The organism is Rossellomorea orangium, from assembly GCF_019334305.1.
Taxonomy (GTDB): Bacteria; Bacillota; Bacilli; order Bacillales; family Bacillaceae_B; genus Rossellomorea.
In genome coordinates this window covers 112,466-169,866 of the sequence record NZ_JAHWGH010000017.1, presented here as the reverse complement: position 1 = coordinate 169,866, position 57,401 = coordinate 112,466, and the positions used below count along the sequence as shown (strand labels likewise).

Below are 57,401 nucleotides of genomic sequence, written 5' to 3'. Positions count from 1 at the left end.
CACCGCTGTGGTCTAACCCTTCATCGTGAACATTATCGGAACGCGGCTGACTTGATAATTTGCTCCCATGATTTTTACATGGAGCATATCTGGACAAAGGAGAGCAGAAAGCGGGAAGGACAGCTTCCACTCCTACCGGAAGCGAGCTCCGTCGTATTTGATGAGGGTCATCTGCTGGAATTCGCTTCTCAAAAAGCGATGACGTACCGAATGAGAATGGAGACACTTGAAAGCCTTCTTGAAAAGCTATCATCATCGGATATGAGGGAAGAGACACTGTATATCATTGAAGACATCATGTTGGAAAATGAAAAGTGGTTCGATTTATTGGAAAAGGAATCCAAAGCAGAGATTGGTTCCGAAAGGCAGTATATTACCCGGTCTGAATCAATATTACAGCAGGGCAGATCACTTACTGAGAAAATCGAAAGTCTATTGAATGAGCTCGTATTTGAATCAGAAATGTATGTCATGGATGATTATTTACTAAAGGTTGTGGAAGAATATCTGGAGCAAATTCAATATTCCTTGAAACTATTTTTAGATGACGAGAAAGGAATCTATTGGTTGGAAACATCAAAAGAAGAGCATACCTTTGTCGTGATGCCTAGATTAGTAGAGGAAATTCTGAAAGAACAAGTATTTTCTCAAAGTATTCCATTCATTTTCTCTTCTGCCACTCTGTCTTATAATAAAGATTTCTCATATGTTTCCCAGTCGCTGGGGATCGAACAATATGAAAAATTCTCAGTGGAATCACCTTATGAGTACGAAGAGATGATGAAAGCCTATCTTCCATCACTGGATGCCGAGGCAAACGCAAAGAGTCAGTATGCATTTGATCAACTTAAGAGTAACCAAGGGAAAACGTTGATTCTCTTCTCATCCAAGAATGAAATGAATGCTTTCAGGTCTTATCAACTTCAACAGGGGGATCAAGCCTGGGATGTGATTTATGAAGGTGACAGAGAAATCAGTGATACGGTAGAACAGTTCCAGCAGGAAACATCTACGGTTCTTTGTTCCTATCACTTATGGGAAGGTCTGGACGTGCCTGGTGAGTCTCTTTCGCAGGTGATTATCTACTCGCTTCCATTCCCGCCAAAGGACCCGGTATTTGATGCGAAACGGAATCATGCCTCAGATGCAATGCAAGAAGTAGACATTCCTTATATGATCCTTCGCTTGAGACAAGGGATCGGCCGCTTGATTCGTACGAGTGAAGACAAGGGAAGCATCCATGTTCTAATGAATGACACTGAAACATCCTTCAAAGGACTGGTAGAATCGGTTTTACCAGTCGGAATTGAAGTACTGAATGCATAGAGATTGAAATGATGCCGCCTGGATGGGCGGCTTTTTTAATGGATCCAGGTTCTTTTAGCATGGATGATAATAGCTAAAACGATGATTCATTCATCCCCAAACGTTTCTGAAGCCAAGTTTCCAGAAAAATATGATAAAATAGATTGTATGTAAAAAAAGGGGGCTTTATAAAATGAAAGAATCAGTAACAGAGACAATAAATCAATTTAATGATTATGTGAAAAAAATGTCTGCATATAATGAAGCACTGGGATTGATGTTCTGGGACTTAAGGACGGGTGCTCCAAAAAATGGAGTTGAGCAGCGATCAGAAGTCATCGGGATGCTATCATCAGAACTATTTGAAATGTCCACTTCGAGTGAAATGGCCGCTTACCTGGCGAAACTCTCTCCAGAGATGGATCAATTGGATGAAATGACACAGAAATTATTGGAAGAATGTCAAAAAGAATATGATCGAAATAAAAAAATCCCTGCTTCTGAGTATAGGGAATACGTAGTATTACAATCAAAAGCGGAAGGTGTCTGGGAAGAGGCAAAAGAAAAAGCGGATTTCGATATGTTCAAGCCTTACTTAGAGAAGCTTGTGGCATTCACAAAACGCTTCATTGATTATTGGGGTTATGAAGAAAATAAATATGATACATTACTGGATATGTATGAGCCGGGTGTAACAGTAAACGTGTTGGACAGGGTTTTTGGCGATCTTAGAGATCAAATCGTTCCACTTGTACATAAGATTTCTCAATTGGAAAATAAACCACAAACCGATTTCCTTTATAAAAACTTTCCTAAAGATAAACAAAAACAGTTCAGTTTAAAAATCCTTGAACAAATGGGATACGATTTTAACTCCGGCAGATTGGACGAAACAGTACATCCATTTGCGATTGGTTTAAACCCTGGTGATGTGAGGGTAACTACTAAATATGACGAAAGTGATTGGAGAACAGCAGTCTTTGGTACAATTCATGAGGGTGGTCATGCACTATATGAACAAAACATTTCAAAAGACTTGATGGGTACCCCTCTTTGTACGGGAACGTCAATGGGGATTCATGAATCCCAATCGCTGTTTTATGAAAACTTTGTAGGAAGGGAGCACGCTTTCTGGAAACAGAATTATTCGTTGCTGAAGGAATACTCGACAGGACAATTTGATTCCGTTGAATTAAGTGATTTCTACAGAGCGATCAATGAGTCGAAGCCCTCTTTAATCCGGATCGAGGCAGATGAGTTAACATATGCTTTACATATCATTATTCGCTATGAAATTGAAAAAGGATTATTTAACGATGAGATCGAAGTGGAAAATCTCCCTGAAATCTGGAATCAAAAATATGAAGAATACTTAGGTATACGTCCTTCACATAACGGTGAAGGAGTGCTGCAGGATGTTCATTGGGCAGGGGGGAGCTTTGGTTACTTTCCGTCATACGCATTAGGATATATGTATGCGGCACAGTTAAAGCGTGCCATGTTAAAGGATATTCCTCATTATGAAGAACTGTTGGAACGAGGAAACCTTACACCAGTAAGAGAATGGTTGACGACGAATGTGCACCAGTGGGGCAAGATGAAAAAACCGCTTGAAATTATCAGGGAAGTGACTGGGGAAGGGCTCAATGCCCAATACTTGGCCGATTATCTGACGGAGAAGTATTCAAAGGTTTATTCCTTGAATTAACAAATACATTGGAGGCAAAATCATGGAAATTAATGTAGCATCACTGGAGGATAAATTACTTGTTGGAATAGGTTGGACCGGTCCATATGGAAGAGGTTCCGAGATTCCAAGACTATTCACTAAATTTCAACAGATGATCCCATCCATTCATCATATCAATGGAGATGAATGCATATATGCACCTTTCCATGACAGAGCGACTGATTTTACGTACTATTGTACCGTGGAGGTTGATCGTGTGGAGAAGCTTCCACCGGGGCTGGTTGAACTGTCACTCCCTGCCGGAGAGTATGCCCACGCCCTTTATAGAGGTCTTTCGACGGAAGTGGAGCAAGCCTACTTTGCTATCTTTAACTGGATTAAAGAAAACGGGTTTGAGAAGGACTACTCCAGACTGAGTGTCGAGAAGTATCTATCCCAGGATAGAGAAATCAACGAAACGGAAGATGAACGGAAATTAGAGCTCTTTGTCCCTATTAAACAGAAATAGTAAAGAGGCTGCTTCATTTGAAGCAGCCTCTTATAATGCTTGTCGCTCCAGCGCAAGCCCCTGGAGCTTTTCTTGTTACCACATACGGTACCCTTTAGATGCGGGCGGTGCATTTTGGATCATGTCGATGAATGGGGCAGAGTAGGCAACAAGAATGAGAGCCGCTAAGATGGTTAACCAAATTTTCCAGTTTTCAAGGACCATTGGGGTTCTATCGGCTGCTTCTGCTTGTTCGCCTACAGGAAATTCTTCCTCTCCTCTCGGTGCAAAGAATGCCAGGTTGATGAAGATGTATAGAACGAGAATGATTCCCATGAAAAGGATGGTCCCGCCAACACCCTGGGCGATTTGATAGGGGATCCAATCCATTGCCTGTGATGCATCACCATAGGTGGAATAAGAAGACCTTCTTGGGGCACCCAGTAAACCAGCTGCATGCATGGCACCAGACATGATGCTCATCCCTACCGCCCAGACGATGGCTTGGACGATGGCCAGTTTGTTCATCGCTTTCGTCAAGACACGTCCAGTTAAATGAGGTACTAACCAGTAAGAGATACCAAAGAACGTTAAAACGACAGACGTGGCAAGTGTTAAATGGAAATGACCGGTCACCCATATTGTATTATGAACAACCTGATTCATTTGGTTAGATGCATTGATCAAGCCGCCAGCTCCTGCAGGGATGAAAGCGACCATCCCGATAAATGGTACAGTAAACCGTGCATCAGACCATGGAAGCTTCTTGAACCACCCGAATAATCCCTTAGCCCCTTTGGAACGTCCGTACATTTCAAAGGTTGCAAACAGCGAGAATGCCGTCATCAGGGAAGGAATCACAACCATGAACGTCAGGACTACCTGCAGGAACTTCCAATACGCATCTATTCCAGGTTCTACCAATTGGTGATGGAAACCGACGGGAATAGAGAACAGAAGGAACAGGATAAAAGATAGGCGTGCCAATGAATCGGAAAAGATTTTCCCCCCTATGATTTTTGGGATGATCACGTACCAGGCCATATAAGCAGGCAACAACCAAAAATACACGAGTGGATGACCGAAGTACCAGAATAACGTGCGACTGACAAGAACGTCGACCCTGTCCACCAAACCAAGGGACCAGGGGAGAAGCTGGAATAAAACAGTTCCTGCTACACCAATGGTGGCAACGATCCATAAGACGGTGTTGATAACAGCCATGAAGGTTAATAATGGGCTCGGCTGTCCGGGATGTTCCTTCCTCCAGCTCATGTATTTCATGATCATCCCTGCACCGCCAAACCAACTTCCAACAACCACGAATGTCAATCCTAAGTAGAAAATCCAATGTGCCTGCAGAGGAGCATAAAATGTATAGAGTACCGTGGCTTCATTTAATAGAATCATAACGGCAGCCATGATCGTGCCAAGGAGCATGATCCAGAATCCTGCCCACCCCATCATAAGGGATTTCTTGGAATAGGTACCTGACGTTCGGGAAATGGCCGCATGCTGGAATCCCAGGATAAAGAATGTCGTAAGTACTAATCCGAGTAATACCCCGTGAACCGTCAATACTTGATAATATCCGATTCCAGCGGGTAAAGTGAAACGGCCTGAACGTACTAAAACCTGCAATAACCCTGCCAATCCCCCTAGTGCCAGGGCGAAGAATCCAACATAGATATGGGCCATGGCGAGTGTTGCATCTTTTTTATCGATTCTCATCAAAGGATTCATTTAGTCCACCACCTTTATCATAGATTTCATCGTGTGATGCCCAACTCCGCAATATTCATTACATACAATGAGGTATTCTCCGGCCTTATCAAGGGTTGTCGTGTATTCACTGACAAATCCCGGCTCAAGCATCATATTGATATTCGTTCCTGCCACTTCAAACCCATGAATAACGTCTTTGGTTGTGGCAGTAATCTTCAGTGTTGACCCCTTTGGGATATCAATCTCCCCTGGAGTATAGTTAAAAGCCGATGCAACAAACACCAACTCATAATCCCAAGACTTTCCTTCCACCTTTTTTAATCCAGGCTTATTAAATGGTGCGATTTTGTCCACTTGCTCCGGGTTGACGTATGCCTTCGCACTTGGAGGCTGATGACCTTGATGAAAAGCACTGATTCCCAATATGATTAAAAATAATATAAGAGACCCTGTTCCTAACGTTAACCACCATTTCTCATACCGATGCATATGCATGTAGACCACTCCTTCAAATTAAAAACGATTCAGAAATAATATGAATACCCCAATCCATGTAAGGACTAAAAAACCGCCTAAAAATAATACGGAGGTAAAGGTACCTTTTAATGTATCGGATTCCTTCACTTTCATCACTGATTTTTGACGTAATTCCGGTTTTCCCATTCCCCTCATTCCTTCCCGTCAATGGACGATTGCTTTGATACTTTTATCATAAGTGGGGACATGGACTAAAATCTGTGATAAAAGTCACACATGGTGAGTAAGTTTGTGAAGAAATTGTGAAGCGATTCAAATTTGGGCTTTTTATAGCGTTCATTTACCAATCTTTCTTGCATAGAGTGTAGGAATGGAAAGGGAAGGAGAAGATCAGGTGCAAAAATTTTATTGTAAACAGTGCTGCCAAATTTTTTCTGATAAAACGATTTGTCCTCAATGCAGACTGCCTGTCGAAGCAGAGATTTATATCCAGGTTCATTATCACCAAGGCAAGAAAGGTCATCAATGAGAGGTTTACCTTTGGGAGAGACCGTATCTGTGTTAATATTAAGAAGATTTAATTTATAGATACGGTGGTGGGGAGAAATGTATTTACCTTCATTTTCTTTAAAAAACAAATTGGCTGTTGTCACAGGGGCAGGCCGCGGAATCGGACGAGCCCTCAGTATTGGGTTGGCAGAAGCTGGTTGTGATGTTGTCCTCTTATCAAGAACCAGGCGCGATTTAGAAGAGACGGCAGGAGTCATCGAGGAACTGGGGAGAAAGGCTTATATCCTCCCGACAGATGTAACATCCCGTGAAGACATTCAAAATGTTATATCCTACATAGAAGAAAACGGCATGTGCATTGATATTTTAATCAATAATGCCGGGATGAATATCCGGTCGACTGCCTTGGAGGTTACCGATGAAGAATGGCAGAAGATCATGGATACGAATCTTAAATCCGCTTTTATGATGAGCCAGGATGTGGGGAAACACATGAAAGAAAGGAACCGTGGGAAAATCATTAATATTGCTTCTGTTGCTGGTCATGTTGCCCTCAGGACCGGGGTCGTTTATGCTTCCACGAAAGCTGCCATGATTCAAATGACTAAGGTATTGGCAATGGAATGGGGAAAATACAATATTCATGTGAATAGCATCGGTCCATGGTATTTCAAAACGCCGTTAACCGAGGAATTGCTTCAAAATGAAGAGTATGTCAGCGATATATTGAGCGTTACTCCATTAAAAAGGATAGGTGAACTGGAAGAATTGGTCGGTCCTGCGGTGTTCCTCTCTAGTGACGCATCTAACTATGTTACAGGACAAACCCTTTTTGTAGACGGCGGCATGACGATTCATGGATTTTAACTGTCTCGAGACAAAAGGCTGACCTCTATTTAAGGTCAGCCTTTTCTCGAATGCTTCTATTCAATCATTAAAACCACCAGGAAATCCCCTACATTTTCAATCTTAATCGGTAGTTTTAAAGCTTTATCAAATCCATACATCCTTGATTGACCGACAATGACGGTTGGGGGGGTAATATCCAAAGAGTGGCCGGCTTGTGCAAGGAGTGTTGCCAGGTTTCCCGCGATCATGTTTCCAAGTTCCCCTGCGAAAGATTCAAGCATTTCACCCTCCAAAGGCATTCCAAACATGGATGCACCCAAACCTTGAAAGCTCTCCTCTTCACCATCAATGATCATTCTGCCTCTAACATCCCCCGTAAACCCGATGAGTACACCGATTTTATGCTGGCTGAACGGCTCTGTCAGCAATGAGGGTTTAAGAACGTCAATGTGCAAGGGAATGACCCCTTTAATCGATTCTACTGAACTATTGAGTATATCTGTGACACTTTTCGTTAAAATCATGTCGTTTCCTCCAGTATTTTGTCACTATAATCATATCATATAGACTAGGCTGAAAGGATGGTATTTTAGTATTTATTTCATACTAAAGAACTATTTTACAAATTGTTTTTGAAGTATTACTCTGCATACATGTTTTTGATATGTTTGGAAAGGCTATCCTTACATGGAAGTGTAAGGAGTGGACATACATGCCGAAGATACTCTCAGTAGAAACTGAAATCCCGCCTGTTAAAATCACGCAAAACGAAGCGGCAGAATTTGCGAAACAATTATTTTCTTCAAGTTATAGGGATATTGGCCGCTTAATCAATGTGTTTCAAAACGGTGAAATAGAAAGTCGCTATTTCGTGAAGGATCTCGAATGGTTTTCCAAGGAACATTCCCTACAAGAAAAAAACGATGAATTTATCCACCATAGCGTTGAATTGGGTACGAAAGCAGTCAAGAAGGTGTTATCAAGCCAAAATCTCACCTTGAAAGACATAGATGCTATCCTAACCATATCTACTTCGGGTCTTTCAACCCCGAGTCTTGAAGCAAGAATAATGAACCAGCTCCCTTTTTCTCCTCATGTAAAACGAATACCGATTTGGGGGTTAGGGTGTGCAGGTGGAGCAAGCGGATTATCACGGGCGTACGAATACTGCCTGGCGTTTCCTGAGTCAAATGTTCTTGTTCTATCAATTGAATTATGCTCACTGACCTTTCAACACGGTGATCGTTCAAAGAGTAATTTGATTGGGACGTCGCTTTTTGCAGACGGAGTGGCATGCGCCCTTGTGTGTGGGGACAAGAGCCTGGCCTTAAAAGGATTGTCACAGCCATTGCCAACAATCCTTGCCACCCAGTCGACGCTACTTGAGGATTCATTGGATGTCATGGGGTGGGAGGTCAAGGAAAATGGACTGCATGTTGTTTTCTCCAAAGATATTCCAACACTGGTAAAAAATTGGCTGCGACCGAATGTTGAGGGATTCATCGGGGCAAATGGGGTTGAGCTCGGAAATATAAAACACTTTGTCGCCCATCCAGGTGGGAAGAAAGTGATTGAAGCATACAGAGAAGCATTGGGAATGGATGAAAGTATGACCAATGAATCCATGAAAGTCCTTAAGGAGTATGGGAATATGTCCTCAGTGACGATTCTATATGTCCTGAAAGAATTTATGGATAAAGGCTGCGAACGCGGGGACATTGGCTTAGGCACCGCTCTCGGGCCGGGATTCAGTTCTGAGCTGCTATTGATGAGGTGGGAATAATGCTGTATTTTATGCTTTTTTTCTCCGTGTTGATGATCCAAAGAATTGTAGAATTATTCATTGCCAAATCGAATGAAAAGTGGATGAAGTCTCAGGGGGCCAAGGAATACGGACAGACCCATTATCGTATGATGGTCGCTATCCACATCGCTTTTTTCATTTCCCTGCTCATTGAAGGAGGACTCCTTCATTCGGGAGTCAACCACTACTGGCCGTTTTTACTTGGTGGTTTCATCCTGACTCAGCTGGGGAGAGTATGGGCGATCGCTTCACTCGGGAAGTATTGGAATACGAAGATCATTGTACTCCCTCAAGCTGAAGTTGTGGCAAAAGGTCCTTATAAGCATTTGAAGCACCCTAACTACCTTATCGTTACATTGGAATTTCTGATTGTTCCTCTCCTATTCAACGCTTATTGGACATTGTTTATCTTTGCACTATTAAATCAATTCATCCTTTCTATCCGCATCCCCCTTGAGGAACGCGCATTGAAGGAAGAAACGGATTATGAAATGGTCCACGTCAGAACAAGACGCTGGATACCGCTGTTTAAAAAAGAAAAATGAATTTCTTATTGAAAATGATTATCAATTTTGATAATATTCTAATTGAAGATGAAAATTATTCTCAAAAGGGCGGGATTCAAATGGTATGGTTTTTGATATTATTTACTGTAGTAGCGTATGGCTTCATGATGAAATATGTATTATCCAATGTTATGAAGAATCCGGTACAAGGGAAGAAAATATCTTCATACCAGAGAGACACTAAATCTTTTGCTCACTCAAATCTGATTGCAACAGAAACGACACGATAAATAATCCTGGCCTTCTTCTACACGGAAGAGGGCTTTTTATTTTGTCTTTTTCCACTTTTATCACTTCCGCATATACTGTCATTAATCTCCGCTCTCCCTTGCCGACATGAATTCATAGAGAATTTAATCAAAATACGATAGAATAAAAACGTTATCATTCTTTTTAAAGCAGAAAGGAATTAGACTATGAGTCAAATTGAACATAAGAGCATCCATTTACATAATGCGTTACAAGAACTGGCAGCCTATTACGATCTCTTCCTTCAAAGTGGGGATGAAGAGCGGGCTTCCAAGGTGGAACGATTGGCTGAAAAGTTGAACAAACATGAATTGATCCTGGCATTCTGCGGCCATTTTTCCGCTGGTAAATCCACCATGATCAACCGTTTGATGGGGGAAGATATCCTTCCTTCCAGTCCGATCCCAACCAGTGCGAATTTAGTGAAAGTTCATCATGCAGAAACTGATTTCGCGAAAATTCACTATCATCAATCACGTCCTTTGTACTTTAAGGCACCATATGATTTTGAGGCCATAAAGGAATTTTGCAAAAACGGTGAAGATGTGTACTCTGTGGAAATCGGACGAAAGAGAAGTGATGTGCCTGAGGGTGTGTCTGTTTTGGATACACCCGGTGTCGATAGCACGGATGATGCACACAGGTTGTCAACGGAGTCTGCCATCCACCTTGCTGATGCCGTCTTCTATGTGATGGATTATAATCATGTCCAATCACAGGTGAATTTCGAGTTCACCAAAGAGATGGTTCGTCATGGTGTCAAATTGTATTTGATCGTCAATCAAATCGATAAGCATCAGGATGAAGAATTAGCATTTACCGATTTCCAGGAAAGTGTGAGGAACTCATTCGCCACGTGGGGAGTCGTACCCGATGGAATCTTTTTTACAACCTTGAAAAATCCTGGTCATCCACACAATGATCTTAAAAAACTAGAGACCTTGATTGAAGACCAAGTGAAAAGGAAAAGTGAACTGATTGGAGACTCGGCAGTGTCGGCCATTTCACAATTGAAATCTGAACATGAGAAATGGTATGAAGAAGAGCTAGGGAAAATCGAGGATAAAGCCCGGGATATTCTTACAGATATAGAATGGGAGAAAAAAGATGACCTCCTTCAACAGGAAAAAAAGCTGATTGAAACCCTAGCCAAAAATGATGTCAAAGCCATTAAAGATCAATTCGAGGAAGAGAGAAGGGAAATCCTCAAAAATGCGTACTTAATGCCTTTTGAAACAAGGGAATTAGCGAAAGGTTATCTTGAAAGCAGACAACCGGACTTTAAAGTCGGTTTCCTATTCTCAAGGCAGAAGACAGAAGAAGAAAAGGCCAAAAGGCTCCAAAAATTTAAAGAAGACATCAACACCCGGATAGAATCCCAATTGGAATGGCATTTAAAGACACTTGGTAAAAACATGTTGAAAGAATATCTACCTTCATCAAATCTTCGCGGGGAATGGGATCGATTGAGTCTTGAAGTAGATGACCGTTTTCTGGAGGATTTAGTTAAACAGGGGGCAGGTGTCACGAGTGACTATGTTCTGCAATACTGTGAGGATCTTTCTGAAGCTTTAAAGAAAAAGGCAAGAAATGAAACCAATGGGCTGATTGAAACACTGATTGCTGAAATGGAGACCTCAACAACAGATGAACAATCAGTCATGGAAGCAGAATTGAAGGAGCTTCAGAATAAGACAGGTATCGTTTATCAATGGAATTTACTTCAGGATGAGAAAATCGCACAACTTCGAAAGTTAATGAATGTGGAGATTGAACAAAAGCGGGCTGATTCGGTCATTTCACAATGGACCGGTAAATGGAAAGAACGGGAGGAAGATTATATTCTTGCCTCAGATGAAGTACTGGAACAGAAACAGGAAGTGAAACGTGAACCGGAAATGAATATAAGAGCCTCTATGGATGAGCTGGAAACGTCTACCTCAATGGAAGAGGTCATTGATCGATTAGACATGATGTCGGGTGTGTTCAGAAAGTACAAAGGCTTTACGAAAATGGCTGATCTGTTGGAAGGCAAGAGTGACCGGCTTTCCAATCAATCCTTTACGATTGCTTTGTTCGGTGCATTTAGTGCCGGGAAATCATCGTTTGCAAATGCCCTGTTAGGACGTAAAGTACTTCCGGTGAGCCCTAATCCGACAACGGCTTCCATCAACCGTATCAACCCCGTATCAGCGGATAATGAGCACGAAACGGCCAATGTACAGATTAAAACCTATGAACAACTATTTTCTGACATCAATCATTCCCTTTCGTTTTTTAATAAGAATGTTTCATCCCTGGATGAAGCAGCAGAATTGATTCCTCCGCTAACCAGTGAAGGGAGCGGGAAAGAAAATGTTCACCTATCATTCCTGCAAGCCTTTCTCAAGGGGTATCCTACCTTTAAGGAAAATCTCGGCAAGACACGAAAGGTAGACCTTGAAGAATATAGGGGATATGTAGCAGATGAGGAGAAGGCTTGCTTTGTAGAGTCTATTGATCTTTATTATGATTGCTCTATTACAAGACAGGGAATCACCCTCGTCGATACGCCGGGGGCGGATTCTATCAATGCGCGACATACGGGTGTTGCCTTCGAATATATCAAGAATGCGGATGCGATCCTGTTTGTGACGTATTATAATCATGCATTTGCCAAAGCAGACAGGGAGTTCCTAATCCAATTGGGCCGTGTGAAGGACACCTTTGAATTGGATAAGATGTTCTTTGTCGTCAACGCCATCGATCTTGCCAGTGACGAGGAAGAAAAGAATGAAGTCATTGACTATGTAGAAGGTCAACTGATGCAATATGGGATCCGTTTTCCAAGGATTTTCGGAGTATCGTCCCTTCAGGCGCTTAAAGAAACAGATTCTCATAAGTCAGGTATTGCTGAATTCAAGGAGGAATTTCATACCTTTATACAGAATGATTTAGTGAGTATGAGCATAGATTCAGCTCTCGGTGAATGGGATAGAGGGCTGCAGCGTTTTAGCCACTATCTTCATTCAGCTTCTAGTGACAAGACCTATAAACAAGCAAGGAAAAAAGAACTGGTGGAAAGAAAGGCAGAGGTTCTCTCCCTTATCGATTCACAACCTGTAGAGCCGCTTACGGTAGAAATGCAGCAGGAATCGAAAGAGCTCGTCTACTATGTAAAACAAAGAGTATTTTTCAGGTTGTCGGACTTTTATAAAGAAGCATTCCATTCAGGGTTATTTTTACAATTCCCTACACAGTCACAGGCGATCCAAGAAGGGTTGAAGGAACTTCTATCGAGTATCGGCTTTGATCTGGCTCAGGAAATGCGGGCTACATCCCTGCGGATCCAGCAGTTCATTCAAAAGCAGCTCCGGGATCAATGGATGGCTATGGAAGAGAAAATTCAGCGGATTGAAGGGGATCTGGTCATTTCTCCGATGGAATATAAAAATGACAGTACCATTGAATTTGAGAACGCCTTTAGTCAATTGGAGCTGCGTCCGTTGGAAGACGCCTTTTCAACCTTTAAAAATCCGAAGCATTTCTTTGAAAAAGGCGGTAAAAAGCTGATTCAGGAAAAACTGGAATCGATACTTCAGGAACCTGCCGACCATTATCTGGCACAGGAACATTCACGCATGGATACATGGGGGAAAACGTATCTCGAAGGAGAGTTCCAAGCACTTAAAGAAGAAATGAGTAGTCAAGTGATGGATCAGATCACGTCCAATCTTGAGGCCCTCGAGAACGTTCAGGACCTGAATCAACTGAAACGGGATTTAGAACAGCTCGAACAAGCATAAAGAAGCGAAGGGGGACAATCTCTGTGAATCCTTATCACTGCTGTGCCACATGCATTCACATTGAAGGAATGAAGTCGAATGGGAGGACCACCTATCATTGCTCAAGACTTGGCTATGAAACGAAAACCACTTATCAATTTTCCTGTTGGGAACCGAAGGAGGAAGTGGTGAAATTGATGAAGAAGAGGGGGATGAAATCATGAGTGTGCTCGTAGAGGTGGATTGGCTTATGGACCATATTCATGACGGGGATATACGAGTCATCGATTGTCGTTTTACTTTGGGGAATCCCGGAGAAGGGCGGGAACGTTACAATCATAGCCATATACCGGGTGCCGTCTTTTTTGACCTTGAAAAGGATTTATCCGGATTTGCGAAAAAGCACGGGGGACGCCATCCTCTCCCGAATATGAAAAATTTCCTTCGTAAAGTCGAGGACGCAGGGATCGACAATCAATCAACCATTGTGATCTATGATGAAAAGGAAGGGGCATTCGCGGGCCGATGCTGGTGGTTATTCCATTATATCGGTCACGAGAACGTCTATGTTCTGAATGGGGGATTTGCCGCTTGGAAAGAGGCTTCAGGGGAAAGGGAATCAACTGTGCCCATGTATCCCCCAAGAAGCTATCGTCCCAACTTCAAAGAAGACATTATTGGCACTTTGCAAGAAGTAAAGGAGATTGCAAATGGGGAAAGAAATACGCCTTTGATCGACTCACGGAGCACGGAACGTTTCAAGGGTCTTGAAGAGCCGATTGATCGTATACCTGGCCATATACCTGGTGCCATCAATCACCCATGGACAGATGGGGTCAAGGAAGGGTATTTCCTTGGCCAAAACGAGCAGAATAAGCGTTTCAAAGAGCTGAAGAAGGAAGACCCCATCATCGTTTATTGTGGATCTGGTGTGACAGCCACACCAAATTTCATTGCTCTTAAGGAAGCTGGATTTACTAATGTGAAGCTTTATGTGGGAAGCTACAGTGATTGGGTTTCTTATGAAGACCACAAGGTGGAGAAAGAATAATCTAAAGATAGCTAATTGGAAAAGGTTCATCACTTTTCCAATTAGCTATTTATTCGTATATGTTATACTTTAAAAGGTGAACGGAACGAAGTATTGAGGAGTGGTTGATTTGGAAAAGAAAAACGAGCATTTATTATTGATAGATGGCATGGCATTATTATTTCGATCTTTTTTTGCTACAGCCGTAACCGGCCAATTCATGATGAACTCAAAAGGACTTCCAACAAATGGTGTTCAGGGATTCATGAAGCATTTACTGATGGCCGCTGACCATGTAAAACCTACCCATATCATTGTGTGTTGGGATATGGGAAGTCAGACTTTCCGCAATGAAGTATTCAATGATTACAAATCGAATCGAAATGCACCTCCGGTTGAATTGATTCCTCAATTTGATCTTGCAAAAGAGGTGGCTGAAGGGTTCAATCTTTCCAACGTTGGAGTGGTCGGATATGAAGCAGACGATTGTATTGGGACGCTGGCAAAGCTTCATCAACCCGAGAGAAAAGTTTCTGTATTAAGCGGCGACCAGGATCTTCTTCAGCTTCTTGATGATAACATTGAAATCATGCTTCTGAAGAAAGGTTTTGGAAACTATCAAACGTATACGAAAGACATTTTCGAAGAAGAAAGAGGAATTACCCCGCAACAATTCATCGATGTGAAAGCATTGATGGGAGATACGAGTGACGGGTATCCAGGGGTTAAAGGAATCGGGGAGAAAACGGCACTGAAGCTGATACAACAGTATAATGATATATCCGGGATCCTTGCCAATCTGCACGAGTTGACCCCTGCTCAACGAAAGAAAATTGAAGTAGACCTGGACATGCTGCATGTTTCAAGGAAATTGGCCGAAATTCACTGTGAAGTACCATTATCTGTTTCCGTTGAGGAAGCAAGATGGAATAACGTTTCACATGATACGCTCTCACTGGTGGACGACCTGGAATTGAAAGTTCTTAGAAGGTTTTTAGTAGGTTCAAATGTAATGATGGCTTCCAGCTAACCCTTCATTAGAGTGTCAGGGACCTTGAATAGTCCCTGACACTTTTTGTGTAATAAATTATTTTGTGTTCTTCTTTTTAGCTGCATTTTCTAATGTGCTCTTCGGCTCCATGGCGAATTCAGCATCCTGGGAAATTCCTTGCGGGTTAACGCTTTTTGCGTTCTTCCCTTTGTTTTTATTGTTTCCTTTAGTCATTCTACAAACCCTCCTTTATAGATCTTTATTATTTTGTCATTGTTACATACAAATATCCCATGTACAGAAAGATATTTGGGACAAACTATGGTTAAGGGAGGTGTGAGGGTGAATAAAGGAATTGTAACCGCATTGATCAGTATAGCCATTGCCCAGGGATTAAAAATCCCACTACACTTTTGGAAAAAGAAGGAATGGAAGCCTGAGCTGTTTTTTCAGACCGGAGGAATGCCGAGTTCCCATAGTGCCGGAGTGTCATCTTTGACGACATTCATTGCGTTGAAGAGAGGAGTTAGAACGGTCGACTTCGCTCTTTCTTTCATATTCGGTCTGATAGTCATGTACGATGCCCAGGGGATCCGCCGGCAAACCGGTGAATTGACCCTTAAAGTAAATAGCCTGGATGAGCTCGTCCGGAAAGCGCATGAAAAGGAAACCGTGGAATTCAAAGAGAAAAAACCGAAGAGACTGAAGGAAATGCTCGGACATCAGCCCCAGGAAGTGGTGGGAGGAGCAATACTCGGGTCCCTACTTGGCTTCATTGCCTTCTTGTTTTCCAAAAAGGATAGGCAAAAGAAAAAATTTTCTGTAAGATAAGAGAAGACAAAGTGGTGATAAGGTGAGGAGAAACGTGAAAAAGACAACAGAAGATTTTCTCATAGATTTGGAAAACAAAGGATTCAAATTTCAAGAAGACGCGATCGGCTTCATCTATTTTGGCAAAAAGTACACTGACGCCCCGGATGAACTGGTCAATAGCGCAATTGAAATCACATTGAAAGCCCAGAAACAATTTGACAGCAGCTTCTACATGTCCATATTGGAAAGACTTCACTCCCAACAGATCTCTTCCAGAAAGGAAGCATTAAGATGGATGGAGCTGCAGGGGTTGGCATAGGGAGTAATTTGATGAACGTAAAAAAAGACCACCGAAAAGGAGCTCCTTTTCGGTGGTTTTCGTGATAGCTTAAAGGAATTAAGGGACAATCATTGTATTTCCTATTTTACTTCAAAAGAATCCCTTTAATTCAGATGGATGGCTTTTCGGGCAAGTTCATCCGCTGCTTTATTTTCTTTACTTGGTACCCATTTGACAAAGAAAAGGTTCATTTGCTTCGTGAGTCCCAAAATTTCTTCAAGTAATGGTTTATATTGACTGTTGCGGACAAATTCCTTCTCAATCGCCTGAACCACAGCTTGTGAATCGCTGCGCAGCCACACGATATCCGCCTGCTTCTCTAAACAGAATTCAAGTGCCATCCTGCATGCAGTGAATTCAGCTTCGTGATTATCCATCATTCCTAAAGGGATCGAATGTTTTTCGACTAATCCGTTGTTCTTGATCATGATTCCTGCGCCACTTGGACCGGGGTTCCCGGCACTTGCCCCATCAACATTCACTTCAATCACCATTATTCACCTCATCAAACAATATATTTATAATATATAGTAGCATATTCCCTTCTAGTTCGTATTCTTGGGAAATCGTTTAGCGATGTAGCCAAAAGGGGTATCCATGAGGGAAATGACCCATTTGAGGAGATAGGTTGTAATAAATATTTCAAACCAAATATCCATTGGATATTCTCCGAGGAAAGCAATGCTTGTAAAGACAAGTGTATCCAATAGTTGACTCACCATCGTACTCCCATTGTTACGAATCCAAAACTGTGCGTCTGTAGGGAATTTCTCCTTTAAATATGAGAAAATGTATACATCTGTTAACTGACTGACCAGGTAAGCAGCCAGGCTTCCAATGGCGATTCGTGGGATAATGCCAAAAATCGTCGCCAGGGATTCCTGTGCGAAGTCCTCAGGGTGTGGTTGAAATTGCAGCACCAGTTGCATAATAATAGTCATAACGATCAGAGTGAAGAATCCGAGCCATACTGCTTTTTGGGCATCTTTCTTCCCGTACTTTTCATTCAGGATATCCGTCACTAAAAATGCGGTACCATACATGGCATTTCCTAATGTCGCTGTCATTCCGAAGATTTCGATTGTCTTAACGACCTGCAGGTTTGCAAGAATGGTGGAAATCCCGATCCAAACAAAGAGTCCGGTCCGTCCAAACATTCTATACATGAGCAGTAAACATGAGAACGTAACTAGTACGAAAATAAATCCAAACCATATATTAAACATAAAATATCCTCCTAACCATAAATGAAACAATAGTCCTCATTATACAAAGAAAAATGATTTTGAACAATAAAATGGAGAAAACGGAGTGAATGACAATGGATATGAAGATCAAATATAAATACAAAAGTAAAACGGTTTCTGATATATGGTTTGAATCCGATTATTTTCCACGAAAAGAAACGTTGATTCATATTGATGACCTTATGAAAACAGGAAGAGTACTTGATCTTGAAATCATTGATGAAATGGGGAATTCATGGAGTAGGAAGGAATTCATGAAATTGAATCAGGAGTTGGAGAAAGAACCTGAAAATATTGTTCTGTTCTTTGACGGCGGATATGACAAGGAAACGTCGAATGCTGGTGCCGGAATTGTCATCTATTATGATAAGGGCGGGGAATCCTTTAGAATCAGGAAAAATGAACTTCTCGAAGGAATTGAAAATAATAATGAAGCAGAATACGCAGCATTACATATTGCCCTTGGCCTCCTTGAAGAAATCGGTGTAAAAAATGTTCCTTGTACAATCAAGGGTGATTCCCAGGTGGTGATGAAACAGGTGGAGGGAGAATGGCCATGCTACGAAGAAGGCTTAAATAGGTGGCTCGATCGAATCGAAGCACGTATCCATAAGCTAAGACTGAAGCCAGAGCTCGTCATCCTGGGCAGGAAAGACAATAAAGAAGCCGACAAGCTCGCCAACCAGGCATTACAGGGAACAAACGTACACAGTAACAAACGGTTAGAATAATTTCACCGGGTATTATATACTCTATTAATAAAACGAACATTGTTATAAATCTAGGAGTGATTTCATGAATCGAAAAGAAGTGGTGGATAGAGTGGATGAGCTCGTTGACACCTACTGTAACGATTGCTTACTTAAAGCGCATTTTCGCAAGGAGTACGGTAAAACTTATGCTCATCGCTTTTGTATAGAACAATGCACCATTGGCGAACAAATCCGACAGTACGGAGCACGATTGAAGAGGAACGATTCGCATCAAACATAAAAGGCAGCCAGGAATGGCTGCCTTTTATGTTTGATCTATTGTTTTGTACAATTATGATTTAACTACGTTTGCTGCCTGTGGTCCGCGGTTTCCTTCAACAACTTCAAAAGAAACTTCTTGACCTTCTTCTAATGATTTGAACCCTTCACCTTGAATCGCTGAGAAGTGAACGAATACATCATCTCCACCTTCAACTTCGATGAATCCAAAACCTTTTTCATTATTGAACCATTTTACTTTACCATTTTGCATGTTAGAATCCTCCTAAATCGTTCAAGCACAGTTGTGCCTATGGAAAATAGTTTTCACGAAATGAATGATCCCAATGCTTAAAAATAAGCATGAAAACCGTCCATTTCAATGATGTCTTTACTATACAATATGACGATTTTCGAGTCAACATTTCCTCTTTTTTCACGGAAACGTTTAACCAATTTGGTTAATATGTGTTGACAATTTTTGAGTGAGGAAATAAAATTTGCATTAAGGAAACTTTTATAGTCATACATAAAATAAATTCCTTATTCAAAAAAAAGTGAACATATACAAGTTTCAAGAATAAGGTAGATGTATTAGAAAACAAAAAACTTATGGGTTAGAGAGGAGATTAAACATGAAAATAAGATTAATGGCTCTTACCGGGATGATCATTATTTTAGCGACAGGCCTCATCCTATCAGGCTGTGGAGCAACCACCTCGGGTACTAAAAACGATAAAATAGTCGTTACGACAACAATTGGGCAAATAGGGGATGCGGTTAAAAATATTGGAGGAGAACATGTAAAGGTTCAAAGTTTAATGGGACCCGGGGTGGATCCTCACCTATACAAAGCTAAACAGTCGGATATTGGTAAGCTTCAGGAAGCAGATATTATTTTCTACAGCGGTCTCCATTTAGAAGGGAAAATGCTTGAGATATTTGAAAAAATGAATAAAGAAAAACCAACTTATGCCATCGCTGATAGCATACCTAAAGATAAACTGCGTAAAGATCAGGCAGATAATACGGCAACTGACCCACATGTGTGGTTCGATATTGATTTATGGAAAATTGCATTAGAGCAAGTGCGGGACGGATTGATCGAGAAAGATCCTGAAAACAAAGAAGACTACATTCGAAATACTGAAACGTACTTTGCGGAATTAGATGAACTGAAAGCATATGCTACGGAAGAAATGTCAAAGATTCCAGAAGAACAAAGAGTTCTTGTAACAGCTCACGATGCATTTAATTACTTCGGAGCAAAATACGATCTTCAAGTTATGGGATTACAAGGTCTGAGTACAGATGCTGAATATGGTTTAGCAGACGTGCAGTCTCTTGTAAATACATTGGTAGACAGAAACATTAAAGCTGTGTTTGTAGAATCAAGTATCTCTGAAAAATCGATCAAAGCCGTTATAGCAGGGGCAGAGGATAAAGGTCATGAAGTTGAAAAAGGCGGGGAATTATTCTCAGATGCTATGGGGAAAGAAGGAACAGAAGAAGGAACGTACATTGGTATGTATAAGCATAACGTTGATACGATTGTAAAGGGACTAAAGTAAGTCTTAGGAGGCGATACCATGAATTCAGTTGATATTAAGGGGCTAACCGTTGCGTATCATAGAAAACCGGTTTTGATGGACGTAGAGTTTTCTGTTCCAAAGGGTAAGTTAATCGGAATTGTCGGTCCTAATGGTGCAGGGAAATCGACATTAATTAAAGCCATTCTGGGGTTGATTCCCCGCTCGTCCGGTGATATCAAGATCTTTGAAAAAGCCTATTCTCCTAAAAGCAAAGTAGTTGGGTACGTTCCCCAGCGTGGATCTGTAGATTGGGATTTCCCTACAAATGCATTGGATGTCGTATTAATGGGAAGATATGGTCATTTAGGATGGTTCAAGAGACCATCAAAAAAAGATGTTCAATTTGCAATGGAGTGTCTCGATAAGGTAGGAATGACACAATTTGCATCAAGACAAATCAGTCAGCTATCAGGAGGGCAGCAGCAAAGGGTTTTTCTTGCGAGGGCACTGGCTCAGGAAGCGGAAGTGTATTTCATGGATGAACCATTTGTAGGAGTGGACGCTGCAACGGAAAAAGCAATCATTTCGTTATTGAATGAATTAAAGGAACAAGGAAAGACTGTACTGGTTGTTCATCATGATTTACAAACTGTTACAGAGTATTTCGATTGGACGCTGTTACTGAATAGAAAAACGATAGCCTATGGTCCAACAAAAGATAAGTTTAGTGTAGAGAATTTACAACTAACCTATGGAGGGAAACTATCTTTCCTGGAAAAGGATAAAATGCTGATTCATCCATAGAAAGAGGTGAAAATGATGAATCATTTATGGCAATCGATTTTAACGGACGGAAATACACAATGGGTATTATTGAGTACATTGTTACTGGGAATTGCGAGCGGAGTTTTAGGTAGTTTTGCTTTACTAAGGAAACAAAGCTTAATAGGGGATGCGGTCGCCCATGCAGCATTGCCGGGAATCTGTTTTGCATTTATGTTCATGGGGGAGAAAAATTTCTTTGTACTATTGATTGGTGCTGCCGCCACGGGTCTTCTTGCAGCTTACACGATACAACTCATTACAAACACAACGAGAATCAAGGAAGACACGGCTATTTGCTTAGTATTATCTGTATTCTTTGGATTAGGGATCGTCCTTTTAACAAAAGTTGCTCAAATGCCTACTGGTAACCAAAGCGGTTTGGATGATTTCATCTTTGGGCAGGCAGCTTCCCTTGTGGGGAGAGATGTTCAGCTTATGGGGTTAACGGCAACGGCTTTAATCATTATTACGTCCCTTTTATTCAAAGAATTTAAGGTAAGTACCTTTGATCCTCAATTCGCGAGGGGAATCGGGCTTCCTGTAGGTTTCTTGAATTTTCTTTTTGTTTCCTTATTAGTTATTACGGTTGTCATCGGAATTCAGGCAGTGGGTGTCATCCTGATGGCGGCTATGCTGATCACTCCTGCCATATCAGCAAGATACTGGACGAATTCATTGTCGACAATGGTCTTTATTTCCGGAATTGTCGGAGGCTTATCTGGGGCAGTCGGAACGCTGATCAGTACTCTTGGTAAAGGTTTATCTACCGGCCCATTCATTGTCTTGACGGCTACAGTTATTTTCATCACATCCATACTGTTCTCTCCGAAGCGCGGATTAATATCGATTATATTGAAAAGAGTGAAGAATGATGATCGATTGGCTATGCGTTTTCTACTGAAAAAGATGTATGAATACGGTAAGCAAACGATAGATGTAGATCATTTATTTCAACAAAGCAATATTTCTAACTTAAGATTTAATCGGGTATTGAAGCATTTAATGAAACAAGGTTACCTGAATGAAAAGGATGGAATAGTGACGATTACAAAATCAGGGCAAATGAAAGCAGAGCAATTCAGCTTTTTTGATGAAATCATGGAACTGAAAGAAATGTACCCGAGTGAGTTGGGATCACTTGATATCCAGTGGATTGAAAAGGAAGAAAAAGAGGCATTATCAAGAGAACAACTCACAAAGCTGCAAATGAAAATGTCCGATATTTATAGGCAATATCCTTTCTTAAACGTAAAGATGTCAAGGAGAAGAGGAGGGGCAAGAATATGAGTTATGAATTATGGATTCTTCTGACTGGTAGTTTAGTAGGTTTATCCTGTGGAATCGTAGGATGCTTCTTAATCCTGAGAAAGATGTCTATGTTAGCAGATGCAATCAGCCATACCGTGCTCCTAGGATTGGTTATGGCCTTCATTGTCAGCCAAAGTATGAATGGATTTTATATGTTGATCGGTGCAGCAGTGGCTGGATTGTTGACTACCTTTATGGTTCAGTTATTGAATTCCAGCGGTATCCAGGAGGATGCTGCAATAGGTGTAGTGTTTACTTCCCTGTTCGCTGTAGGGGTCATCCTCATTTCATTGTTTGCTAAGAATGTTCATTTGGATGTGGAGCATGCCTTAATGGGTGAAATTGCATTCGTCCCTTGGAATACCTTGTCATTGCCAATACTTGGGGACATTCCTAAATCAGTTGTAATGCTGGGATCTGTGTTGCTATTGGATATTCTCATCATTTTCCTTCTGTTTAAAGAGTTTAAATTAACTTCTTTTGATCCAAGTATGGCAGCGGCTATCGGTATCCCGGTACTTGCGGTTCATTATATATTAATGGGTCTGGTATCCGTTACGACCGTATCGGCATTTGATAGTGTAGGTGCGATTCTCGTGGTAGCGATGCTCATTGCCCCTGGAGCTACTGCATATTTACTTACTGACCGTTATAAAGTAATGCTTCTTTTAAGCGGGGGCATTGGAGTCTTTGATAGCATCATCGGATATTACGGGGCAAAGATGTTCGATGTGTCCATTTCAGGTGCAATGGCAGTGGCCGCCGGACTTGTTTTTTTCATCGTATGGATGTTATCGCCAAAATACGGGTTGATTTCCAGGTTCCTGAATACACGATTGATGGAGGAGTAATTTAAAGTGCTTGGGTTGTATTCATTCTGTAGTTATAGTAAACTTTTAATGATATTTATGGGAATTTGGAGGGTACAGAATGCCTACACCAAGTATGGAAGATTATATAGAACAGATTTATATGTTAATTGAGAACAAAGGTTATGCCAGAGTATCGGATATTGCAGAAGCTTTATCTGTCCACCCCTCCTCAGTTACCAAAATGGTGCAGAAGTTAGATAAAGATGATTACCTCATTTATGAGAAATACCGGGGACTGGTTCTGACTCCAAAAGGAAGCAAAGTGGGAAAACGTTTAGTATACAGACATGAACTATTGGAACAATTCCTTCGTGTAATTGGAGTAAAAGAAGAGCATATTTATGAAGATGTTGAAGGGATCGAACACCACTTGAGTTGGGATTCTATTGACCGCATCGGAGATCTTGTCCAATTTTTTGAAGAAGAAGAAAACCGGTTAGCAGACCTGCGTACAATCCAAAACAGAAGTGAGTAGCGTACATGTTCACTACCTGATATCTCCAGAGACATGCTAAAGGCCTTTCACATGTGAAAGGCCTTTTTTTGATGAAGAAGGATTAAAAAATGGTGGGGTAGTCATTAAAACTACCGTCATCAACTGACATACTTGTCAATTCCGCTTCACCCCATTCATTTTCATGGAGTGTAACGCCGTGCAGTAACCCTTCAGAAGCTTCCAATACTGCTTTTCGATAGGAAATGATCCTGCCGGAAGTAGTTTGGAAACTGATTATGTCCCCATGAAAGTTTCGTTGGACCTTTGTAATTCCATCCATAAGATATCACCCTTCACATTCTGTATATAGAGTTAGTATGAACAAATCAGAAGAAAAGCATAAGCTGTATCTTGCAGAACCAAATGAGGTTTACATAATAATATTATCTATCACATTGAAAATCACAAAAAATCTTGATAAAAAGAAGGACTCAGCAGGATGTAATGAGAATATAGAACAGTATAGAAAAAATGTTGAGGTGTACATATGAAAAGTTCAGAATGGCATGCTAGTGCCAAGACCAGATGGGAAGATAATGCTGATCAATGGCATTCAAAGAGTGTAGACATGTGGACAGAAGGAAGCAGAAAAGCTGTCATCCCCTTTTTCCATAAGCATACTTGTGATGTTCAAACGGTTGCGGATTTAGGTTGTGGGGACGGATATGGTTCCTTTCTTCTTTATGAAAAAGGGTACGTAGTGACAGGGATGGATTTCTCGATAAACATGATTGAAATTGCGAGTAAACAGGCAAGGGAAAACCTGTCATTCGTACAAGGAGATTTGCGTTCACTTCCATTTCAGGATGGGCAATTTGATGCGGTGATGGCGATTAATTCAGTAGAATGGACGGAGAATCCTTTGCATACACTGAATGAGATTGAACGGGTGGTTTCCAATGATGGTTATATCTGTATTGGCATCTTGGGTCCCACAGCTCACCCGAGGGAAAATGCATATCCCCGTCTCCATGGTGAAGAAGTGATTTGTAATACGATGATGCCATGGGAATTGGAGAAACTGGCACATGACAAAGGGTGGAAGAAAATAAGTGAAGACTGGATCTACAAGAAAATGGTGAAACCTTCATTGGCAGATACTCTTTCAAATGAATTGAAGCAGGCATTGACATTTACAACATTGTTTATGTTTCAAAAATAAGGTTAAGATCGATCCAAATTAGTTTGGATCGATTATTTTTTTATTATTTATTCAATTCATGAGCCATCTCCGTTTTAATAAGGTCAAATTGTTTGGGATGATTTTAATTCTCTTTGCTTCAAGGAAGTGTGTAGATAGTTGATGGTATATAAAGGAGTGGAGGTAAAAGCGAAAAATAAGATAAATAGACACGTTGAGATAGTAATGCTGGATCGCAGGAGGCTACTGACGCAATGCCGATTCCGAAAAAGATGTGAGTAGATGTTTCCATCTCACATCCCCCTTTCCAATGAATACTCATTCTTACGATCATGCTGAAGGATATCATCTATGATGAAAGTGTGAGTGTGCTCATAATAGGGAGAATATACTTTGCTGGACAATGAATTTCTGATATTTTTATCGTATAAACAACGCCATAAGTTCTCCAGGAAGTCATTATGTGTTTGAATAGCAGGGTAGGCTTCTCCATATAAGTCACAGATGTACACGCGATTCCCTTGTTTTCTAAACGTATCAGCAAGGGTTTCGGCTGTTTGGATATGTCCTTCTCCAAAATGTGCAGTCAATATGAGAATGGGCTTCTCGTGTCTCAATTGTATTCCCCCAATCAAAGGCAAAATAGTGGTGAGATTAGAGCAGAAGAATTAGTGTAAAATAAAGAAACACTATACTATTAGATTACAAACAGATTGTAAAGAGTGTTTGTGGTTAAACATGCTTTTTTGTAAAAATTAACTAGCTGCGCCGGGTATTCCGATAACGCTAAATATAAGAATCAGAGGGTGAAAGAACGTGACAACCACGAAGAAAAAAGTGAAAACAGATATCGAGATAGCTCAAGGATCCACGATCAAGCCCATCCTGGACATCGCAAAGAAAGTTGGGCTTGGAGAAGATGACATTGAGCTTTATGGCAAATACAAAGGGAAAATTTCCTTTGAAGCGATACATAAGCTGAAAGACCATTCCGAAGGAAAATTAATCCTTGTCACATCAATCAATCCAACGCCTGCGGGTGAAGGGAAGTCTACGGTGACAGTGGGGCTGGGGGATGCGCTAAACCAACTAAATAAGAATACCATCATTGCCATGAGGGAACCTTCCCTGGGCCCGACAATGGGGATCAAAGGCGGCGCAACAGGTGGTGGTTATTCACAAGTGCTTCCAATGGAGGATATTAACCTGCACTTCACTGGGGACATACATGCCATTTCCACAGCAAACAATGCACTGGCTGCGTTAGTGGACAATCATATTCATCAAGGAAATGAATTGAACATCGATCAAAGAAGAGTGGTTTGGAAACGGGCCGTCGATATGAATGATCGTGCTCTTCGTCAAATCATTATTGGATTGGGCGGCCCTGTTCAAGGGGTTCCAAGGGAAGACGGATTTGATATCTCTGTAGCGTCTGAGATAATGGCCGTACTGTGTTTATCGGAGAGTCTCGGAGAATTAAGAAGAAGACTGGGTCAGATGGTGGTTGCCTATAACACTTCAAAACAACCTATATCCGTGGAGGACCTTGGAGTCGAAGGCGCATTAACATTATTGTTGAAGGATGCATTGAAGCCCAATCTCGTACAGACGATCGAGCATTCGCCTGCCCTTATTCACGGGGGACCTTTTGCAAATATTGCCCACGGATGCAACAGCATCATCGCTACGAAGACTGCTATGAAGTTGGCCGATTATGTAGTGACTGAATCAGGGTTCGGTGCAGACTTGGGAGCGGAAAAATTCCTGAACATCAAATCCAGGGCTGCAGACATAGCTCCTGATGCCATTGTTCTTGTTGCGACCATCCGCGCTTTGAAAATGCACGGGGGGCAACCTAAAGGAGAACTTCAATCAGAAGATTTAGAAGCTCTCCAAAAAGGTTTATCTAATTTACAAAAGCATATGGAAACTTTGACACATTTCAATGTTCCGTTTGTCGTTGCTGTCAACCGGTTTGTGACAGACAGCGAGTTGGAAATCGACACCCTGATCAACTGGTGTGAAAACCAGGAAGTTGAGGTTTCACTGACCGATGTCTGGGCTAAAGGTGGTGAGGGTGGAATCGATTTAGCACAGAAGGTATTACATGAAATAGAAAGAAATAAGGGTGAGTTCACCCCCCTTTATGAGCTGTCTGATTCTCTTCAATCTAAAATTGATACCATTGCGAAAAAGGTATATGGTGCTAGCGGTGTAGACTATTCCGTCAAAGCGAAAAAGCAGCTGGAAGAGTTTGAAGGCCACGGCTGGGGCGTACTTCCTATCTGTATGGCCAAAACCCAGTATTCCCTTTCTGATGATCCGGCAAAAGTTGGACGACCTGAGGGTTTCACCATTACGATACGGGAACTGAAGCCGAAAATCGGAGCAGGATTCATCGTGGCACTGACAGGGGAAGTGATGACAATGCCGGGGCTGCCAAAGAAACCGGCAGCCTATGGAATGGATGTAGATGATGAAGGACGGGCAATCGGTCTATTCTAACGATAGGTAAGAGAAAGGAGAGGAAAATATGTTTGACCCGACAGCTTTTGATAACTTAAAGGTAGTGTTTGAAGGGGCAGTATATGATCTTGATCTGACAGGTGAAGTTCAAATAGTGGATCGCAAGGATTTGTTTGATTTCGCACGATATGAACGATGCTATCAGATCCACTATTCCTTACCATTTAAGAAATCATGTGTTATAGAGTTTCATTTGAGGGCTGATATGGGACATTTTCTTGCAGAAAGGCATCAGATGACAAAAAAGAACACAGCAGGTGCGGATATCCAAGTCGTTTACAAAGGTGAGGAGATAATTCATCATAATCGACAGCACCTCATGGAAGTTTGGGGGAAAGACAAACATTGGGAATGGAAAGAAGTGACTTCCTCTAATACCCCCACTACATACGAGGGGGTATTAACCTTTGACCGGGTGATAACAGAGGAAATGGTCGATGATGTTCTACAGATGATATCATTCTCTGTTGACACGCTGAAACAGCTTGACCGAAAGGACTTCTAGAGGGGAAAAGAGTTCATATAAATATAGAAAAGGGGATTTTTAATAATGAGGATAGCCTGGGTAACGGATAGCACTGCTTATGTTCCTGACAGCGGAGAACATGACATCTTTGTGGTACCAATGAGCATCATCTTTGGGGAGAGGGAGTATCAGGACGGAATAGACCTGTCACCCGAGGACTTGTTTGCAAAACTAAGAGATTTGAAGGTGGAGGTTAAAACCTCACAGCCTTCGATCGGAACATTTAAGGAACTATATGAACAATTATCAGCGGACTATGATTATATCTTTTCCATCCATGTTTCATCCCATTTCAGCGGAACCTTCTCCTCTGCCCACCAGGCAGCGGAATTATTAAAGGGCACGATCCCAAATATTATTTGTATTGATTCGAAAATCCTCTCCAATCCTTTAACAGAATTGATTCATTTTGGTCAACGGTTACATAGGGAAGGAAAGGAACCGCATCAGATCCAGGAAGCCATTGAAGAAAGGATCACCACTTGTGAAACCTTCGTGATGGTGGGAAGTCTTGAACAGCTTCATAAAAGTGGGCGGATGGGCGGTCTCTCATTCTTCCTGGGAAGCGTACTGAAAGTAAAACCGATGCTTTCCATTGAAGATGGAAAACTTAACGTAAAAGACAAAGTAAGAAGCATAAAGAAAGGTCTTTCCAGTATGAGTCAACGTTTGGAGATGGCTCTTGCAGAGAAAGACGTTCGGAAAGTATCCGTATTACATGGGTTGAATCGTGAAGAGGCAACGGAGTGGATGGAAGAACTGCAAGCCAAGTATCCAGGAATTGAATTTGGTGCATACCCACTCGGGGCAGTGATTGGGGTACATGCTGGTGAAAACACGATAGGGATAAGCTGGCTCGCGGAAAACGAATGATCTGAATTGAAAAAGGAGTGATGTGAAGAATCAGGCATCCACTCCTTTTTATTCTGATTATAATACATCTTTGGTACAATGGAAGAAAGGGTGGAAATATGGATCGAAAAGAGCTGGACCTTATAATAGAATATTTAAAACATGAGTACCTTGGTGAGGCAACGGGACATGATTGGTACCATTTGGATCGAGTGAGGAAACAGGCACTAAGAATTGCCAGGGAAGAGCAGGTTTCCTGTACATATATCATTGAACTGGCATCATTGCTTCACGATGTGCCTGACGAGAAATTCGTAGAAGAAATGGAAGGTAAGAAAAAGCTCGATCATATCCTATCACGCCTATCACTTACTGAAAGCGAGAAATCACAACTGAAATCGATTATTTATTCCATCTCATATAAAGGTGGCCATGAAGCCGAGCTGACTTCCATAGAAGCAAAAATTGTAAGGGATGCTGATCGCCTGGATGCACTTGGTGCCATAGGTATCGCCAGAACTTTTGCATATGGAGGCAGAAAAGGAAGATCAATCTATAATCCTGATGTCGAGGAAAGAACGAACATGAGCATCGAAGAATACAGAAATGGGGATAGTTCGAGCATCCATCATTTTTATGAAAAATTATTGAAGTTGAAAGACTTGATGTGCACAGAAACAGGGAAGGCATTGGCTGAAGAACGCCATGATTTCTTGCTGCGGTTTCTGGAGCAATTTAATAGAGAATGGACTGGTCAAGAATGAGAATGTTTACAGCTGAGAATCTTTCTAAAACCTATGGAGAGAAAACTCTGTTCAAAGATATATCGTTTTCTATTACAGAAAAGGAAAGAGTCGGACTGATCGGGGTGAACGGTACGGGTAAATCGAGTTTATTGAAACTGATTGCCGGCATGGAAGAATATGATACCGGGGAACTTACAATGCCTAACGACTACCATATTTCTTACCTTCAACAGGAACCTGCCTTTGACGGTGAATTAACCGTGCTGCAGCAAGTTTTCCGGGGTGAAGCCAAGGTCATTGGAGCTATGAGGAACTATGAAATGGCGCTTATGGATATGGAGAAAAATCCCGAAAATCCCAGGGTGCAAGAAGGATTATTCGAAGCCCAGAAACAAATGGATGTCCTTAACGCATGGGATGCAAGTGCAAATGCTAAAGCCATTTTAACCAAACTCGGCATTCATGATTTCGGTAAGAAAATGAAAGAATTATCCGGTGGCCAAAAGAAGAGAGTGGCACTTGCTGGTGTTCTCATAGAGACTCCTGATTTATTAATCTTGGACGAACCTACCAACCATCTGGATTATCAATCCATCAAATGGCTTGAGGACTATTTAGGTAAGTATAATGGATCTGTCATAGTCGTAACCCATGATCGTTATTTCCTTGATAAAGTCACGAATCGAATTTTCGAATTGGATGGAGGCCGTCTGTATTCCTATAAAGGGAATTACGCTTCATTCATCGAAGCCAAAGCCTCAAGGGAAGAGGCCGAGCGACAATTATCTGAAAAACAACAGAATCTATATCGAAGAGAGCTTGCCTGGATGAGAAGGGGAGCAAAAGCCCGCACCACTAAACAAAAGGCCCGTATCCAACGATTTGAACACCTGGAGGATACGATGACTTCCGGACCATCCAACGGGCAGGTTGAGATGTCGATCGGTGGTAATCGTTTAGGAAAACAGGTCTACGAGTTTAAGAGTGCAACAAAGCGGTTTGAAGACAAGCAGATTCTAAATAACTTCTCTTTTCTGATCAAGCCAAAAGACCGAATCGGGATAGTAGGGAAAAACGGAAGCGGGAAATCTACGTTCCTTAATATCCTTGCAGGCACCGATGAGCTTACAGATGGCGAGTTAGTAAAAGGGCAAACCGTTAAGATTGCCTACTATACTCAAAGTCATGAAGAACTTGATGAGAATATGCGTATGATTGAGTATATAAGGGAAGCAGGAGAGTATATTACAACGGATAAGGGAGAACAGATTTCCGTTACATCGATGCTAGAGAGGTTCCTGTTCCCCATGAGCTCTCATGGGACGTTGATTCGAAAGCTTTCCGGCGGAGAGAAAAGAAGGCTCTTTTTGCTGAAGCTTTTAATGTCAAAACCCAACGTACTTTTACTTGATGAACCTACGAACGATTTAGATACAGAAACCCTCACAGTTCTGGAAGATTATATCAATGAATTTTCCGGAGTAGTGATGACCGTTTCCCATGATCGATATTTTTTAGATAAAACGGCAGAACAATTGCTGGTTTTCAACGGGGAAGCGGAGATCGATTTATACTACGGAGAATACACGGAATATCTTGAAAAAAATGAACTGAAAAGTAAGAAGCAGGAAACAGAAAAGAAGGCGGAGTCCATACCTGTGAAAGAAGTGAAGGAAAAAGAGAAAAAACGACTTTCTTATATGGAGAAAAGAGAGTGGGATGAAATCGACGATAAGATGGCTGATATTGAACAAAGGATTGAAGAAGCAAATTCAGAGTTACAAAGTGTCGGCAGCAACTTCGAACGGGCACAAGAGTTGATGAACGAGAGTGAGAGGCTAAATGAGGAATTGGAAAAGCTCATTGAACGTTGGACGTATCTCTCTGAATTTGCCGAATAGGGCTCTTCATTTAAGGCATCAGACATACTGTGTTAGAATGAACAGTATATGAATTGTTAATTGAAAGGGGTAAAAAGCTTGAAGATATTATCGATTGAACCGACTCCAAGTCCTAATACGATGAAAGTTCTTCTTGATCAGGAGCTGAAGGCCGGGAAGAGCAATAATTATAAAAAAGATGAAGCTGAGGGAGCTCCTCCCGTCATTAAAGATATTCTATCCATTGACGGTATAAAGGGAGTCTACCATGTTGCGGATTTCTTAGCCGTTGAAAGAAACGCTAAATTTGATTGGCAAGAGCTTCTGCCAAAGGTAAGGGTAGCCTTCGGTGAAGATGCTGGAAAGCAGGAAAATGAATCTCCTATGGAAGAACATTTTGGTGAAGTGAATGTCAGCGTGCAAATGTTCAAAGGGGTCCCGATGCAAGTCAAAGTGACTGACGGGGAACAAGAGAAGCGCTTTTCACTTCCAGCCCCATTCCTTGAAGCAATCAAAGATGTACAAAAAGAGGGGGATAATGTTGTCCTTCTTCGGAAGTGGATGGATTATGGCATCAGGTATGGTGATTTAGATGAGATCGGTCATAATGTGACGGAAGAACTTGTTGCGGCGTACCCTTCAGAACGGCTGGCAGCATTAGTCAGTGAGGCACAGGAGACGACCGACTCAAAGGGACCGATCATTTATAAGAGAAAGCAAAAGGTGAGCGTGTCGGACTTTACAGCACCTGACTGGCAAACAAGGTATCAAAAGCTTGATTCCATGGAGGATCCGACTTTGGCTGACTTGCCTTTATTAGAGAAAGCACTTGAGGATGAGAAAGTCTCCATCCGCCGATTGGCTGTGGTGTACTTGGGAATGATAGAAGATGTAAAAGTCCTTCCCTTATTGTATAAGGGACTGCATGATAAGTCGGTAACTGTGAGAAGAACAGCTGGAGATTGTCTATCCGATTTAGGGTTTCCGGATGCCATTCCGGAAATGATTCAAGCCTTGAAAGATAAGAGTAAACTGGTTAGGTGGCGTGCGGCCATGTTCCTATACGAGGTCGGGGATGAATCTGCACTCACCGGATTAAAAGAGGCGGAAAATGATCCTGAATTTGAAGTGAAGCTTCAGGTTAAAATGGCGATTGAACGAATCGAAGGCGGCGAAGAAGCAAAAGGGTCTGTTTGGAAGCAAATGACCGAAGCACGCAACCAATAAAAAGGAAAGGAATGATGATGCATGTCTATGGCATATGAAGAATATATGAGACAGTTGGTTACGCCAATGAGGCAGGAACTGACACAAGCGGGCTTCAAGGAGCTTGGCACTGAAGAAGAAGTTACGAACTTTATGGAGAAAGCAGAAGGTACGACCCTGGTTGTCGTTAACTCTGTGTGTGGATGTGCAGCAGGACTTGCAAGACCAGCTGCAACTCAATCTGTCATGAATAATGATAAAACCCCGGATCATCTTGTCACGGTATTCGCCGGTCAGGATAAAGAAGCGACTGCCAAGATGAGGGAATATTTCGAGGGGTATGAGCCTTCTTCACCGTCCATGGCCGTACTTAAAGGAAACAAAGTCGCTCACTTCATTCCGAGGGAAGAAATCGAAGACCACGATATTTCCTCTATCATTTCGAATCTGGTAACTGCATTTAACGAACACTGCTAAATGAATCGTTTAATTAGGAGCGGGTGACTCTTTCGCCCGCTCCTTTATAGTGGTAGTGAAGGAAATGAAAAAATGTTTGATAAAAGGAGAATCACCAAGTGTTTGTCACGACTTGTGGAAGAGCAAATCAGATCGTCATAGAAAAAGCGCAGCAGGCAGCGGATACTCTTTCCATTCCTTATGTACCCAGGAAAAAAAGATCGATCCGCTATCATATGGAGAACACCGGCCAGGATTGCCTCGTCATCGGCAAAGAGCGGTTGGAGCTGCATACGAGGGAAGGGGATGTCGAACCATTCTTTTTTCACCCTAATTCAGCCTCCTTCCGAATCAAAAGGCTATTAAGGGGAGAGGTAGACCCCCTCGTTGAAGCGGCCGGATTGAAAGAAGGAATGAGCTTCCTGGACTGTACACTGGGTCTTGCTTCAGACAGTATCATCGCCAGTCATGTTGTAGGGCAATCGGGGAAAGTAACCGGCATTGAAGCCAATAAGTATATTTCTCATATACTTGTTCATGGGCTGAAGGAATGGATTTCTCCTCTTCAGGAACTGAATAGGGCGATGAATCGGATTGACGTCCTCAACGGACCATTTCAGGAAGAATTAAAGAAGATGCCAGATGACGCTTTCGATGTCGTGTATATGGATCCTATGTTCGAGGAGGCGTTGACCGACTCCCAAGGCATCAACCCCATCAGGCGATGGGCAAGTTATACTGGAGTGACAACAGAGGGGATTGAAGAAGCAAAGAGAGTGGCCAAAAGACGTGTAATATTGAAAGAACACTATCAGTCCCAACTTTTTGAAGAGATGGGGTTCGAAGTGTTGAAAAGACCCTCAGCCAAATTTCATTTTGGAGTAATCCGGTTATAAAGGACCTAATAAAATAGACAGGCATCAATGGCCTGTCTAATCTCATAAGTATTAATCAGTGAACCCTAGTACAATAAAATAACCTAACAGAAGTATGTATCCGATATTGATCATAATTCCAGTATCCATTTAGTTATCCTCCTTACAAAGTATTCTCATTAATATACTACCACAGAAAGATTTTTATATCCTACAAAAAAATGAAACCTTTTTCACTTTTTATTCGTAAGAAGTAGTATAATAATAGACGTAATACATAGGAAAGGACGTTATCTATGTCGATCTGGCTCAAAAAATCGTTTTTTGTACTACTATCCATTCTGACATTTGGACTTGTATCTCCTACACAACCATTTCTGAACGAAGAAAATCATGCCCTTGCGAAAAATAATGGCAAGCCTTCTTCCGTTGAAGCGACCCCCGAGGAAGCAAGGGAAGAAGAATCGGTCCTAACCCATGTTGAGTTCATAGAGACTATGCTTGATCAAGCTGAGAAAAATGCATATGAAAAGTTTGGAACAAAGATCAAGCCGATCATTGAAGATGAGTTCAGATCATTGATCCTTCCGAATATCGAAAGAGCGATAGCGGATACAGCAGCACAATTTCCAGAAGAAGACTTAACGTCACTTACCATATCAGAAGTACCTCAATATGCCAAAACCGAAAAGATCTTTCATATATATGACGAGCGCTCAGGTGAAGATGTCATTCGATTTCATGTAAGAAAAGATCATCCTCCAAAGGATGGTTATTATTTCAATTTTCACTATCATACAGTGCACGACAAATTCCTGGCACACCATGAACTGGGAAGCATTTATTGGGATAAAAATACCCCTCCTCAATGGATGAGCGTCTCCTGACCTATTCCAGAACAAAGCAAGTACGTGGTTGAACGTGCTTGTTTTTTTATGTCTCCGTGTGGATACTGGAAACAACCTTTCCTATAAACCCATCTATCATTATGGTAAAATAGTAATGAATATGACGAGGGATATTTATTACAGGAAGGGAGGATTATAGTGAAACGAACCTTCATCATCCTACTGATTCCAATCACTCTTCTGATTCTCTGGACCCACACACAAGCCGATTACAACGGTACCCTCCTAAAACAATCTCCTCTTAAAGCGTATATACATCTTCAATCAGGCAAGCAGTTGGAAAATATGATTCTCTTACCCGAATCAACCTATGATAAACAAGATGCGGTTGATATGATCAAGAGACTGGATCATATTCCGACACCGTTGTTAGATTCTGCAGAATCGAAAGACATTAAAATAAGGCTGTTCCAAAACAAATTAACCGATTTTTCTACGACAAGTCACTTGAAAGGAGTGACCCCCAGAGGGTACACTAATAAAAGTATTACGTGGGATGATGTCCCCGGAATAGGTGGTTCCAAGCTTGTATTGGTCAAGATTGGTCATAGTGAGAAGGGGCGGGGTCACAACTCATATAATTTGGAACTTCATGAGACTGCCCACAGTATAGACCGTTATGTCTTATCAGATCTATCCTATAAACTTGAATTCCTCCCCATATGGAAGAGGGAGGCACCACTTTTATTCCCGGATGAACCCTACTTCACCCAATACAAAGAAGAATATTTTGCAGAAACATTCGCTATGTATTACTTGAATGCTGAAACTAGGAATCTACTAAAGGAAAAAGCACCCGCAACATATCAATTTTTTAAAGAATTATAAACTTATAAAAGGTGTGGTCAAGGTGAAGCAGTATTTAGACTTGTGCAAACATGTACTGGAAAATGGTACTAAGAAGGAGGACCGGACGGGTACAGGTACAATCAGTACGTTCGGTTACCAGATGCGATTTGATTTGCAGGAGGGATTCCCTCTCGTTACAACGAAAAAATTGCATGTGAAATCGATCATCCATGAACTTCTCTGGTTCTTAAAAGGAGAAACGAATGTAGCATATCTCCAGGAAAACGGTGTACGCATATGGAATGAGTGGGCCGATGAAAAGGGGGAGCTTGGACCTGTATACGGACATCAATGGCGATCATGGTCCGGTGCGAATGGAGAAACCATCGACCAGATCTCAAATCTCATCGAAACGATCAAGCATAATCCGGATTCAAGACGAATGATCGTCAGCGCGTGGAATGTAGCTGATGTGGACCATATGGCTTTACCGCCTTGTCACTGTCTGTTTCAATTCTACGTTTCTGATGGGAAATTGTCCTGCCAGTTGTATCAGCGCTCTGCAGATGTGTTCCTTGGTGTTCCATTTAATATTGCTTCTTATGCTCTATTAACGATGATGGTGGCTCAGGCTTGTGATTTGGAAGCAGGTGAGTTCGTTCATACATTCGGAGACGTGCATATCTATCAGAATCATCTTGATCAAGTAAAGTTACAACTTTCAAGGGAGCCTAAAGCATTGCCTACCCTAACAATCAATCCTGAAGTGAAAGACATTTTCGGATTCAGCTTTGAAGACTTCAAGCTGGAAGGTTATGATGCACACCCTCACATCAAAGGAGTTGTGAGCGTATGATTTCATTTATATGGGCAATGGATCAGAATCAACTGATCGGTAAAGATAATGCGTTGCCATGGAGACTGCCCGAGGATCTGAAGTTCTTTAAACGGACGACAAATGGACATGGGATTGTAATGGGGAGAAAAACATTTGAGTCCATCGGTAAGCCCCTGCCAAATCGTGAAAATGTCATTCTGACGAGAAACACAAATTTCGTCCACGAGGGGTGTCAGGTTCTACATTCTGTAGAGGAAGTCATAAAGTGGTCAGATGAAAGAGATGGCGAAATCTTCATTATGGGTGGCAGGGAAATATATAAACAGTTCATTCCCCATGTAGATAAACTCTATGTCACTGAAATCCATCATGAATTTGAAGGGGATACAACCATGCCTCCCATCCCATGGAATGAATTCAATTGCATTTCTACGGAAAAAGGTATTAAAGATGACAAAAACCCTTACGATTATGAATTCAAAGTGTATAAAAGAAAATAGATGATAGTTTAAGATGAAGCTCATAACACTCAGCTTCATCTTTTTTTTATTTTCCAGGCCAAAGGGATTCCTGTATAATGAGAAAAGGAAAATTAAGGAGGATAAACAAGTGCTAAGAATGATTTATGTATTGATCTATATGGGAGTGTATCTTCTATATAGTATCCCTACACTTCAAAAGGTTAAAAAACTGGACAGTTCTATGCCAGTCAAGATACGGGATCAGATCATTCATGACCTGCCTAAAAGGTGGTCAAGGGGCATCATGAAACGAACGGGAAGCAACGTACAAATTAGTGGGCAGGAATCCATCCCCGAAGGTCCGGTCCTGTTCGTCGCCAATCATGCGGGAGACTTTGACGTTCCCGTCCTGTTAGGTTCCATTCCAAAACCATTTGGATTCATATCTAAGATGGAAGTGAAGAAACTGCCTATCATAAGTGACTGGATGATCATGATTTCATGCATTTTCATTGATCGTAAAAATCGCAGGCAGGCGGTCCAGTCAATCAAAGAAGGTGGAAAGATGTTAAGAGAAGGTCACTCACTTCTTATTTTTCCCGAGGGCACCCGTAATAAAGGAGGAGAGCTGAAGGAATTTAAGACCGGTGGGATCCGGATGGCAAAGGATGCCGGTGTTCCGATTATTCCTGTCGTCATTACTGGAACCGCGGATATGTTTGAGAATCAGCGTCGTGGCATTAAACCTTGTGACATATTTGTCGACATCCTTCCGTCACTGTCACCCCAGTATGTAGCAGATACAAAAGTGAAAGAGCTTTCCATGGAGGTTCAAGGAATTATTCAATCTTCATTGGACCAGATGAAGAATGCATCCTAATAGAAAGAGTCCAGCCTGTGGCTGGACTCTTTCTATTAGGAATATGACTTTTATACGTAGAACAGAATGCAGAAATACATAAAGCTGCTTCCTGCAAGGACAAATAGATGCCAGATCGCATGATTGTATGGGAGTTTATTCCATACATAGAAGATGGCACCAACAGAATACATGATGCCCCCCGTTAAGAGAAGTCCGAATCCCGCTCCAGTTAAACTTGCATATAACGGCTTAATGGCAATGATGACGAGCCAGCCCATTACCAGATAGAAGAGGGTGGATACCACCTGATAACGTTGAACGAAATAACACTTGAATACAATCCCCACAACGGCAAGGCCCCAAACAATTCCGAACAACGTCCATCCAAGCGCGCCTCTTACACTGACAAGCATAAAGGGTGTGTAAGTTCCTGCAATCAGGACATATATAGCAGAATGATCCAGTATCGCAAAAAGATTTTTCACCCTTGAAGGCTTAAAGCTATGTAAAAGGGTTGAAAATAGGTAAAGAAGAATCATGGAAGCCCCGAAAATGGAAAAACTCACAATATGCCAGGCTGATCCTTCATGAACGGCAAAGATGATAAGCATGACTAAAGCAGGAATGCTCAGGATCAATCCGATACCATGGGTAATGGCATTCGCAACTTCTTCTTTCCAATTGGAAAAATCGAAATCATATGTCAAAGAAGTTCATTCCTTTCTTAAATCAATTCATTGAATGGTAAACGAGCGATTTATATATCCATGATAATCTTCTTTTCACTATTGTGCAATCATTAACATAGTAAAGGGTTAAAGTATTACGTTTGGATTCAATGTTCAAATGATGTATATTCCTATGTAAAGAGACAATGAAGAGGTGGGAACAATGTGTGGCAGATTTTCCTTGACGACTCCTTTAGAAGAATTGGTGAAACAATACCTGATTGACGAATTTATTGAAGAGTGGCAGCCAAGATACAATATTGCCCCTTCGCAGAGGATCCTTTCCCTTATTTCCCATAAGGGGAGTCGGAGAGCAGGTGAAATAACGTGGGGGCTTGTTCCACATTGGGCGGACCGTTCTAAATGGAAACCATTGATTAATGCCCGGAGTGAAACGCTTCTTGACAAGCCCAGTTTTAAAACACTTGTTCATTCAAAAAGAATGGTGATCTTTGCAGATGGTTTTTATGAATGGAGAAAGGTTAAATCAAGTAAGGTTCCGGTGAGGTTCCAATTAAAGGGGGAAGAGCCTTTTGTGTTTGCCGGATTATGGGACCGCAACGGTGATGTCACCACATCCACTATCCTGACAACTGAAGCCAATCCCCTCGTAGGGAACGTTCATGCAAGGATGCCGGTCATGCTTACAAACAATGAAGCCATTGAGAAATGGCTAAATACAGAAGAATACTCCTTTAAAGAAGCTGCTTCTGTTTTAAAGTCCCTCCCTGATGACAGGATGAAGGGATATCAAGTTTCCGATATCGTGAATTCCCCTAAAAACGATCGTTCTGAATGCGTCGTCCCTGTGTCACCACAATTATGAAAAAATATTCGCACTTTTTCATGATTTGACAATTTATGCGAGGGTAAATAGGGTATAATAGAAGCATAAACGGGTGAAAAAGAGGATTGATACTTTGCTGACAAAAACCATCGAGTTCAAATCAAAGTATGGACGGAAGGTCAAAATCTCAGAAGTTCCTGTATTGAAGAAAGATAGCCCGCTCTACTTAAGGGTAAATCTTAGGCTGAATCAATTCATTACCATGGTCATCAACCAAAATGAGCCTAAGACCATCTTCAGCTTTAGAGAACATTTAAAGAGAACGACGAAATGGTCAGAGTACGAAGAAATATATCAATCAGAAGAGTTAAAGAATAATGCATAAGTTTTCCGAGGTTCTGATCCTTTTGCGCAAAGTTTGTGCAGGATCAGAACTTTTTATGTAAGGCAGGTTTGGAACGGACAATTTTCCCTGCCAATTGAGTTTGCATGGAAGTTAAATGCTGTCTATCTATTTAAATCGTTAGCGTTTAACGATATAATACTAATGATATGGGAGATAGGATGTGGCAAAATTGACCAAAATTAAGATAGTAACAGACTCGACAGTAGATTTAACAGATGAAGTTGTAAAAGAGCTTGATATTCATGTGGTTCCTCTGTCCATTTCAATCGACGGAGAAACCTACTTAGATAGAGTGGACCTTTCCCCTTTAAGCTTCATAGAAAAGATGAAGTCTTCCAAGGAACTTCCTAAAAGTTCTCAACCTCCTGCAGGATCATTTGTTGAACTTTATGATGAACTGGGAAAAGACGGTTCATCCGTTTTGTCTATACATATGACAGGAAATATGAGCGGAACCGTCCGTTCGGCAGAGTCAGCTGCAGACATGTCATCGTCAGATGTGACGGTTGTGGATTCCCGTTTTATTTCGAAAGGGCTGGCGTTTCAGGTGATCGAGGCGGCCAAGCTTGCGAAGGCAGGAAAGTCGATGCAACAAATCCTTGAAGCCATCGAAGAGATTCGGTCCAATACGAAACTGTTTGTTGTGGTTGATACCCTTGAAAACCTTGTGAAGGGTGGAAGGATCGGAAAAGGTCGCGCCATGATTGGTTCCCTGCTTAATATTAAACCGATTGCTTCCCTGGAAGGAGCGGAGTATACTCCCGTTGCGAAGGTCCGAAGCCATTCACAGGTAGTGAAGTATTTGACGGCACAGTTTGTTGAGGATGTCAAAGGCAAGACCATCCGGGGAGTCGGACTTGTCCATGCGGATGGACTTAATCTTGCACAAAGCCTGAAAGCCAAGATTATCGAAAAAACCGGATATGATCAAATCGACATCACTCCGACAACTCCGATCATCAGCACCCATACAGGCATTGGTGCTATTGGCTTTATGTATTACACAGATTAATGAAAAAAGACGAATGGATGCTATCCTTTCGTCTTTTTTGGTGTGACTAAAAAAAGACAACAGGAAAACCTGCTGTCAGTCAGGAAGGCATTGGCGTTGGGGTAGGCTTTGCGTATCCTTCTTTATACTGCTCATCAATAAAATTCCTGATTTCCTTGATGGATTCACCATTCTTATACTTTACAATGGATTCGGCTGCAATCTTTAGACAAAGTTCGCATCTCGTACCATGGTCATCCCAAACCACTTTTTCCCCCTCCATTTTATAGACGAAGCAATTAAGATTGCTTTCATGACCGGCTGAATCACCGCAGCCGCAATAACATGGAATGTACTCAAGGAGTTCGGGGTTTTTTGCTGCAGAAGAATAGATGAGTCTCATATTGTCATCCTTATCGTCAAGAAAAGACGGAAGGGTTTCGACAGAGGCAGTTTCTTCCCGAATATCCCCATTAGCCGCAGTATGATCATGATGGGCTTCTTCATTTTGATCATCCGAGCAACCGGCAATCATTCCAAGTAAACCGATTACAAGTATGGAATACAGTAAAATGTTTTTCGACATATCCATCACCTTTCCTTTTAATCTTAAACGTATTGTACCATTTTCATAAAGGATGGTTCGTACCAGTTCTTGTTGATTTTATGAATATTCTTGCGACCTCATAACCGAATTAATCATATCATAGAAATATAGTAGGAAAGAATGGCTCAATCTACTGTAATTGACATGAATCACATCAGTCCTTCCTTATTATGCAGGATTCAGGAAGAAAGGAAGTGTGGGTCGTTGCCCGATAAAAAGAAAGTATTGGTGTTTTCAGATTTTGGAATCGATGATATCGTCGCGGTACTGTATGCTTACTATAGCGATACGATTGAAATTGTCGGTATTGTCTCGGACTATGGGAATGTTTCAAGAGAATCTGCACTTAAGAATGTGAAATATCTCCAAAGCCTTACGGGGATCACGGATATTCCCGTCATAGGTGGAGCGGTTTCTGCCTTAACGGGAACACAACCCCAGTTTTATCCGGAAGTCCACGGTGTGGCTGGTCTTGGACCGATCATACCTGATGAAATCGACTTCGATCCTTCTGACATCAGTGAAAATTTCTATGAAATAAAGGAAATCATCAATCAATATGCGGGAGAAATTTATATATACTCCGCCGGACGGTTAAGCTCACTTGCAACTGCGTTTGTTTTATATCCTGAAACAATGAAAAAAGTGAAAGAATTCTATGTAATGGGAGGGGCTTTCCTTGTGCCTGGAAATGTTACCCCTGTGGCAGAAGCCAATTTTTACGGGGACCCGTATGCTGCGAATATCCTCCTTCAGCTGTCTCCGAAGAAAATTCATCTCATACCGTTGGACGTCACGATGTTTGCAATCATCACTCCAGCGATGATTGATCGACTTCATGACTTCTACGTGAAATCCAATGATAAAGTCGGTCAGATCATCAAACCGATGGTCGATTATTATTATGAATTCTATAAGAAGACCTATCCAGATATTTCAGGCAGCCCCCTACATGATTTATTGGCTATGTGGGCACTGGCAGATGGGGATAAAATGGTCTTTGAGGAGGTTCCAATACGTGTTGCCGTCAATACAGGCTGTACGTTTGGTGAGAGCATAGGTGACTTCAGGAAGTCCCCGGATAAAGCTCCGTGGCCGGTTCATAAAATCGCCAAGCAATTCCATTACGGTCAATTCATTTCAGAGGTATTTACTACTTTGCAATCAGGACCGAGCCGATGAAAGAAGGTAGAGCCCGTCCAGACTGATGGTTAAGTGTATTAATGTTTTACCGGTGGATAACCGTGATATAATATATAAAAGAGTAAGCGAGGTGATGCATATGAAAAAAATATCCATTCTCATGCTCGCTTTTGTTATATTCCTTTCAGGATGTTCGTTAGAAGATGCTGCTGATCATATTACAAGAGAAGTATCCAACTGGGAGAAAGAAAGTCCCAATGAAACTTTCATACCTAAAAACTTAAAGGTGGTTTCAATAGGGGACTCGCTGACCCAAGGTGTCGGTGACAGTACGAAAAAAGGTGGGTATGTTCCGTATCTTGAAAAAAGTCTAGAATCATTGGACGGTGTAAAGGATGCCCAGTTTCATAACTACGGAGTCAGGGGAAACCGGACGGATCAATTACTAAAGAGACTGAAGAAGGAAGATGTAAAGTCATCCATTGAGGAGTCTGACTTAGTGATGATCACCATCGGCGGAAACGATGTTATGAAAATTTTTCGTGAGAACCTATCACATCTGAAGTTAGAAGTGTTCCAGGAGGAGAAACGACAGTATCAACTCCGGTTACAAGAAATAATTGAAACGATCCGAAGCTATAATCCGGATTCAGGCATTGTGCTGGTCGGCCTTTATAATCCTTTTAACACATGGTTTTCGGATATTGATGAAGTGAACCAGGTGATTCATAATTGGAATGAAGCAAGCATTGGTGTCCTGACCGACTATGATCGGACATTATTCGTTAAGATCGAGGACTTATTTATTGATGCAGGAGATACGTTGTTATATGAAGATTACTTCCACCCGAATGATGAAGGGTATAAATTGATCGCAGATCGAATGTTTACGGATCTTGCAAAAGGGAAAACATTAGCTACATTGACAGAGAAAAGAGATTCTGTTGAAGAAGAGGAGCAGCCGTCATGAAGAACAAATGGAAGGTAGGGTTTTTTGTCCTTTTAGGCACGGTGTTATTGGGGTTCGTCATCATCGTCTCCATGATTTTTATGCCTATTAAGGATGATGCACTTCCTGAAAACAACGAAAATGAAGATCAACAAGTAGGATTTAATGTGGAAACCAACAAAGATGACTTAAACCTTATCATTGAACATTATATCCAGGAAGAAGGAATGAGAGGACCGGTCGATTATGATGTTCAACTGAAGGATGACGTTGAACTGCTGGGTTCCGTTCCTGTCTTCACTTCAAACCTTGACTTTAAGCTTGATTTCGAACCGAAGGCTCTTGAGAATGGGGACATTCTGTTGAAACAGAAATCTATTTCAGTGGGTTCTCTGAATCTTCCGGTCTCTTATGTGCTCAAAGTAATCAGGGATTCTTATAATTTCCCTGAATGGGTGAAAATACAGCCTAATGATGAATTGATTTACGTTTCACTGCAGGATATGAAATTGAAAAGTGACGTGAAGGTTCGGGCAAATGAATTCAATTTGAAGGAAGATCAAATTTCATTCAGATTGCTGGTCCCGGTTGACCGTGCCCAATAAGAAAAAGGTGGCTTCTTTCAGAAGCCACCTTTTTTTGTACTTTCATTGAAGATTTTATCCTTTTAATAAGATAGCTTCCAGCTCAGGTGTTCCATTGGCTAATCCAACGGCTACAATCGTGTACGCTTGATTTTGCTCGAACTTAACGTTAGGAACGCTCAGCACACTGTTTTTACTCCCGGCAACCCTGGCTTCCAGATTTACGGTCATTGGGGTTAGCCCAAGATAATCGGTCGCTTGTTTAAAAGATATATCAGGGAAGATGACATCCCCTCCCTTGACCGCAATATCGACAGCAGGGGCGTCAGGGGAAAGGTGAATGAATTTCACCTTTGTTTCGCCGCTTGGAACTGTTGGGTCATCGAGATAGGGCAATAATTGCATTTTATTAAGAGTTCCAACAGCTGCCAGTGTGTATATCTTACCGGGATCAATTTTTACTTTCTTACTAATGACCGTCGTCACACTCGTTCCTGCAGGGTAGACATCAATATGGTATTTACCGGCAGGAAGTGTCAAATAATCGCTCACATCTTTAAAGGCCACATCCCGTAATACCCGGTTCCCGTTTACATATACATCTACATTCGGAGCATCTGGTACGGCATGCAGCACCCTAACGTAAGACGGTTGAGCGGAAGTGGTCATGTCAGCTCTCTGTGCCTGCAATGCAAGCCTCATGTATTTAAGGTGTTTATGATAATAATGAACGTACATGGCTGGATCAGTATATTTATAATAACCGGATAATAAGTCATACATCGCCGCTTTCGTTAAATAATCATGTTGGCTCATCCGTATCTCTCCTTTATCTGTATTAACACAATAGAATATGCCGGGGAGAAAAAATGGTGAAAGTACCTATTTTTTATAAAAATCTGAAATATCACTTGCCAAACAAATGAAAATATTGGATAATGAAAGTACTAATTGAGAAAGTGGGTGATGTCATATGAGTCGATCATTAATTGTCTTATCTAATGTATGTAAACATTTTATCGGTTCTGCACGTCAACTCACTTTTAACGGGATTCTTTGATTTTTCATTTCTTCCGAAAAAAATCCGTTGACGTGTGAAACCACGCAATGGATTTTTTATTTTGGGAGGAAACAAGTTGAATAATAGAGAAAAAGTGTTTAAATTAATGAATCATATGGCAGAAGAAGGCTTCATTTTGGGTAGGGTTGTGACTGAACAAAGAGGAGCCTATATGGTCATGACGGAGACAGGTGAAAGTTTAAGCAAGATTTCCGGAAAGCTTAGGTTTGAAACCGTTCAACGGGAAGATCTGCCTGCAGTAGGAGACTGGGTTCTCCTAAGCGGGGATGGAGCAATCATTGAAAAAGTATTGCCTCGGACGAGCAAATTTTCCAGGAAAAAAGCAGGTAATGAAGCAGAGGAGCAAATTATCGCATCAAATATTGATACGGTGTTCATCCTTTCTTCATTAAATGACGATCTTAACAGTAAAAGGATGGAACGGTATTTGCTTCTCTGTTGGGAAAGCGGGGCAAACCCCGTTATCGTCTTGACGAAATCCGATACGTGCACGGATAGTGAAGAGAAGAAAAACCAAGTGGAAAATATATTAATTGGTGCGAAAGTCGTAACGATAAGTGCTGTGAATCAGGATGGGATTGAGGAATTGATGCCTTATTTGTCCGAGGGGAAAACCGTTGCACTGGTCGGTTCTTCAGGTGTGGGGAAATCTACACTAACGAATCTTCTTGTAGGATTTGATGTACAGAAGACGAAGGATATAAGGGAGTCTGATGATAAAGGTCGCCATACAACCACTCATCGTGAATTGTTTTTATTAGAAAATGGTGCTTCAATCATCGATACACCGGGTATGAGAGAAATCCAATTGTGGCAGGGGCAGGAAGGCTTATCCACACAATATCATGATATAGAGGAATTAGCCCTTCATTGCCGTTTCACTGACTGCCGCCATCTGGATGAACCCGGCTGTAAAATCCGCGGGGCAATTGATGAGGGGACCCTCTCAGAAGAAAGGCTCGAACATTTCCAGAAGCTTCAAAAAGAAATCGCATATATGGAAAGACGGGGAAATAAACGGTTGGAATCATTGGAACGAAAAAAATGGAAAAACATCGGGAAGCAAAGGAAGCTTAAATATTGACGGAAGAGTGCCCTTTTAAGGGCGCTCTTTTTTTTGATGGTGGCTGAATGAAAATGAAATACCTACCGGTGATGAAACCGTCCCAGCAAGCTTAATCCTTTCCCTTTTGAATGGGAATGCGTTAAAATCTCATACAGAGGGAATAGTGAAAGAGAATGATCTCAGAAAGGATGATGAATTATGTCAGGTACCTCAGACTATAAAAGAGCTACATTTGCCGGTGGATGTTTTTGGTGCATGGTGAAACCGTTTGATGAACAGCCTGGAATCGGCAGTGTGACATCCGGGTACACAGGTGGACACGTTCCAAATCCGACTTATAAAGAAGTCTGCAGCGAAACGACAGGACATTATGAAGCGGTTCAGATTGAATATGACCCTGCTGTTTTTCCTTATGAGAAGTTATTGGAAGTATACTGGCAGCAAATCGACCCGACAGATCCCGGCGGCCAGTTTTTTGACAGGGGCCAATCATATGAAACCGTCATCTTTTACCATGATGAAGAGCAGAAAAGACTGGCAGAGGAATCAAAAAAGGGGCTGGAAGAGTCAGGGAAGTTCTCTAAGCCGATCGCCACAAAGATTCTGCCTGCTACCGAATTTTATCCTGCGGAAGAATACCACCAGGATTATTATAAGAAGAATCCCGGACATTATAACCGTTACAGCAGGGGATCCGGCAGAGTTGCATTTATTGAAAACCATTGGGGGGAAAAGAATGAGTAAAGAGGATCTAAAGAAAAAGTTAACATCTGAACAATATGATGTCACTCAAAATAATGGGACGGAACCACCTTTCCGGAACGAGTACTGGAATACATTCGAAGATGGGATCTATGTGGATATCGTTTCCGGGAAGCCTCTTTTCAGTTCCAAAGACAAGTATGATGCCGGTTGTGGATGGCCAAGCTTCACCAAACCGATCAATGATGAGGAAATTTCAGAAAAGGAAGATCGAAGTCACTTTATGGTACGTACCGAAGTAAGAAGCAAAGAAGCTGATTCACATCTGGGTCACGTGTTTAATGACGGTCCCGGGCCGACTAAACTTCGTTACTGTATCAATTCCGCCGCTCTCAGGTTCATACCGGTCGAGAAATTGGAGGAAGAAGGGTATGGGACATACAAGAAGTTATTCTAACATAATGAATTGCTGTGAAAGCATTCACATATGTGCTAAAATATACTTCTCATGTTTACAATGAGTTACATATGTGTATATAAAAAATGAATAGGAAGGTGAAAATGATGCTTAAAAAACTTTTTGGTAAAAAAGAAGAAGCACCTAAAACGGTCACTGCCGTCGCGCCATTATCGGGTTCTGTGAAACCCCTTGAAGAGGTACCGGATCCTGTGTTTTCTCAAAAGATGATGGGAGATGGAATTGCCATTGATCCGACAATCGGTAAGGTCGTTTCTCCAGTCGATGGTGAGGTTATGCAGCTCTTCCCTACAAAACATGCCGTTGGAATCAAAGCGAAAAACGGCGCTGAAATTCTCATCCACATCGGACTTGAAACCGTTTCAATGAATGGTGAAGGTTTCGAAGCGCATATTTCAGAAGGTTCAAAAGTAAGTATCGGTGATCCTTTGATTACGTATGACTTAGAATTGGTACGGGAAAAAGCGAAGAGCACGATCACACCAATCATCATCACGAACGGGGATGACATGGGTGACCTATTGAAAAAAGACGTGAATAGCGTTACAGCAGGACAGGAAGACGTGTTTGAGATTTCTGCAAAATAATAAAAAATGGAAGGACCGGCGAAGAAGCCGGTCTTTTTATTTGATGTCAATAGATTTTTTGTTATGAGATCAAACGTCCGATTTCCATTTAATGGTTAATGGCGTAATTAACTTGATAAATGATGAAATTAGATCTGATGGCAAAGTCATATAGGTATGTAGGGTAGGAGTTCAATAAGGAAATAGCCCTAATATAACCACGCTCTTTCATAATAGAGGTTATAACCCTGAAATGACATAACCTGTACAATCCTTCTCCCACTATTTATCGCTCTTCGTCGTCATCCCGCCTGATAAAATGAATTTCATCGCTTCCTCCGATTTAATATCCAGTATTTCAATATCTGTTTTCGGAATTAAGAAGGTCACACCGGCCACCTGAAAAGTTTGAGGAATATAAACGGCTACGTGATCATTTAGTTCATCATGTAACTCTTCCAGGTTTTCAGTCGTAATGAAACCCAAACATTTCATTGAGGTACCGGGCATAGTGACGAGAGCCACTTTTGAGAATGACTTCTTTTCACCGAGGAAAGAATGAATGGTATCTTTGATGACCGAGTAAATTGTTTTGATAAAAGGGATTTTTTGTAGAAGGATATCCACTATCCGTATGATGGTCCCTGTGAAAAATTTAGTTGACAACCATCCAAGAATCGTTAACAGTATGATGGTGGTAAAGAGCCCGATTCCGGGAATGTAGTTTTCATCCAGGTACGGTTTTAGGATATTTCCTAACAACCCATCGAAAAATAAGAACATTTTGTATACAACGTAGGCAACTAGCGCGATTGGAACAATCGTCAGGACCCCGTTAATAAATGATTTGAAAAACCATTTCATACAGCCATATCTCCTGCCTTTTCTATAAACTCTCCTCATTATATAGAAAGATGTTCATGGAGAAAAGGAGTATCTCCGGATTAAATGGGCGAATGCACAAACACTTTCTAGGTGTATGACATAGAGTATAAGGTAAATAAATAAATTCCCTGAGGAGTGATAGGTATGAACTATGGATATGGTTGCTGCGATCCATGTTATCAAGGTGGGTATGCTTATCCGGTTGCTGGATGTGGCGGTAATGGCTTTGCGTTGATCGTTGTTTTATTCATCCTGTTGATTATTATTGGAGCCGTTTGTTACTGCGGACATTAATCTGTGGTTTCGATTCTTTGAAAATAATGATGAAAAAAAGAGCTGCCGATTCGGCAGCTCTTTTTGGATTAGATTTTAAAGCTTGAAATCAACTCTTTCAGTTTTTCAGCTTGTTGGGAAAGCTCTGATGCACTTGCAGTGACTTGTTCCATGGCAGCAGACCCTTCTTCAGAAGCCGCCGCAGTGGTCTCGGTATTAGAAGCGGTGGATTCTGCGATTTCATTTACATGGGCAAATGAAGTGGCCACTTCTTGACTGAGAGAAAGAGTTTCTTGAATATGATCCACCATTTCATCCACTACAACTGTTGTTTTCGTTGTTTGACTTAATATATCTTCAAGTGATGCATTGGTTTCGTTGGTGATCTCTACTCCTGCAATCACTTCTTTTACGCCGTCTGAGTTTTGCTTAATGATGATGTTGACTTCTTCCTGGATACTGTGGACGATTTCCGTCACTCCCTTGGCTGCTTGTCGGGATTGTTCGGCTAGCTTTCTGACTTCATCCGCCACAACTGCAAACCCTCGTCCATGTTCACCAGCCCGTGCTGCTTCAATGGCAGCGTTCAGTGCCAGAAGATTGGTTTGTTCGGCAATGTCCGTAATCGTTCCGATGATGGTGGTGATTTGCGATGAACGCTGACCCAGTGCTTCAACGGTTTCACTCGTGTTGGACATGGTTTCTTCGATACGCATCATCTTAGATGAAGAAGCTTGGACGGTTTTTCCGCCTTTTTCCGCTACGACTCTCATATCACGTGCGGTTTCCCTTACGAGTTCCGCCTGATTGAATAAAAAGCGTGCTGCTTCCTCAAGGCTATTCATTTTCTCTAATGACGATGACATGCGATGGGTGGTCTGTTCGCTTCCCGCGGCAATTTCACTGCTGGTTTCCGCAATGGAAGTGATTGTGCGTGAGGTTTCCTCTGCAGAAGCAAGAAGCTCCTGACTGCTTGCCGACACATTTTCGGCCATTTCAGAAACCTGTTTTACAAGGGTGGCGATCCCGCCAATGAGCTGATTCGTATCAGATGCAAGTCCAGCCAGCTCATCCTTGGATTTGACTTTGATTCGTTTCGTCAAATCCCCGCCTGCATTCGCGATCTCTAAAATGGATGTGCTAATTTTCTTTGTATTGGTTTTAATGGTATGAGATAAAATGATTCCAAAGAAAACCGCTAAAAGAACGGCGAATGCCGCTAATCCGATGGTGACGATCTTAGACATATACACCTGTTGGTTGAGGGAGTCGATCCGGTCATTCAAATCTTTCTCCTGATCAACGACGATCATATCGACATACGAACGAATTCCATCCAGGTACTTCTTACCCACGCCTGTTTCTACGAGCTTGGCCGCCTTTTCGAGACCATCATCTTTTCTGGTTTCGATCACCCGGTCTACAAATTGCATCCAGAAACCGTATTGGGCCTGAATCTTACCCATCTTATCAAGCTGGTCAGGATCATCTTTCAAGAGCTTATTCAAGTCCTCAATCTGACCTTCCACTTCTTTTTGCCCATTTTGATAGGGTGCTAAAAACCCTGTAGCCCCAGTTATGACAAATCCTTGTTCCCCGATTTCGATGTCATTCAATACTTTGGAAAGATCCTTTAACTTCGTATCCACTTTCATATCATAGGTGATCAGCGTGTCGATTTCTTTCTCCAGCTTCATCATATTGAAGTAGGATGTGGCTGAGAGGATTAATAGTACAATCGTTAATAACCCAAATGATAATACCACTTTCCCTCGTATGGTACGAAAATAAGAGAAGACACCGAAGTTGCTTTTCGTTCTCTCTTTCTTTATTTTCTTTCTTTTTGGTGCTTTTGGCCATTTTTCTCTAATCTTTTTCACCGTTTCCCCCTCCTGAAGATAAGCAAAAAGTAGCATCATAGGATGAACTTACCATTATTTTATACATATCGACCTAATATATCTAGTCAATTTCAGTAATTTCTGTCGAATTTTTGAGAATTTTAGTATATTTCAATCATAGAAAGTAGAATCCATATTTTCAGAAAATCGATCTCGAACATCACAATGTGCGAAATTATCCAACGAAAGGTTGTTTTTTTATAAAGAAAGAAAGATTCGGTTTTTCATACATATGAATAAGGTAAGGGAAATCTTGATGAGCATCCAGATTAGCGAATCGAAAGAGAGTACGAATCTGATTCTTTCAGGAGGGTGAACAATGCCTCATTCGCATTTAATAAAGCCATTGATTGGAGAACATTATCCGACGATTGATTATGGGAAGGGTGTTTATTTATATGACACAGAAGGACGTGAATATGTTGATGCCTGTTCTGGAGCGGTGACGGCAAATTTGGGACATGGTATGGAAGATATTCTGCAATCTATCGTGAATCAGGGAAACAAAGTGGCATTTGTCTATCGATCACAGTTCAGTAATCAGCCTGCAGAGGATTTAGCGGCTTTTCTGAATGACAAAACAGGTTATCCATGGACCTTCTTTGTGAATAGTGGATCCGAGGCAGTGGAAACAGCCATCAAGATCGCTATTCAACACTGGCAGGAGCAGGGGAAACCGATGAAAAGAAAGATCTTATCCAGGTGGCTCAGTTATCACGGAATAACATTTGGGGCTTTATCTGCTTCAGGTCACCCTGCAAGAAGGGAACGTTTTGAATCATTTTTAGGTGATTGGCCGACCATCGAGCCACCTTATTGTGCACGCTGTCCATTTGGTAAGACTCACCCTTCTTGCGGTCTGGCATGTGCGTCCCAACTGGATACAATGATTGCAAGGATTGGATCTGACAATGTGGCAGCGTTTATTGCAGAACCGATTATCGGAGCAGCAGGCGGGGCTATCACCCCACCTAGAGGATATTATCAACGAATAAAGGAGATCTGTGATAAACATGACGTATTGTTTATTTCAGACGAAGTGATGACCGGATGCGGCAGGACAGGGAGCTTTCTGGCACTTTCGCAATGGGGAGTCGAAGCTGATATCGTGGCGATCGGGAAAGGCCTTAGCGCAGGATATGCGCCCATTGCAGCGACCCTCATTTCAGAGAAAATCATGGAACCGATTTTACATGGAAGTAAAGTGATCATGAGTGGCCATACATTTAGTGGCAATCCCTTGTCTGCAACTGCTGCACTCGCCGTCCTTAAGCTGATCGATTCTGAAAACATCATTGAAGGCGTCGAACAGAAAGGGACGTATTTAAGAAATCTGCTTGAAAGATACAAAAGTGAATTTTCATTTATTCAAGATATAAGGGGAAGGGGTCTCATGCTCGGAATTGAATTTACCGAACGTGGTGGCGAATTCACTTCGTTTATCGTTCAATCCGGTGTTGATAATGGCATTTTACTATATCCTGCAGCTGCAGGGATAGACGGCAGAAAGGGCTCGGCCATTATGGTAGCACCGCCTTTAAACAGTACGAAAAGGGAGATCGAAGAAATGGCAAAACGGCTGAGGAACACCTTTCAAATGGTTACAGAGAAATGGAAGGTGAAGTAAATGTCCTCCCATCACAATAAAATGAGTGATTATGAAGAAATTCGGCATTTTTTTCAAAATGAAATGACACTGATGTTCGGCGGTTTTGGAGGAGTCGGATCTCCTCCTACCATTATAAATCATTTGTTGAAATGGGGTGTGAAGGACCTTACGATCATTGGAAACGACACAGGATTTCCACATATCGGAATTGGACAATTAGTGGCACAGAATCGAGTGAAGAAAGTGATCGCCTCCCATATCGGCTCGAATCCGATCGCGGGAAGGTTAATGAGTGAGGGGAAGCTTGAAGTTGAATTCTCCCCACAAGGTATATTGGCTGAGAGGATCAGGGCAGGTGGAGTGGGCCTGAAAGGAATTGTAAGCGATATTGGGGTTGATGATCCATATTTGAATAAAGGGAAGACCTTCCTTGAAATGGATGGAAGTCGTTATGTATTCGAAAGCGCACTGGTTGCTGAAGTTGGCATCGTTTACGCAAGAAAAGCGGATACCTTTGGAAACCTCATTTATGATAAGAGCGCAAGGAATACAAATCCGCTCATCGCGATGGCTTCTGACGTTACGATTGTTGAGGCTCTTGAAATCGTAAATTATGGGGAGTTGGATCCAGAAGAAATTGTTACGTCAGGTGTATTTGTGGATCATATCGTTTTGTCTAAAGGAGTCGATTGGAAATGGGCCTGGGAAACGAATTAAAGGATAAGATGGCCATGCGAGCAGCAAAGGAAGTCAAAGAAAATATGATTGTCAATTTAGGGATCGGCATACCGTCCCTCGTCCCCAATCACCTCCCCCCGGAATTCCCTGTCGTATTTCAATCTGAGAATGGAATTATAGGCATCGGACCTGCGCCAGTGACAGGTGCTGAAGATGAAAATTTATGTAATGCAGGAGGATTCCCTGTCTCACTGATGGATGGGGGATGCTACACAGACAGCTCCATTGCCTTTGCCATGATACGTCGGGGCAAAATCGATTTGACCATACTTGGATCACTGCAGGTAAGTGAGAAGGGGGACCTCGCAAATTGGATCATACCGGGTAAAAAAGTTCCTGGTATGGGGGGCGCGACGGAACTTGCCTCGAAAGCCAAGAAGGTCATTGTACTGATGACGCATTTGGACAAACAAGGCGGTAGCAAAGTGGTAAGGGAATGTACCCTGCCTTTAACAGCGGGCCGCTGTGTTTCGATGATCATCACCGATCGAGCTGTATTCACCATTAAAGAAAATCAATTATTCCTGATTGAGATTTTTCATCCATTCACGATTAAGGATATAGAGGAGTCAACAGAAGCCCGTTTCAGCTTGAGCCCTGAGATCAGATATATAAGGTAGGGGAGGAAAACTAATGGAGACCCATCGTCTCATCAAAGAAATAATTGAAGATAAAAAGAAGCGGACAATCAAGCTTCTGCAAAGGCTAGTCCAGGAGGATAGCGTCAGGGGGAATGAGTCAAAGGCGCAGGCCATCATCATTGAAAAGTGCAGGAAGCTTGGGCTGGAGCTTGATATATGGGAGATAAGTGAAAATGATATAAAACATCATCCGTTTTATCGATGTGATCGAAAAGATTTTAAAGGAAATCCAAATGTAGTCGGAGTCCTGAAAGGAACCGGGGGAGGAAGGAGCCTCCTTTTAAACGGACATATCGATGTTGTACCTGAAGGGGATAGGAAGGGCTGGGTCCATGATCCTTATAGCGGGATCATCGAGAATGGGAAGCTATACGGCCGGGGGGCTACGGATATGAAAGGCGGGTCCGCAGCGTTGCTGCTTGCCATTGAAGTCGTAAAGGAACTCGATACCCCTTTAAAAGGGGATATCATCTTTCAAAGTGTCATCGAGGAGGAGAGTGGTGGAACAGGGACCTTAGCTGCGTTATTAAGGGGCTATAAAGCGGATGCTGCCATCATTCCCGAACCGACAAATATGAAGATTTTCCCCAAACAGCAAGGATCCATGTGGTTTCGTTTAAGGGTTAAGGGGAAATCTGCCCATGGGGGAACCAGGTATGAGGGGATAAATGCAATAGATAAAGCATATACGGTCGTTCAGGCTCTTCAAAAACTGGAAAAACAACGTAACGACAGAGTCGATGATCCATTATATAGCAATATCCCGATTCCATTACCAGTGAATATCGGTAGGATAGAGAGTGGGAAATGGCCATCTTCAGTCCCGGATATGGCTGTCATAGAAGGAAGGATCGGAGTCGGTCCTTGGGAAACAATGAGGGATGTAGAAGAAGAATTTCTATCAACGGTATCCAACCTGAAGACAGTTGATCCCTGGTTTCTGGAGCATCCTGTTGAGGTAGAATGGTTTGGAGGACGTTGGCAGCCCGGAAATCTTCCAAGTGACCATGAACTGGTCAATACCCTGTCAGCGCATGCCAAACAGGTGATGGGAGCGGTTCCTGTCATTGAAGCCTCGCCATGGGGAACGGATGGCGGTATTTTATCACAAGGTGGAGATATACCTGTAGTCATTTTCGGGCCGGGAACAACAGAAGTCGCACACGATGCAAACGAATACATTGAATTAGAGAGGCTGTATCAAACTGCCGAAATACTGGCACTCTTTATGATGGATTGGTGTAATCAATCGAGATAATTGATTGCAATTTTGGGTAAAGGGTAATAGGTTGCCTATAGTACTCTTCGCTTCTCCTAAAGGTACTTCCACCATTATAAGCTGTTTTGTAGATATCGCATCGGGAAGGAACAACTCACATGACATTTGAGGTTGTTCCCTTTTTATGGTTGTTTGTTTCATAACTTATCTCATCTGCTCATATGTTTGTTAAAAAGGGGCTTGCAGAATGCAAATATACGAGTATATTAAACAACCTAAACTCGAAGCGACTGTTTACAAAGACAGTTACAATCGCAGACTCAGGGTGGATGGGTTCAACGGCAACGTAGCCAGGCTTTGGGAATACGTGATGGATGAGGCAGTTACTCATCGATTTGAAAAGATCTTGGTGAAGGCAAGGTTCAATCAGGTCTCTTATCTACTGGAAAAGGGGTTTGTTCTGGAAGGGGGAGTAAACGGTTACTTTAGTGGGGACCGGGCTTTCTTTATGAGTGGATTTCTGACAGATGAAAGAAGGAATAGCTCTTATTGGAAAGAAGAAGATGATATTCTCAGAGCCGTTCAAAAACTTGATAAAAAAGAAGTGGATGTGACTGGATCGATTACTCTTGCAAGCGTTGATCATGCTCACGAATTAGCGGATCTGTATCAGGAGGTGTTCAAGCTTTATCCCGTCCCCTTGCATGATCCCGACTATGTGAAAGAATCCATGAAAAATGGGACAATCTTTGTGTGCATCGAAGAGAATGGCAAGATTATCAGTGCCGCCTCAGCAGAGGTATCAGCATCCAATCAAAATGCCGAACTGACAGATTGTGCGACAAGGCCTTCCCATCGAAAGGGAGGATACATGAAGCACTTATTACGTAGATTGGAAAACGAATTAATACAACAAAATATTTTTTGTGCCTATACCATTGCAAGGGCGCTTTCATTTGGCATGAATGCAGCCTTTCATCAGCTCGGATACAGGTACAGAGGAAGGTTGGCGAATAACTGCATCATCTTTGACAAAATGGAAGACATGAATCTCTGGGAAAGGGATTTAAGTGAACTGTAACGGTGCCTAAAGAGATCTAATCGTCATGCAGAGGGGGTTCTAAAGCGGACCAATTTAGTCTGGTGGAAACAAACTTTTTGAAAGTTGGTGGAGTAGATGAAAATGAATCTCTATAAACCAAAGAGGGATTGGAAGGATATTGAGCTCTGGAAAGATGTCACAGATGAACAATGGAATAATTGGTTATGGCAGCTTACGAACACAATCAGAACTCTTGATGACTTGAAGAAAGTGGTGAATCTGACTCCAGAGGAAGAAGAAGGCGTCAGAATTTCAACCAAGACCATTCCGTTGAATATTACCCCGTATTATGCATGGCTCATGAATGAGGACGATCCGCGCTGTCCGATCAGGATGCAGTCCGTACCGATCGGAGAGGAAATCCATAAAACGAAGTATGACTTAGAGGATCCATTACATGAAGATGAAGATTCACCCGTTCCCGGATTGACACACCGGTACCCTGACAGAGTGTTGTTTCTTGTCACCAATCAATGCTCGATGTATTGCCGTTACTGCACTAGAAGAAGATTCTCGGGACAGATCGGGATGGGAGTTCCCAAGAAACAGCTTGATGCAGCCATTGACTATATCAGGGAGACACCGGCGGTAAGGGATGTACTGCTTTCTGGTGGGGATGGTCTTTTGATCAATGATCAGATTCTTGAGTATATTTTAAAGAACCTTAGGGACATCCCCCATGTCGAAATCATTCGGATTGGAACAAGAGCACCCGTCGTCTTCCCGCAGCGGATCACGGAAAACCTTTGTAATATCTTAAAAAAGTATCATCCGGTATGGTTAAATACCCACTTTAATACATCGATTGAAATAACCGAAGAATCCAAGAAGGCTTGTGAGATGCTTGTGGATGCAGGGGTCCCCGTCGGAAACCAGGCAGTGATCCTGGCAGGCATCAACGACAGTGTCCCGATCATGAAAAAACTTATGCACGACCTGGTCAAGATTCGAGTGCGCCCATATTATATTTATCAATGTGATTTATCTGAAGGAATAGGTCATTTCAGGGCACCTGTCAGTAAGGG

At 41.9% G+C, this 57,401-nt stretch carries 64 protein-coding genes (2 of these 64 running past the window's edge); 50 read left to right on the top strand and 14 right to left on the bottom strand.

The genetic code is table 11. The features are described 5' to 3' along the window. The 3 genes from KYJ26_RS15555 to KYJ26_RS15545 form a co-directional block, all read left to right on the top strand. Positions 1-1,326 carry the 3' portion of an ATP-dependent DNA helicase gene (locus tag KYJ26_RS15555; RefSeq protein WP_219168297.1) on the top strand. The gene continues 600 nt to the left of window position 1, outside the view, so only the last 1,326 of its 1,926 coding nucleotides appear in the window; its start codon lies off the left edge, out of view; the stop codon is at positions 1,324-1,326. A 172-nt stretch (positions 1,327-1,498) separates the two neighbouring features. Next, a complete protein-coding gene (locus KYJ26_RS15550) occupies positions 1,499-3,013 on the top strand; it encodes a carboxypeptidase M32 (protein ID WP_219168296.1) in 1,515 nt (504 codons plus the stop codon). A 22-nt stretch (positions 3,014-3,035) separates the two neighbouring features. Further along, positions 3,036-3,503, top strand: coding sequence for a GyrI-like domain-containing protein (locus KYJ26_RS15545; protein ID WP_219168295.1), 468 nt, complete (start codon positions 3,036-3,038; stop codon positions 3,501-3,503). Positions 3,504-3,578: 75 nt separating this feature from the next. Here KYJ26_RS15545 and KYJ26_RS15540 read toward each other — a convergent pair whose 3' ends face one another. Together KYJ26_RS15540 and KYJ26_RS15535 are read right to left on the bottom strand one after the other, a co-directional pair. After that, positions 3,579-5,225, bottom strand: a complete 1,647-nt coding sequence (locus KYJ26_RS15540) for a b(o/a)3-type cytochrome-c oxidase subunit 1 (RefSeq protein ID WP_219168294.1) — start codon at positions 5,223-5,225, stop codon at positions 3,579-3,581. Then, positions 5,226-5,702 carry a cytochrome c oxidase subunit II gene (locus tag KYJ26_RS15535; protein ID WP_219168293.1) on the bottom strand — a complete coding sequence of 159 codons (477 nt, stop codon included), beginning with the start codon at positions 5,700-5,702 and terminating at the stop codon, positions 5,226-5,228. It abuts the gene before it with no gap. 588 nt (positions 5,703-6,290) lie between these two features. Between KYJ26_RS15535 and KYJ26_RS15530 the strand changes: the two genes are divergently transcribed. After that, complete coding sequence (locus tag KYJ26_RS15530; RefSeq protein WP_219168292.1) at positions 6,291-7,061, top strand: SDR family NAD(P)-dependent oxidoreductase; 771 nt, start codon at positions 6,291-6,293, stop codon at positions 7,059-7,061. Positions 7,062-7,117: 56 nt separating this feature from the next. On the opposite strand, the gene KYJ26_RS15525 is transcribed toward KYJ26_RS15530, so the two are convergent. Beyond that, the gene (locus KYJ26_RS15525; RefSeq protein ID WP_219168291.1) at positions 7,118-7,567 is read right to left on the bottom strand and encodes a chemotaxis protein CheX; all 450 of its coding nucleotides are present in this window, start codon (positions 7,565-7,567) and stop codon (positions 7,118-7,120) included. Between the two features lie 188 nt (positions 7,568-7,755). Here KYJ26_RS15525 and KYJ26_RS15520 point away from each other — a divergent pair, with 188 nt between their 5' ends. The 6 genes from KYJ26_RS15520 (at position 7,756) to KYJ26_RS15495 (ending at position 15,486) form a co-directional block, all read left to right on the top strand. Further along, complete coding sequence (locus KYJ26_RS15520; RefSeq protein ID WP_219168290.1) at positions 7,756-8,826, top strand: type III polyketide synthase; 1,071 nt, start codon at positions 7,756-7,758, stop codon at positions 8,824-8,826. Positions 8,827-8,828: 2 nt separating this feature from the next. Then, positions 8,829-9,392, top strand: a complete 564-nt coding sequence (locus KYJ26_RS15515; RefSeq protein WP_219168613.1) for an isoprenylcysteine carboxyl methyltransferase family protein — start codon at positions 8,829-8,831, stop codon at positions 9,390-9,392. A 437-nt stretch (positions 9,393-9,829) separates the two neighbouring features. Then, positions 9,830-13,447: a dynamin family protein gene (locus KYJ26_RS15510; protein ID WP_219168289.1), complete on the top strand. Its 3,618-nt coding sequence runs from the start codon at positions 9,830-9,832 to the stop codon at positions 13,445-13,447. 23 nt (positions 13,448-13,470) lie between these two features. After that, entirely contained in the window at positions 13,471-13,650 is a 180-nt protein-coding gene (locus KYJ26_RS15505; RefSeq protein ID WP_219168288.1) for a hypothetical protein, read from the top strand. Beyond that, positions 13,647-14,477, top strand: coding sequence for a sulfurtransferase (locus KYJ26_RS15500; RefSeq protein WP_219168287.1), 831 nt, complete (start codon positions 13,647-13,649; stop codon positions 14,475-14,477). The genes KYJ26_RS15505 and KYJ26_RS15500 overlap by 4 nt, the downstream gene beginning before the upstream one ends. Positions 14,478-14,586: 109 nt before the next feature. After that, positions 14,587-15,486, top strand: coding sequence for a 5'-3' exonuclease (locus tag KYJ26_RS15495; RefSeq protein ID WP_219168286.1), 900 nt, complete (start codon positions 14,587-14,589; stop codon positions 15,484-15,486). A gap of 57 nt (positions 15,487-15,543) precedes the next feature. Here the strand turns inward: KYJ26_RS15495 and sspL are convergent, their stop codons facing one another. Beyond that, positions 15,544-15,681 (bottom strand): small, acid-soluble spore protein L, encoded by a 138-nt coding sequence (gene sspL, locus KYJ26_RS15490; protein WP_219168285.1) that lies wholly within the window; start codon positions 15,679-15,681, stop codon positions 15,544-15,546. A gap of 108 nt (positions 15,682-15,789) precedes the next feature. Here sspL and KYJ26_RS15485 point away from each other — a divergent pair, with 108 nt between their 5' ends. After that, entirely contained in the window at positions 15,790-16,278 is a 489-nt protein-coding gene (locus tag KYJ26_RS15485; protein ID WP_219168284.1) for a divergent PAP2 family protein, read from the top strand. Positions 16,279-16,312: 34 nt separating this feature from the next. Beyond that, the gene (locus KYJ26_RS15480) at positions 16,313-16,579 is read left to right on the top strand and encodes a DUF6123 family protein (RefSeq protein WP_219168283.1); all 267 of its coding nucleotides are present in this window, start codon (positions 16,313-16,315) and stop codon (positions 16,577-16,579) included. 125 nt (positions 16,580-16,704) lie between these two features. Here KYJ26_RS15480 and KYJ26_RS15475 read toward each other — a convergent pair whose 3' ends face one another. Together KYJ26_RS15475 and KYJ26_RS15470 are read right to left on the bottom strand one after the other, a co-directional pair. Next, on the bottom strand, positions 16,705-17,091 hold the full coding sequence (locus KYJ26_RS15475) for a reverse transcriptase-like protein (protein WP_219168612.1): 387 nt from the start codon (positions 17,089-17,091) through the stop codon (positions 16,705-16,707). Positions 17,092-17,145: 54 nt separating this feature from the next. Further along, positions 17,146-17,826 (bottom strand): queuosine precursor transporter, encoded by a 681-nt coding sequence (locus KYJ26_RS15470; protein ID WP_219168282.1) that lies wholly within the window; start codon positions 17,824-17,826, stop codon positions 17,146-17,148. A gap of 95 nt (positions 17,827-17,921) precedes the next feature. On the opposite strand from KYJ26_RS15470, the gene KYJ26_RS15465 reads away from it, so the two are divergent. Further along, a complete protein-coding gene (locus tag KYJ26_RS15465) occupies positions 17,922-18,578 on the top strand; it encodes a reverse transcriptase-like protein (RefSeq protein ID WP_219168281.1) in 657 nt (218 codons plus the stop codon). 64 nt (positions 18,579-18,642) lie between these two features. Continuing rightward, on the top strand, positions 18,643-18,840 hold the full coding sequence (locus KYJ26_RS15460) for a zinc-finger domain-containing protein (protein WP_219168280.1): 198 nt from the start codon (positions 18,643-18,645) through the stop codon (positions 18,838-18,840). A gap of 51 nt (positions 18,841-18,891) precedes the next feature. On the opposite strand, the gene cspD is transcribed toward KYJ26_RS15460, so the two are convergent. Continuing rightward, positions 18,892-19,092 (bottom strand): cold-shock protein CspD, encoded by a 201-nt coding sequence (gene cspD, locus KYJ26_RS15455; RefSeq protein ID WP_219168279.1) that lies wholly within the window; start codon positions 19,090-19,092, stop codon positions 18,892-18,894. A 361-nt stretch (positions 19,093-19,453) separates the two neighbouring features. On the opposite strand from cspD, the gene KYJ26_RS15450 reads away from it, so the two are divergent. The 5 genes from KYJ26_RS15450 (at position 19,454) to mntR (ending at position 23,830) form a co-directional block, all read left to right on the top strand. Next, entirely contained in the window at positions 19,454-20,389 is a 936-nt protein-coding gene (locus KYJ26_RS15450) for a metal ABC transporter solute-binding protein, Zn/Mn family (RefSeq protein ID WP_219168278.1), read from the top strand. 18 nt (positions 20,390-20,407) lie between these two features. Beyond that, positions 20,408-21,154 (top strand): metal ABC transporter ATP-binding protein, encoded by a 747-nt coding sequence (locus tag KYJ26_RS15445; RefSeq protein ID WP_219168277.1) that lies wholly within the window; start codon positions 20,408-20,410, stop codon positions 21,152-21,154. Between the two features lie 12 nt (positions 21,155-21,166). Next, the gene (locus KYJ26_RS15440) at positions 21,167-22,462 is read left to right on the top strand and encodes a metal ABC transporter permease (protein ID WP_257475075.1); all 1,296 of its coding nucleotides are present in this window, start codon (positions 21,167-21,169) and stop codon (positions 22,460-22,462) included. Further along, entirely contained in the window at positions 22,459-23,334 is an 876-nt protein-coding gene (locus tag KYJ26_RS15435) for a metal ABC transporter permease (RefSeq protein WP_219168276.1), read from the top strand. Before KYJ26_RS15440 ends, KYJ26_RS15435 begins: the two co-directional genes overlap by 4 nt. A gap of 79 nt (positions 23,335-23,413) precedes the next feature. Next, positions 23,414-23,830: a transcriptional regulator MntR gene (gene mntR, locus KYJ26_RS15430; protein ID WP_219168275.1), complete on the top strand. Its 417-nt coding sequence runs from the start codon at positions 23,414-23,416 to the stop codon at positions 23,828-23,830. Positions 23,831-23,912: 82 nt separating this feature from the next. On the opposite strand, the gene KYJ26_RS15425 is transcribed toward mntR, so the two are convergent. Next, positions 23,913-24,131 carry a DUF3892 domain-containing protein gene (locus tag KYJ26_RS15425; RefSeq protein ID WP_219168274.1) on the bottom strand — a complete coding sequence of 73 codons (219 nt, stop codon included), beginning with the start codon at positions 24,129-24,131 and terminating at the stop codon, positions 23,913-23,915. 207 nt (positions 24,132-24,338) lie between these two features. On the opposite strand from KYJ26_RS15425, the gene KYJ26_RS15420 reads away from it, so the two are divergent. After that, entirely contained in the window at positions 24,339-25,013 is a 675-nt protein-coding gene (locus tag KYJ26_RS15420) for a class I SAM-dependent methyltransferase (protein WP_219168273.1), read from the top strand. A 272-nt stretch (positions 25,014-25,285) separates the two neighbouring features. Here KYJ26_RS15420 and KYJ26_RS15415 read toward each other — a convergent pair whose 3' ends face one another. After that, positions 25,286-25,609 (bottom strand): hypothetical protein, encoded by a 324-nt coding sequence (locus tag KYJ26_RS15415; RefSeq protein WP_219168272.1) that lies wholly within the window; start codon positions 25,607-25,609, stop codon positions 25,286-25,288. 199 nt (positions 25,610-25,808) lie between these two features. Here KYJ26_RS15415 and KYJ26_RS15410 point away from each other — a divergent pair, with 199 nt between their 5' ends. From KYJ26_RS15410 to KYJ26_RS15350, 13 genes are all read left to right on the top strand, one after another. Then, positions 25,809-27,500, top strand: coding sequence for a formate--tetrahydrofolate ligase (locus KYJ26_RS15410; protein WP_308807569.1), 1,692 nt, complete (start codon positions 25,809-25,811; stop codon positions 27,498-27,500). Positions 27,501-27,528: 28 nt separating this feature from the next. Next, a complete protein-coding gene (locus tag KYJ26_RS15405) occupies positions 27,529-28,026 on the top strand; it encodes a hypothetical protein (RefSeq protein WP_219168271.1) in 498 nt (165 codons plus the stop codon). Positions 28,027-28,071: 45 nt separating this feature from the next. Then, a complete protein-coding gene (locus KYJ26_RS15400; protein WP_257475074.1) occupies positions 28,072-28,920 on the top strand; it encodes a DegV family protein in 849 nt (282 codons plus the stop codon). 98 nt (positions 28,921-29,018) lie between these two features. Next, positions 29,019-29,663: an HD domain-containing protein gene (locus KYJ26_RS15395; protein ID WP_219168270.1), complete on the top strand. Its 645-nt coding sequence runs from the start codon at positions 29,019-29,021 to the stop codon at positions 29,661-29,663. Then, entirely contained in the window at positions 29,660-31,546 is a 1,887-nt protein-coding gene (locus KYJ26_RS15390; RefSeq protein WP_219168269.1) for an ABC-F family ATP-binding cassette domain-containing protein, read from the top strand. Before KYJ26_RS15395 ends, KYJ26_RS15390 begins: the two co-directional genes overlap by 4 nt. A 78-nt stretch (positions 31,547-31,624) precedes the next feature. Then, positions 31,625-32,752, top strand: a complete 1,128-nt coding sequence (locus KYJ26_RS15385; RefSeq protein WP_219168268.1) for a conserved virulence factor C family protein — start codon at positions 31,625-31,627, stop codon at positions 32,750-32,752. Between the two features lie 21 nt (positions 32,753-32,773). Then, entirely contained in the window at positions 32,774-33,208 is a 435-nt protein-coding gene (locus tag KYJ26_RS15380) for a BrxA/BrxB family bacilliredoxin (RefSeq protein ID WP_219168267.1), read from the top strand. A gap of 98 nt (positions 33,209-33,306) precedes the next feature. Continuing rightward, entirely contained in the window at positions 33,307-34,083 is a 777-nt protein-coding gene (locus tag KYJ26_RS15375; protein ID WP_219168266.1) for a class I SAM-dependent methyltransferase, read from the top strand. Between the two features lie 275 nt (positions 34,084-34,358). Continuing rightward, positions 34,359-34,949, top strand: coding sequence for a YpjP family protein (locus KYJ26_RS15370; RefSeq protein ID WP_219168265.1), 591 nt, complete (start codon positions 34,359-34,361; stop codon positions 34,947-34,949). A 159-nt stretch (positions 34,950-35,108) separates the two neighbouring features. Beyond that, positions 35,109-35,798: an anthrax toxin lethal factor-related metalloendopeptidase gene (locus KYJ26_RS15365; protein ID WP_219168264.1), complete on the top strand. Its 690-nt coding sequence runs from the start codon at positions 35,109-35,111 to the stop codon at positions 35,796-35,798. Positions 35,799-35,820: 22 nt separating this feature from the next. Then, entirely contained in the window at positions 35,821-36,615 is a 795-nt protein-coding gene (locus tag KYJ26_RS15360; protein WP_219168263.1) for a thymidylate synthase, read from the top strand. After that, positions 36,612-37,097 (top strand): dihydrofolate reductase, encoded by a 486-nt coding sequence (locus tag KYJ26_RS15355; RefSeq protein ID WP_219168262.1) that lies wholly within the window; start codon positions 36,612-36,614, stop codon positions 37,095-37,097. Before KYJ26_RS15360 ends, KYJ26_RS15355 begins: the two co-directional genes overlap by 4 nt. A 118-nt stretch (positions 37,098-37,215) precedes the next feature. Further along, complete coding sequence (locus KYJ26_RS15350; RefSeq protein ID WP_257475101.1) at positions 37,216-37,938, top strand: lysophospholipid acyltransferase family protein; 723 nt, start codon at positions 37,216-37,218, stop codon at positions 37,936-37,938. 50 nt (positions 37,939-37,988) lie between these two features. On the opposite strand, the gene trhA is transcribed toward KYJ26_RS15350, so the two are convergent. Beyond that, positions 37,989-38,627: a PAQR family membrane homeostasis protein TrhA gene (gene trhA, locus KYJ26_RS15345; RefSeq protein WP_219168260.1), complete on the bottom strand. Its 639-nt coding sequence runs from the start codon at positions 38,625-38,627 to the stop codon at positions 37,989-37,991. Between the two features lie 184 nt (positions 38,628-38,811). Here trhA and KYJ26_RS15340 point away from each other — a divergent pair, with 184 nt between their 5' ends. The 3 genes from KYJ26_RS15340 to KYJ26_RS15330 all read left to right on the top strand — a co-directional run bounded on the left by KYJ26_RS15340 (position 38,812) and on the right by KYJ26_RS15330 (position 40,853). Beyond that, positions 38,812-39,474 carry an SOS response-associated peptidase gene (locus KYJ26_RS15340; RefSeq protein WP_219168259.1) on the top strand — a complete coding sequence of 221 codons (663 nt, stop codon included), beginning with the start codon at positions 38,812-38,814 and terminating at the stop codon, positions 39,472-39,474. A 94-nt stretch (positions 39,475-39,568) separates the two neighbouring features. Then, on the top strand, positions 39,569-39,820 hold the full coding sequence (locus KYJ26_RS15335; RefSeq protein ID WP_219168258.1) for a DUF2535 family protein: 252 nt from the start codon (positions 39,569-39,571) through the stop codon (positions 39,818-39,820). Positions 39,821-40,010: 190 nt separating this feature from the next. Beyond that, positions 40,011-40,853: a DegV family protein gene (locus tag KYJ26_RS15330; RefSeq protein ID WP_219168257.1), complete on the top strand. Its 843-nt coding sequence runs from the start codon at positions 40,011-40,013 to the stop codon at positions 40,851-40,853. A 79-nt stretch (positions 40,854-40,932) separates the two neighbouring features. Here KYJ26_RS15330 and KYJ26_RS15325 read toward each other — a convergent pair whose 3' ends face one another. After that, on the bottom strand, positions 40,933-41,418 hold the full coding sequence (locus tag KYJ26_RS15325; RefSeq protein ID WP_219168256.1) for a PCYCGC motif-containing (lipo)protein: 486 nt from the start codon (positions 41,416-41,418) through the stop codon (positions 40,933-40,935). Between the two features lie 141 nt (positions 41,419-41,559). On the opposite strand from KYJ26_RS15325, the gene KYJ26_RS15320 reads away from it, so the two are divergent. The 3 genes from KYJ26_RS15320 (at position 41,560) to KYJ26_RS15310 (ending at position 44,136) form a co-directional block, all read left to right on the top strand. Further along, positions 41,560-42,621 (top strand): nucleoside hydrolase, encoded by a 1,062-nt coding sequence (locus tag KYJ26_RS15320; RefSeq protein WP_257475073.1) that lies wholly within the window; start codon positions 41,560-41,562, stop codon positions 42,619-42,621. A gap of 100 nt (positions 42,622-42,721) precedes the next feature. Continuing rightward, complete coding sequence (locus tag KYJ26_RS15315; protein WP_219168255.1) at positions 42,722-43,552, top strand: SGNH/GDSL hydrolase family protein; 831 nt, start codon at positions 42,722-42,724, stop codon at positions 43,550-43,552. Then, a complete protein-coding gene (locus KYJ26_RS15310; protein WP_219168254.1) occupies positions 43,549-44,136 on the top strand; it encodes a YpmS family protein in 588 nt (195 codons plus the stop codon). The genes KYJ26_RS15315 and KYJ26_RS15310 overlap by 4 nt, the downstream gene beginning before the upstream one ends. Positions 44,137-44,190: 54 nt before the next feature. Here the strand turns inward: KYJ26_RS15310 and KYJ26_RS15305 are convergent, their stop codons facing one another. Continuing rightward, positions 44,191-44,931: a DUF4397 domain-containing protein gene (locus KYJ26_RS15305; RefSeq protein WP_219168253.1), complete on the bottom strand. Its 741-nt coding sequence runs from the start codon at positions 44,929-44,931 to the stop codon at positions 44,191-44,193. Positions 44,932-45,281: 350 nt separating this feature from the next. Here KYJ26_RS15305 and rsgA point away from each other — a divergent pair, with 350 nt between their 5' ends. The 4 genes from rsgA (at position 45,282) to KYJ26_RS15285 (ending at position 48,029) form a co-directional block, all read left to right on the top strand. Further along, positions 45,282-46,280 carry a ribosome small subunit-dependent GTPase A gene (rsgA, locus tag KYJ26_RS15300; RefSeq protein ID WP_219168607.1) on the top strand — a complete coding sequence of 333 codons (999 nt, stop codon included), beginning with the start codon at positions 45,282-45,284 and terminating at the stop codon, positions 46,278-46,280. A 180-nt stretch (positions 46,281-46,460) separates the two neighbouring features. Further along, positions 46,461-47,006, top strand: coding sequence for a peptide-methionine (S)-S-oxide reductase MsrA (gene msrA / locus KYJ26_RS15295; protein ID WP_219168252.1), 546 nt, complete (start codon positions 46,461-46,463; stop codon positions 47,004-47,006). Next, positions 46,999-47,421, top strand: coding sequence for a peptide-methionine (R)-S-oxide reductase MsrB (gene msrB / locus KYJ26_RS15290; RefSeq protein WP_219168251.1), 423 nt, complete (start codon positions 46,999-47,001; stop codon positions 47,419-47,421). Before msrA ends, msrB begins: the two co-directional genes overlap by 8 nt. 107 nt (positions 47,422-47,528) lie before the next feature. After that, complete coding sequence (locus KYJ26_RS15285) at positions 47,529-48,029, top strand: PTS sugar transporter subunit IIA (RefSeq protein WP_219168606.1); 501 nt, start codon at positions 47,529-47,531, stop codon at positions 48,027-48,029. Positions 48,030-48,290: 261 nt separating this feature from the next. Here KYJ26_RS15285 and KYJ26_RS15280 read toward each other — a convergent pair whose 3' ends face one another. After that, positions 48,291-48,872, bottom strand: coding sequence for a DUF502 domain-containing protein (locus KYJ26_RS15280; RefSeq protein WP_219168250.1), 582 nt, complete (start codon positions 48,870-48,872; stop codon positions 48,291-48,293). 165 nt (positions 48,873-49,037) lie between these two features. Between KYJ26_RS15280 and KYJ26_RS15275 the strand changes: the two genes are divergently transcribed. Further along, entirely contained in the window at positions 49,038-49,187 is a 150-nt protein-coding gene (locus KYJ26_RS15275; RefSeq protein ID WP_098350289.1) for a YjcZ family sporulation protein, read from the top strand. A 68-nt stretch (positions 49,188-49,255) separates the two neighbouring features. On the opposite strand, the gene KYJ26_RS15270 is transcribed toward KYJ26_RS15275, so the two are convergent. Next, a complete protein-coding gene (locus KYJ26_RS15270) occupies positions 49,256-51,046 on the bottom strand; it encodes a methyl-accepting chemotaxis protein (RefSeq protein ID WP_219168249.1) in 1,791 nt (596 codons plus the stop codon). 340 nt (positions 51,047-51,386) lie between these two features. Between KYJ26_RS15270 and KYJ26_RS15265 the strand changes: the two genes are divergently transcribed. From KYJ26_RS15265 to kamA, 6 genes are all read left to right on the top strand, one after another. Next, positions 51,387-52,694, top strand: a complete 1,308-nt coding sequence (locus tag KYJ26_RS15265) for an aspartate aminotransferase family protein (RefSeq protein ID WP_219168248.1) — start codon at positions 51,387-51,389, stop codon at positions 52,692-52,694. Next, entirely contained in the window at positions 52,695-53,393 is a 699-nt protein-coding gene (locus tag KYJ26_RS15260) for a 3-oxoacid CoA-transferase subunit A (protein WP_219168247.1), read from the top strand. Next, the gene (locus KYJ26_RS15255; protein WP_219168246.1) at positions 53,372-54,034 is read left to right on the top strand and encodes a 3-oxoacid CoA-transferase subunit B; all 663 of its coding nucleotides are present in this window, start codon (positions 53,372-53,374) and stop codon (positions 54,032-54,034) included. The genes KYJ26_RS15260 and KYJ26_RS15255 overlap by 22 nt, the downstream gene beginning before the upstream one ends. A gap of 13 nt (positions 54,035-54,047) precedes the next feature. Further along, positions 54,048-55,313 carry a peptidase gene (locus tag KYJ26_RS15250; protein ID WP_219168245.1) on the top strand — a complete coding sequence of 422 codons (1,266 nt, stop codon included), beginning with the start codon at positions 54,048-54,050 and terminating at the stop codon, positions 55,311-55,313. A gap of 208 nt (positions 55,314-55,521) precedes the next feature. Then, positions 55,522-56,355: a putative beta-lysine N-acetyltransferase gene (gene ablB, locus KYJ26_RS15245; protein WP_219168244.1), complete on the top strand. Its 834-nt coding sequence runs from the start codon at positions 55,522-55,524 to the stop codon at positions 56,353-56,355. A 96-nt stretch (positions 56,356-56,451) separates the two neighbouring features. Next, positions 56,452-57,401, top strand: the 5' portion of a protein-coding gene (gene kamA / locus KYJ26_RS15240; RefSeq protein WP_219168243.1) for a lysine 2,3-aminomutase. The gene runs 478 nt beyond the window's last position; 950 of the gene's 1,428 nt are visible here — the first part of the coding sequence; its start codon is at positions 56,452-56,454; its stop codon lies beyond the right edge, outside the window.

What these genes read in the sequence shown, in the direction of transcription:
- KYJ26_RS15550 (WP_219168296.1), top strand. Translation starts at nt 1,499, where the DNA reads ATGAAAGAATCAGTAACAGAGACAATAAATCAATTTAATGATTATGTG.
- KYJ26_RS15545 (WP_219168295.1), top strand. Translation starts at nt 3,036, where the DNA reads ATGGAAATTAATGTAGCATCACTGGAGGATAAATTACTTGTTGGAATA.
- KYJ26_RS15540 (WP_219168294.1), bottom strand. Translation starts at nt 5,225, where the DNA reads ATGAATCCTTTGATGAGAATCGATAAAAAAGATGCAACACTCGCCATG.
- KYJ26_RS15535 (WP_219168293.1), bottom strand. Translation starts at nt 5,702, where the DNA reads ATGCATATGCATCGGTATGAGAAATGGTGGTTAACGTTAGGAACAGGG.
- KYJ26_RS15530 (WP_219168292.1), top strand. Translation starts at nt 6,291, where the DNA reads ATGTATTTACCTTCATTTTCTTTAAAAAACAAATTGGCTGTTGTCACA.
- KYJ26_RS15525 (WP_219168291.1), bottom strand. Translation starts at nt 7,567, where the DNA reads ATGATTTTAACGAAAAGTGTCACAGATATACTCAATAGTTCAGTAGAA.
- KYJ26_RS15520 (WP_219168290.1), top strand. Translation starts at nt 7,756, where the DNA reads ATGCCGAAGATACTCTCAGTAGAAACTGAAATCCCGCCTGTTAAAATC.
- KYJ26_RS15510 (WP_219168289.1), top strand. Translation starts at nt 9,830, where the DNA reads ATGAGTCAAATTGAACATAAGAGCATCCATTTACATAATGCGTTACAA.
- KYJ26_RS15500 (WP_219168287.1), top strand. Translation starts at nt 13,647, where the DNA reads ATGAGTGTGCTCGTAGAGGTGGATTGGCTTATGGACCATATTCATGAC.
- sspL (WP_219168285.1), bottom strand. Translation starts at nt 15,681, where the DNA reads ATGACTAAAGGAAACAATAAAAACAAAGGGAAGAACGCAAAAAGCGTT.
- KYJ26_RS15470 (WP_219168282.1), bottom strand. Translation starts at nt 17,826, where the DNA reads ATGTTTAATATATGGTTTGGATTTATTTTCGTACTAGTTACGTTCTCA.
- KYJ26_RS15465 (WP_219168281.1), top strand. Translation starts at nt 17,922, where the DNA reads ATGGATATGAAGATCAAATATAAATACAAAAGTAAAACGGTTTCTGAT.
- KYJ26_RS15460 (WP_219168280.1), top strand. Translation starts at nt 18,643, where the DNA reads ATGAATCGAAAAGAAGTGGTGGATAGAGTGGATGAGCTCGTTGACACC.
- cspD (WP_219168279.1), bottom strand. Translation starts at nt 19,092, where the DNA reads ATGCAAAATGGTAAAGTAAAATGGTTCAATAATGAAAAAGGTTTTGGA.
- KYJ26_RS15450 (WP_219168278.1), top strand. Translation starts at nt 19,454, where the DNA reads ATGAAAATAAGATTAATGGCTCTTACCGGGATGATCATTATTTTAGCG.
- KYJ26_RS15445 (WP_219168277.1), top strand. Translation starts at nt 20,408, where the DNA reads ATGAATTCAGTTGATATTAAGGGGCTAACCGTTGCGTATCATAGAAAA.
- KYJ26_RS15440 (WP_257475075.1), top strand. Translation starts at nt 21,167, where the DNA reads ATGATGAATCATTTATGGCAATCGATTTTAACGGACGGAAATACACAA.
- KYJ26_RS15435 (WP_219168276.1), top strand. Translation starts at nt 22,459, where the DNA reads ATGAGTTATGAATTATGGATTCTTCTGACTGGTAGTTTAGTAGGTTTA.
- mntR (WP_219168275.1), top strand. Translation starts at nt 23,414, where the DNA reads ATGCCTACACCAAGTATGGAAGATTATATAGAACAGATTTATATGTTA.
- KYJ26_RS15425 (WP_219168274.1), bottom strand. Translation starts at nt 24,131, where the DNA reads ATGGATGGAATTACAAAGGTCCAACGAAACTTTCATGGGGACATAATC.
- KYJ26_RS15420 (WP_219168273.1), top strand. Translation starts at nt 24,339, where the DNA reads ATGAAAAGTTCAGAATGGCATGCTAGTGCCAAGACCAGATGGGAAGAT.
- KYJ26_RS15405 (WP_219168271.1), top strand. Translation starts at nt 27,529, where the DNA reads ATGTTTGACCCGACAGCTTTTGATAACTTAAAGGTAGTGTTTGAAGGG.
- KYJ26_RS15400 (WP_257475074.1), top strand. Translation starts at nt 28,072, where the DNA reads ATGAGGATAGCCTGGGTAACGGATAGCACTGCTTATGTTCCTGACAGC.
- KYJ26_RS15395 (WP_219168270.1), top strand. Translation starts at nt 29,019, where the DNA reads ATGGATCGAAAAGAGCTGGACCTTATAATAGAATATTTAAAACATGAG.
- KYJ26_RS15390 (WP_219168269.1), top strand. Translation starts at nt 29,660, where the DNA reads ATGAGAATGTTTACAGCTGAGAATCTTTCTAAAACCTATGGAGAGAAA.
- KYJ26_RS15380 (WP_219168267.1), top strand. Translation starts at nt 32,774, where the DNA reads ATGTCTATGGCATATGAAGAATATATGAGACAGTTGGTTACGCCAATG.
- KYJ26_RS15370 (WP_219168265.1), top strand. Translation starts at nt 34,359, where the DNA reads ATGTCGATCTGGCTCAAAAAATCGTTTTTTGTACTACTATCCATTCTG.
- KYJ26_RS15355 (WP_219168262.1), top strand. Translation starts at nt 36,612, where the DNA reads ATGATTTCATTTATATGGGCAATGGATCAGAATCAACTGATCGGTAAA.
- KYJ26_RS15350 (WP_257475101.1), top strand. Translation starts at nt 37,216, where the DNA reads ATGATTTATGTATTGATCTATATGGGAGTGTATCTTCTATATAGTATC.
- KYJ26_RS15340 (WP_219168259.1), top strand. Translation starts at nt 38,812, where the DNA reads ATGTGTGGCAGATTTTCCTTGACGACTCCTTTAGAAGAATTGGTGAAA.
- KYJ26_RS15325 (WP_219168256.1), bottom strand. Translation starts at nt 41,418, where the DNA reads ATGTCGAAAAACATTTTACTGTATTCCATACTTGTAATCGGTTTACTT.
- KYJ26_RS15320 (WP_257475073.1), top strand. Translation starts at nt 41,560, where the DNA reads ATGGCTCAATCTACTGTAATTGACATGAATCACATCAGTCCTTCCTTA.
- KYJ26_RS15315 (WP_219168255.1), top strand. Translation starts at nt 42,722, where the DNA reads ATGAAAAAAATATCCATTCTCATGCTCGCTTTTGTTATATTCCTTTCA.
- KYJ26_RS15310 (WP_219168254.1), top strand. Translation starts at nt 43,549, where the DNA reads ATGAAGAACAAATGGAAGGTAGGGTTTTTTGTCCTTTTAGGCACGGTG.
- KYJ26_RS15305 (WP_219168253.1), bottom strand. Translation starts at nt 44,931, where the DNA reads ATGAGCCAACATGATTATTTAACGAAAGCGGCGATGTATGACTTATTA.
- rsgA (WP_219168607.1), top strand. Translation starts at nt 45,282, where the DNA reads ATGAATCATATGGCAGAAGAAGGCTTCATTTTGGGTAGGGTTGTGACT.
- msrA (WP_219168252.1), top strand. Translation starts at nt 46,461, where the DNA reads ATGTCAGGTACCTCAGACTATAAAAGAGCTACATTTGCCGGTGGATGT.
- msrB (WP_219168251.1), top strand. Translation starts at nt 46,999, where the DNA reads ATGAGTAAAGAGGATCTAAAGAAAAAGTTAACATCTGAACAATATGAT.
- KYJ26_RS15285 (WP_219168606.1), top strand. Translation starts at nt 47,529, where the DNA reads ATGCTTAAAAAACTTTTTGGTAAAAAAGAAGAAGCACCTAAAACGGTC.
- KYJ26_RS15280 (WP_219168250.1), bottom strand. Translation starts at nt 48,872, where the DNA reads ATGAAATGGTTTTTCAAATCATTTATTAACGGGGTCCTGACGATTGTT.
- KYJ26_RS15275 (WP_098350289.1), top strand. Translation starts at nt 49,038, where the DNA reads ATGAACTATGGATATGGTTGCTGCGATCCATGTTATCAAGGTGGGTAT.
- KYJ26_RS15265 (WP_219168248.1), top strand. Translation starts at nt 51,387, where the DNA reads ATGCCTCATTCGCATTTAATAAAGCCATTGATTGGAGAACATTATCCG.
- KYJ26_RS15260 (WP_219168247.1), top strand. Translation starts at nt 52,695, where the DNA reads ATGTCCTCCCATCACAATAAAATGAGTGATTATGAAGAAATTCGGCAT.
- KYJ26_RS15255 (WP_219168246.1), top strand. Translation starts at nt 53,372, where the DNA reads ATGGGCCTGGGAAACGAATTAAAGGATAAGATGGCCATGCGAGCAGCA.
- KYJ26_RS15250 (WP_219168245.1), top strand. Translation starts at nt 54,048, where the DNA reads ATGGAGACCCATCGTCTCATCAAAGAAATAATTGAAGATAAAAAGAAG.
- ablB (WP_219168244.1), top strand. Translation starts at nt 55,522, where the DNA reads ATGCAAATATACGAGTATATTAAACAACCTAAACTCGAAGCGACTGTT.